The sequence below is a fragment of the Clostridium zhoujianii genome (genome assembly GCF_051590805.1).
In the GTDB taxonomy this organism is placed as follows: domain Bacteria; phylum Bacillota; class Clostridia; order Clostridiales; family Clostridiaceae; genus Clostridium.
The window spans coordinates 115,343-173,013 of record NZ_JBPUTF010000004.1 but is presented as its reverse complement, the minus strand read 5'-3'; the positions used below and the strand labels follow the sequence as shown (position 1 = coordinate 173,013).

52 protein-coding genes, 3 riboswitches and 1 other annotated feature (1 of these 56 cut by a window edge) are annotated in these 57,671 nt (G+C 30.9%); of the genes, 11 read left to right on the top strand and 41 right to left on the bottom strand.

From position 1 onward, the window contains the following. The 11 genes from spoVT to purR form a co-directional block, all read right to left on the bottom strand. Positions 1 to 296 carry the 5' portion of a stage V sporulation protein T gene (spoVT, locus tag ACSYT2_RS16710; protein ID WP_430857836.1) on the bottom strand. 262 nt of this gene lie to the left of the window's left edge, so 296 of the gene's 558 nt are visible here — the first part of the coding sequence; the start codon lies at positions 294 to 296; its stop codon lies beyond the left edge, outside the window. 246 nt (positions 297 to 542) lie between these two features. After that, entirely contained in the window at positions 543 to 1,544 is a 1,002-nt protein-coding gene (locus ACSYT2_RS16705) for a peptidylprolyl isomerase (protein ID WP_430857837.1), read from the bottom strand. 98 nt (positions 1,545 to 1,642) lie between these two features. After that, positions 1,643 to 5,146, bottom strand: coding sequence for a transcription-repair coupling factor (gene mfd / locus ACSYT2_RS16700; RefSeq protein ID WP_438385229.1), 3,504 nt, complete (start codon positions 5,144 to 5,146; stop codon positions 1,643 to 1,645). A gap of 14 nt (positions 5,147 to 5,160) precedes the next feature. Beyond that, the gene (gene pth / locus ACSYT2_RS16695) at positions 5,161 to 5,736 is read right to left on the bottom strand and encodes an aminoacyl-tRNA hydrolase (protein WP_430857839.1); all 576 of its coding nucleotides are present in this window, start codon (positions 5,734 to 5,736) and stop codon (positions 5,161 to 5,163) included. A 129-nt stretch (positions 5,737 to 5,865) separates the two neighbouring features. Then, entirely contained in the window at positions 5,866 to 6,984 is a 1,119-nt protein-coding gene (locus ACSYT2_RS16690; RefSeq protein ID WP_438385228.1) for a S1C family serine protease, read from the bottom strand. Positions 6,985 to 6,999: 15 nt separating this feature from the next. Further along, positions 7,000 to 8,415, bottom strand: coding sequence for a sensor histidine kinase (locus ACSYT2_RS16685; protein ID WP_438385227.1), 1,416 nt, complete (start codon positions 8,413 to 8,415; stop codon positions 7,000 to 7,002). Next, positions 8,416 to 9,102: a response regulator gene (locus ACSYT2_RS16680; protein WP_430857977.1), complete on the bottom strand. Its 687-nt coding sequence runs from the start codon at positions 9,100 to 9,102 to the stop codon at positions 8,416 to 8,418. It abuts the gene before it with no gap. Positions 9,103 to 9,317: 215 nt separating this feature from the next. Beyond that, positions 9,318 to 10,277 (bottom strand): ribose-phosphate diphosphokinase, encoded by a 960-nt coding sequence (locus tag ACSYT2_RS16675; RefSeq protein WP_430857842.1) that lies wholly within the window; start codon positions 10,275 to 10,277, stop codon positions 9,318 to 9,320. 56 nt (positions 10,278 to 10,333) lie between these two features. Next, positions 10,334 to 11,701 carry a bifunctional UDP-N-acetylglucosamine diphosphorylase/glucosamine-1-phosphate N-acetyltransferase GlmU gene (glmU, locus tag ACSYT2_RS16670; protein ID WP_430857843.1) on the bottom strand — a complete coding sequence of 456 codons (1,368 nt, stop codon included), beginning with the start codon at positions 11,699 to 11,701 and terminating at the stop codon, positions 10,334 to 10,336. 182 nt (positions 11,702 to 11,883) lie between these two features. Further along, a complete protein-coding gene (spoVG, locus tag ACSYT2_RS16665) occupies positions 11,884 to 12,162 on the bottom strand; it encodes a septation regulator SpoVG (protein ID WP_430857844.1) in 279 nt (92 codons plus the stop codon). Between the two features lie 126 nt (positions 12,163 to 12,288). Continuing rightward, positions 12,289 to 13,104, bottom strand: a complete 816-nt coding sequence (gene purR / locus ACSYT2_RS16660; protein WP_430857845.1) for a pur operon repressor — start codon at positions 13,102 to 13,104, stop codon at positions 12,289 to 12,291. Between the two features lie 277 nt (positions 13,105 to 13,381). Between purR and murC the strand changes: the two genes are divergently transcribed. The 3 genes from murC to ACSYT2_RS16645 all read left to right on the top strand — a co-directional run bounded on the left by murC (position 13,382) and on the right by ACSYT2_RS16645 (position 17,069). Next, on the top strand, positions 13,382 to 14,755 hold the full coding sequence (gene murC, locus ACSYT2_RS16655) for a UDP-N-acetylmuramate--L-alanine ligase (RefSeq protein ID WP_438385226.1): 1,374 nt from the start codon (positions 13,382 to 13,384) through the stop codon (positions 14,753 to 14,755). 223 nt (positions 14,756 to 14,978) lie between these two features. Continuing rightward, complete coding sequence (locus tag ACSYT2_RS16650; protein WP_430857847.1) at positions 14,979 to 15,797, top strand: purine-nucleoside phosphorylase; 819 nt, start codon at positions 14,979 to 14,981, stop codon at positions 15,795 to 15,797. Positions 15,798 to 15,848: 51 nt separating this feature from the next. Then, positions 15,849 to 17,069: a NupC/NupG family nucleoside CNT transporter gene (locus ACSYT2_RS16645; RefSeq protein WP_430857848.1), complete on the top strand. Its 1,221-nt coding sequence runs from the start codon at positions 15,849 to 15,851 to the stop codon at positions 17,067 to 17,069. A gap of 40 nt (positions 17,070 to 17,109) precedes the next feature. Here ACSYT2_RS16645 and ACSYT2_RS16640 read toward each other — a convergent pair whose 3' ends face one another. The 5 genes from ACSYT2_RS16640 to ACSYT2_RS16620 form a co-directional block, all read right to left on the bottom strand. Beyond that, complete coding sequence (locus tag ACSYT2_RS16640; protein WP_438385225.1) at positions 17,110 to 18,471, bottom strand: DUF4179 domain-containing protein; 1,362 nt, start codon at positions 18,469 to 18,471, stop codon at positions 17,110 to 17,112. A gap of 2 nt (positions 18,472 to 18,473) precedes the next feature. Next, complete coding sequence (locus tag ACSYT2_RS16635) at positions 18,474 to 19,016, bottom strand: sigma-70 family RNA polymerase sigma factor (protein ID WP_438385224.1); 543 nt, start codon at positions 19,014 to 19,016, stop codon at positions 18,474 to 18,476. 358 nt (positions 19,017 to 19,374) lie between these two features. Further along, the gene (locus ACSYT2_RS16630) at positions 19,375 to 19,806 is read right to left on the bottom strand and encodes a hypothetical protein (RefSeq protein ID WP_430857851.1); all 432 of its coding nucleotides are present in this window, start codon (positions 19,804 to 19,806) and stop codon (positions 19,375 to 19,377) included. After that, a complete protein-coding gene (locus tag ACSYT2_RS16625) occupies positions 19,796 to 20,008 on the bottom strand; it encodes a helix-turn-helix transcriptional regulator (protein WP_430857852.1) in 213 nt (70 codons plus the stop codon). Before ACSYT2_RS16625 ends, ACSYT2_RS16630 begins: the two co-directional genes overlap by 11 nt. Before the next feature lie 220 nt (positions 20,009 to 20,228). Continuing rightward, positions 20,229 to 21,308: a M24 family metallopeptidase gene (locus ACSYT2_RS16620; protein WP_430857853.1), complete on the bottom strand. Its 1,080-nt coding sequence runs from the start codon at positions 21,306 to 21,308 to the stop codon at positions 20,229 to 20,231. 112 nt (positions 21,309 to 21,420) lie between these two features. Between ACSYT2_RS16620 and ACSYT2_RS16615 the strand changes: the two genes are divergently transcribed. Continuing rightward, complete coding sequence (locus ACSYT2_RS16615) at positions 21,421 to 22,119, top strand: metallophosphoesterase family protein (RefSeq protein WP_438385223.1); 699 nt, start codon at positions 21,421 to 21,423, stop codon at positions 22,117 to 22,119. On the opposite strand, the gene ACSYT2_RS16610 is transcribed toward ACSYT2_RS16615, so the two are convergent. Together ACSYT2_RS16610 and ACSYT2_RS16605 are read right to left on the bottom strand one after the other, a co-directional pair. After that, the gene (locus tag ACSYT2_RS16610) at positions 22,087 to 23,253 is read right to left on the bottom strand and encodes a hypothetical protein (RefSeq protein ID WP_430857855.1); all 1,167 of its coding nucleotides are present in this window, start codon (positions 23,251 to 23,253) and stop codon (positions 22,087 to 22,089) included. The genes ACSYT2_RS16615 and ACSYT2_RS16610 overlap by 33 nt on opposite strands. A gap of 132 nt (positions 23,254 to 23,385) precedes the next feature. Next, a complete protein-coding gene (locus ACSYT2_RS16605; protein ID WP_430857856.1) occupies positions 23,386 to 23,826 on the bottom strand; it encodes a cytochrome b5 domain-containing protein in 441 nt (146 codons plus the stop codon). Between the two features lie 94 nt (positions 23,827 to 23,920). Beyond that, positions 23,921 to 24,159, top strand: a binding site (T-box leader). A gap of 58 nt (positions 24,160 to 24,217) precedes the next feature. Here ACSYT2_RS16605 and asnS point away from each other — a divergent pair. Beyond that, on the top strand, positions 24,218 to 25,612 hold the full coding sequence (gene asnS / locus ACSYT2_RS16600; RefSeq protein ID WP_430857857.1) for an asparagine--tRNA ligase: 1,395 nt from the start codon (positions 24,218 to 24,220) through the stop codon (positions 25,610 to 25,612). Positions 25,613 to 25,693: 81 nt separating this feature from the next. Here the strand turns inward: asnS and ACSYT2_RS16595 are convergent, their stop codons facing one another. Further along, positions 25,694 to 27,706 (bottom strand): SpaA isopeptide-forming pilin-related protein, encoded by a 2,013-nt coding sequence (locus ACSYT2_RS16595; protein WP_438385222.1) that lies wholly within the window; start codon positions 27,704 to 27,706, stop codon positions 25,694 to 25,696. 281 nt (positions 27,707 to 27,987) lie between these two features. Here ACSYT2_RS16595 and ACSYT2_RS16590 point away from each other — a divergent pair, with 281 nt between their 5' ends. Beyond that, positions 27,988 to 28,875, top strand: a complete 888-nt coding sequence (locus tag ACSYT2_RS16590) for a LysR family transcriptional regulator (protein WP_430857859.1) — start codon at positions 27,988 to 27,990, stop codon at positions 28,873 to 28,875. Positions 28,876 to 28,938: 63 nt separating this feature from the next. Here the strand turns inward: ACSYT2_RS16590 and ACSYT2_RS16585 are convergent, their stop codons facing one another. The 11 genes from ACSYT2_RS16585 to nrdD all read right to left on the bottom strand — a co-directional run bounded on the left by ACSYT2_RS16585 (position 28,939) and on the right by nrdD (position 44,002). Beyond that, positions 28,939 to 29,538, bottom strand: coding sequence for a carbohydrate-binding protein (locus ACSYT2_RS16585; RefSeq protein WP_438385221.1), 600 nt, complete (start codon positions 29,536 to 29,538; stop codon positions 28,939 to 28,941). Between the two features lie 182 nt (positions 29,539 to 29,720). Then, positions 29,721 to 30,233, bottom strand: a complete 513-nt coding sequence (gene nrdG / locus ACSYT2_RS16580; RefSeq protein ID WP_430857861.1) for an anaerobic ribonucleoside-triphosphate reductase activating protein — start codon at positions 30,231 to 30,233, stop codon at positions 29,721 to 29,723. 121 nt (positions 30,234 to 30,354) lie between these two features. Beyond that, a complete protein-coding gene (locus ACSYT2_RS16575) occupies positions 30,355 to 31,593 on the bottom strand; it encodes an ABC transporter permease (RefSeq protein WP_430857862.1) in 1,239 nt (412 codons plus the stop codon). Further along, the gene (locus ACSYT2_RS16570; protein WP_438385220.1) at positions 31,593 to 32,507 is read right to left on the bottom strand and encodes an ABC transporter ATP-binding protein; all 915 of its coding nucleotides are present in this window, start codon (positions 32,505 to 32,507) and stop codon (positions 31,593 to 31,595) included. Before ACSYT2_RS16570 ends, ACSYT2_RS16575 begins: the two co-directional genes overlap by 1 nt. A 177-nt stretch (positions 32,508 to 32,684) precedes the next feature. Further along, the gene (locus ACSYT2_RS16565; RefSeq protein ID WP_430857864.1) at positions 32,685 to 34,007 is read right to left on the bottom strand and encodes an ATP-binding protein; all 1,323 of its coding nucleotides are present in this window, start codon (positions 34,005 to 34,007) and stop codon (positions 32,685 to 32,687) included. A 133-nt stretch (positions 34,008 to 34,140) separates the two neighbouring features. Beyond that, complete coding sequence (locus tag ACSYT2_RS16560) at positions 34,141 to 35,391, bottom strand: NAD(P)-dependent oxidoreductase (RefSeq protein WP_430857980.1); 1,251 nt, start codon at positions 35,389 to 35,391, stop codon at positions 34,141 to 34,143. A gap of 146 nt (positions 35,392 to 35,537) precedes the next feature. After that, entirely contained in the window at positions 35,538 to 36,908 is a 1,371-nt protein-coding gene (locus ACSYT2_RS16555) for an FAD-binding oxidoreductase (RefSeq protein ID WP_430857865.1), read from the bottom strand. A gap of 35 nt (positions 36,909 to 36,943) precedes the next feature. Then, positions 36,944 to 37,783 (bottom strand): MetQ/NlpA family ABC transporter substrate-binding protein, encoded by an 840-nt coding sequence (locus ACSYT2_RS16550; RefSeq protein WP_438385219.1) that lies wholly within the window; start codon positions 37,781 to 37,783, stop codon positions 36,944 to 36,946. 107 nt (positions 37,784 to 37,890) lie between these two features. Next, positions 37,891 to 38,007, bottom strand: a riboswitch (SAM riboswitch). A gap of 218 nt (positions 38,008 to 38,225) precedes the next feature. Further along, positions 38,226 to 38,344: riboswitch (SAM riboswitch) on the bottom strand. Positions 38,345 to 38,360: 16 nt separating this feature from the next. Next, the gene (locus ACSYT2_RS16545) at positions 38,361 to 40,283 is read right to left on the bottom strand and encodes an aconitate hydratase (protein ID WP_430857867.1); all 1,923 of its coding nucleotides are present in this window, start codon (positions 40,281 to 40,283) and stop codon (positions 38,361 to 38,363) included. A gap of 41 nt (positions 40,284 to 40,324) precedes the next feature. Then, on the bottom strand, positions 40,325 to 41,494 hold the full coding sequence (gene nifV / locus ACSYT2_RS16540; RefSeq protein WP_430857868.1) for a homocitrate synthase: 1,170 nt from the start codon (positions 41,492 to 41,494) through the stop codon (positions 40,325 to 40,327). 393 nt (positions 41,495 to 41,887) lie between these two features. Then, positions 41,888 to 44,002 carry an anaerobic ribonucleoside-triphosphate reductase gene (gene nrdD, locus ACSYT2_RS16535; protein ID WP_430857869.1) on the bottom strand — a complete coding sequence of 705 codons (2,115 nt, stop codon included), beginning with the start codon at positions 44,000 to 44,002 and terminating at the stop codon, positions 41,888 to 41,890. A gap of 262 nt (positions 44,003 to 44,264) precedes the next feature. On the opposite strand from nrdD, the gene ACSYT2_RS16530 reads away from it, so the two are divergent. Then, positions 44,265 to 45,266: a DUF3048 domain-containing protein gene (locus ACSYT2_RS16530; RefSeq protein WP_438385218.1), complete on the top strand. Its 1,002-nt coding sequence runs from the start codon at positions 44,265 to 44,267 to the stop codon at positions 45,264 to 45,266. Positions 45,267 to 45,337: 71 nt separating this feature from the next. Here ACSYT2_RS16530 and ACSYT2_RS16525 read toward each other — a convergent pair whose 3' ends face one another. Further along, a complete protein-coding gene (locus ACSYT2_RS16525) occupies positions 45,338 to 46,378 on the bottom strand; it encodes a sensor domain-containing diguanylate cyclase (protein WP_438385217.1) in 1,041 nt (346 codons plus the stop codon). A 197-nt stretch (positions 46,379 to 46,575) separates the two neighbouring features. Here ACSYT2_RS16525 and ACSYT2_RS16520 point away from each other — a divergent pair, with 197 nt between their 5' ends. The 4 genes from ACSYT2_RS16520 (at position 46,576) to thiT (ending at position 49,019) form a co-directional block, all read left to right on the top strand. Next, positions 46,576 to 47,421, top strand: a complete 846-nt coding sequence (locus ACSYT2_RS16520) for a DegV family protein (RefSeq protein WP_430857872.1) — start codon at positions 46,576 to 46,578, stop codon at positions 47,419 to 47,421. 3 nt (positions 47,422 to 47,424) lie between these two features. Then, entirely contained in the window at positions 47,425 to 47,877 is a 453-nt protein-coding gene (locus ACSYT2_RS16515) for a PadR family transcriptional regulator (protein WP_438385216.1), read from the top strand. Between the two features lie 66 nt (positions 47,878 to 47,943). Further along, a complete protein-coding gene (locus tag ACSYT2_RS16510; protein ID WP_430857874.1) occupies positions 47,944 to 48,147 on the top strand; it encodes a hypothetical protein in 204 nt (67 codons plus the stop codon). 31 nt (positions 48,148 to 48,178) lie between these two features. Further along, positions 48,179 to 48,279: riboswitch (TPP riboswitch) on the top strand. A 56-nt stretch (positions 48,280 to 48,335) separates the two neighbouring features. After that, positions 48,336 to 49,019 carry an energy-coupled thiamine transporter ThiT gene (thiT, locus tag ACSYT2_RS16505; RefSeq protein ID WP_430857875.1) on the top strand — a complete coding sequence of 228 codons (684 nt, stop codon included), beginning with the start codon at positions 48,336 to 48,338 and terminating at the stop codon, positions 49,017 to 49,019. Positions 49,020 to 49,067: 48 nt separating this feature from the next. Here thiT and ACSYT2_RS16500 read toward each other — a convergent pair whose 3' ends face one another. The 10 genes from ACSYT2_RS16500 to ACSYT2_RS16455 all read right to left on the bottom strand — a co-directional run bounded on the left by ACSYT2_RS16500 (position 49,068) and on the right by ACSYT2_RS16455 (position 57,645). Further along, the gene (locus ACSYT2_RS16500; protein ID WP_438385215.1) at positions 49,068 to 49,256 is read right to left on the bottom strand and encodes a ferredoxin; all 189 of its coding nucleotides are present in this window, start codon (positions 49,254 to 49,256) and stop codon (positions 49,068 to 49,070) included. A 70-nt stretch (positions 49,257 to 49,326) separates the two neighbouring features. After that, entirely contained in the window at positions 49,327 to 50,163 is an 837-nt protein-coding gene (locus tag ACSYT2_RS16495; RefSeq protein ID WP_430857877.1) for a P-loop NTPase, read from the bottom strand. 21 nt (positions 50,164 to 50,184) lie between these two features. Further along, positions 50,185 to 51,018, bottom strand: coding sequence for a YhfM domain-containing protein (locus tag ACSYT2_RS16490; protein WP_430857878.1), 834 nt, complete (start codon positions 51,016 to 51,018; stop codon positions 50,185 to 50,187). After that, positions 51,005 to 51,775, bottom strand: coding sequence for a prolipoprotein diacylglyceryl transferase (locus ACSYT2_RS16485; protein ID WP_430857879.1), 771 nt, complete (start codon positions 51,773 to 51,775; stop codon positions 51,005 to 51,007). Before ACSYT2_RS16485 ends, ACSYT2_RS16490 begins: the two co-directional genes overlap by 14 nt. A 285-nt stretch (positions 51,776 to 52,060) precedes the next feature. Then, positions 52,061 to 52,627: a hypothetical protein gene (locus ACSYT2_RS16480; RefSeq protein ID WP_438385214.1), complete on the bottom strand. Its 567-nt coding sequence runs from the start codon at positions 52,625 to 52,627 to the stop codon at positions 52,061 to 52,063. 15 nt (positions 52,628 to 52,642) lie between these two features. Beyond that, positions 52,643 to 53,890: a hypothetical protein gene (locus ACSYT2_RS16475; protein WP_430857981.1), complete on the bottom strand. Its 1,248-nt coding sequence runs from the start codon at positions 53,888 to 53,890 to the stop codon at positions 52,643 to 52,645. A gap of 154 nt (positions 53,891 to 54,044) precedes the next feature. After that, complete coding sequence (rsmA, locus tag ACSYT2_RS16470) at positions 54,045 to 54,887, bottom strand: 16S rRNA (adenine(1518)-N(6)/adenine(1519)-N(6))-dimethyltransferase RsmA (RefSeq protein WP_430857881.1); 843 nt, start codon at positions 54,885 to 54,887, stop codon at positions 54,045 to 54,047. A gap of 3 nt (positions 54,888 to 54,890) precedes the next feature. Continuing rightward, positions 54,891 to 55,439, bottom strand: a complete 549-nt coding sequence (gene rnmV / locus ACSYT2_RS16465; RefSeq protein ID WP_438385213.1) for a ribonuclease M5 — start codon at positions 55,437 to 55,439, stop codon at positions 54,891 to 54,893. 112 nt (positions 55,440 to 55,551) lie between these two features. After that, positions 55,552 to 56,598 (bottom strand): resuscitation-promoting factor, encoded by a 1,047-nt coding sequence (locus tag ACSYT2_RS16460; RefSeq protein WP_430857883.1) that lies wholly within the window; start codon positions 56,596 to 56,598, stop codon positions 55,552 to 55,554. Positions 56,599 to 56,859: 261 nt separating this feature from the next. Then, positions 56,860 to 57,645: a TatD family hydrolase gene (locus ACSYT2_RS16455; protein ID WP_430857884.1), complete on the bottom strand. Its 786-nt coding sequence runs from the start codon at positions 57,643 to 57,645 to the stop codon at positions 56,860 to 56,862. Positions 57,646 to 57,671 lie beyond the last annotated feature (26 nt).

Genomic DNA, 57,671 nt, shown 5'->3' with positions numbered 1-57,671 from the left:
CTTACTTTTCTTTCTACATAATCTTTTTTTGGTGCTCCACTAGCTGATATGAATGTATCTTTATCTGCTATAACTATAATATGTCCTATCGCTTGTTGTAAGCTTTCAGCATATTCCTTTGAGAAGTCTGTCAATTCTCCAATTGGAGAGTATTTCTTTAGTATTACTCCACCTTCTCTATCAGTGAATATTTCTAAAGGATCTCCTTCTCTTATTCTCAAAGTTCTTCTTATTTCTTTTGGTATAACAACTCTTCCTAAATCATCAATACGTCTTACAATTCCTGTTGCTTTCATTATTTAAATTAAACCTCCTTAAAAACTGTTTAAATTCTAGCACTATTATTATTTGACTTCTCAGAAATTTTATACACATATAACCAATATTTATATTCTCTTTATTTTTCTAAATTTTTCTTACTATCCAATCAGATATTTTTATTATAAAAACTTACTAACTCCATATGAATCTCTCATTCTAAATATTTAATTTAAATAAAAAAAATCAGCAGAAACCATAATGTTTCTGCTGATTTTATATAATTAAAGCTTATCTTCGTAAGTTTTAACACCAATTTCTTTTCTATACTCTTCAAGTTTTTCATTATAAAGAGTTTTTTGTTTTTGTTGAAGAATTGTTTCTTTTACTTTATCTTTAACTTCTTCAAGGGGACTTGTTGTAGCTTCTGTATTTACCGCTGAATTTAAAATTACATGCCATCCAAAACTAGTTTTAACTGGTTGTGATATCTCTCCAGCTGGTAATACTTTAAATGCTTCTTCAAATTCTGCAACCATTCCACTATTTTCAAAGTTTACATGCCCTAAATCTTCAAACTTAGCATTTGCTTTAAACTCATCACTTTCAGCTATATCTTTGAAAGATTCACCTGCAAGGGCTCTTGCTCTAGCTGCCTTTGCATTTGCCTCACCGTTTTCACCTTCAAATAACATATGAGTAACTTCTGCTCCTGCTTCTTTCTTATAAGTATCAATATTTTCATTGTAGTAAGTTTCTATTTCTTCCTCTGACACTTCTACACCTTCAACTATTTTATCTACTACTTTTCCAACTATAGCTTGTGTTTTTAGGAACTCTGGGAAAGTAGTATCATCATATCCATATGACTTTATGAAAGATTGATATGCTTCTTCCGTTTTTGTTGATTCCTTAAACATCTTAATTCTATCGTCTACTTCAGTCTTTAATTCTTCTTCTGTTGGTTTAACTCCAAGATCTTCCGCCTTTTGCAATAATACCTTTTCATCAACTAAAGCATTTAATTGATTTATTCTTTCTTGCTTTAATTGATCTTTTATTTGTGCATTGTTCTCAAAATCTTCACCATATTGTTGCTTTAAAGAATCTAATGTAGGTTGCATCATCTTATCTAAATCTGCTTTTCTTATCTTTTCTTTCCCAACTTTAGCTATTACAGTTTTCTGAATTGATTCTGGTGTTCTAGCAATCATATTACAGCCTGCAAATGATAGTACCATTACTCCTGTCAAAGCCATAGCTATATATGTTTTAATCTTTCTCAAAGCTTTTCCCTCACTTTACTTATAAATTGGTTAAGTTACATAACATTAGTATATCAATAATGATATTACAATTCAAACGGATTAGCCACTAAAAATTTTTAGTTTTTTATTAAATTCTCAAGCATATCTTTGAAAAAGGCCAACATTTCTTCTTTCTTTTGATCCTTTTGCTTAAATATAAATGATGGTGTTTCTCCAAATTGAAGTATCACATTATTTTTATACTTATCCATCAGTTTCTTAAATACTTCCTTATGTTCTTCGTCTCCTTGAACAAATTTAAATATAACATCTTTAGGTGTTTCCTTAATTTCTTCAATAGATAAAAGTTTTGCACGACTCTTTATATAAGCTATATCCATTAAGTTATATACTGCCTCAGGAATTTCTGAATATCTATCCTCTAGCTCTTCCTTAATATCCATATACTCATCTAAGCTTTCAATCGCCGCAATCTTCTTATATACCTCTATCTTTTGTATCTCATCTTCAATGTATGATGATGGTATATAAGCATCCACTTTTAAGTCTACAGTAGTTTCTATAGGTTCTTTATCTATTTCCCCCTTTATTAATTTTACAGTATCTTCCAACATTCTGCAATATAAATCATATCCAACTGTAGCCATATGCCCATGCTGAGATGATCCCATCATATTCCCTGCGCCTCTTATTTCTAAATCTCTCATAGCGATTTTAAAACCAGATCCTAGTTCAGTAAAATCTTTTAATGCCTTAAGCCTCTTCTCAGCCACCTCTGTTAGAACTTTATCCTTTGTATATAATAAATAAGCATAGGCAATTCTATTTGAACGTCCTACCCTACCTCTTAATTGATATAATTGTGATAATCCCATTTTATCAGAGTCATAAATTATTATTGTATTTACATTTGGAATATCTATACCAGTTTCGATTATAGTTGTACAAACTAAAACATTAAAATCATTAGCCATAAATGCTATCATTTCTTTTTCTAACTGTCTTTCGGTCATCTGACCATGAGCTATTGCCACTTTGCTTTCAGGCACTAAATTTTGTACATAGCTAGCCATCTTCCCTATATCTTCAACTCTGTTATGAACAAAATAAACTTGACCACCTCTACTTATTTCTCTCATTATTGCATCTCTTATCAATTGATCATTTTGCTCTACAACATAAGTTTGAATAGGGTATCTTTCCTCTGGAGGAGTCTCAATTACAGATATATCCCTTACTCCTGTTAACGACATATGAAGGGTTCTAGGAATAGGTGTTGCACTTAATGTTAATACATCAACATTCTTTTTAATATTTTTTATCTTTTCCTTTTGAGCTACACCAAATCTTTGTTCTTCATCAACAATTAACAAACCTAAATCTTTAAATACAATATCCTTAGAAACTAATCTATGAGTTCCTATTAAAATATCAACATTTCCTTCCTTAACAGCTTGAAGTGTTGCTTTTTGCTCCTTTGCACTTCTGAATCTGCTTATCATATCTATTTTAATTGGAAAGTCTGAAAATCTCTTTATTATATTTTTATAATGTTGCTCTGCCAAAATTGTAGTAGGAACAAGAAATGCCACTTGCTTTCCTTCCATAACTGCTTTAAAGGCCGCTCTTACAGCCACCTCAGTTTTACCGTACCCAACATCTCCACACAGCAATCTATCCATAGACTTATCGGACTCCATGTCCTTCTTTATTTCTTCTAAGGAGGTTAGTTGATCCGGAGTTTCCTGGAATGGGAATTCATCCTCAAACTGCCTTTGCCAAGCTGTATCTTTAGCAAACTTATGTCCCTTCATTGTAGCTCTCGTAGCATATAATTTAACTAAATCTTGGGCTATTTCATTAATAGACTTTTTAACTTTTGCTTTAGCCTTTTGCCATTCAGTTCCACCTAATTTATTTACCTTTGGGGATTTCCCCTCACTACCTATATACTTTTGAACTAAATCTAACTGATCTACAGGTACATACAGCTTATCACCCTTATCATAAATAATATCTAGGTAATCTCTTTTATGCCCCCCTACTTCAATTTGCTTAATGCCCTTGTACACACCAACTCCATGATTTGCATGTACCACATAGTCTCCTGGCTTTAAGTCAGCAAAACTCTTGATTTTAGATACACCTTTACTCTTTGTTTTCTTTTTAGATAGTTTTCTCTTAGCCTCTCCAAATACCTCTTTATCAGATATAACACATACTTTATATTCAGGGCATTCAAATCCCTTAAGAAGGTTTCCAAAAGTAATTACAACTTCACCTAAAGCAATTTCATCAATTTTATCCCTATAGTTACTTTCTATCCCCCTATCTCTTAATGTATCTACTAACCTTTCACCTCTAGCCCTAGTACCAGAAAGAATTATAGTCCTATAACCTTCATTTTTCTTCTTTAAAATATCCTCAATTAATAAATCCAACTGACCTTGATAATGATGTAAGGTGGCTGCATTCATCTCAATTTTATATAAAGCTCTCAATATCTCACTATTTTTACTAAAGGTCTCTAATGTTATATCAACCTTTTCCTCAAGAGTCTCTATTAATTCTTCTTTTTCCATAAGAAGTTTCCCTTGGGAAGGTAGTATATCTCCCCGCTCTAGGAATACTGAATAATTCTCATTAAATTCTAAGTAGGTACTATCCAATTTCCCTAAAGACCTTACCTTTTCATCTAAAATGAATATATAGTCTTTCAAATAATCAAAAAGGCTCTCACTTTCCTTATAGAAAAATGGTAAGTAACTATCTATAGTTTCAAAAGTATGAGTTTCCTCTAATACTTCTATATTCTTATTTATTGTCTTTCTGAGTTTTGCATCTCTATCTTTATCCTTATTGGTTGCTAAAACACTTTCGAATTCACTTTTTATAAATTCAATTGCTCCACTTACTATTTCATCGTCTATAACGATTTCTTTAGCTGGGAATATCTCTATAGATTTAACCTTCTCAATACTTCTTTGAGATTCAGTATTAAATGTTCTTATAGAGTCTATCTCATCACCAAATAACTCTATTCTATAAGGATACACAGAGTCTGCTGGAAACACGTCTAAGAGCCCTCCACGTAGTGAGAACTCTCCCTTACCCTCAACCATATCTACTCTTTCGTATCCACCTTCAACTAATAGATTGGTAATCTCTTTAAAATCTACTTCTTCTTCTACCTTAATCTTTATTTTATGACTTAAAAATAGATTTCTTGGCGTATATTTAGCTGCAAAAGCGTCAATAGACGTAACTATTATATTTTTCTTTTTCGTTAATATCTCCTTGATTACCTTTAATCTAGCCCATCTTAAATCTCCTGAAATAGCATCTATATTATAGAAAACTACATCCTTAGCTGGAAAATAATAAACATTATTCATATATAGATTAAGATCTTCATATAAATTTTTAGCTTCCATATCGCTATGGGTTACTATAACTACAGGTCTTTCCAAAGCCTCATATATCCCACTTACAAAATATGCTTTTCCAGACTCTGATAAACCCTCTACCTCTATTGGATGCTTATTATTTTCTATATACTTCTTTATATCAGAAAATTCTTTGCTATTCATTAGAGGCTCCATTAACCCCTTTAATCTCATTTTAAGCACCTTCCTTAAATTGTTTTACTTGGAGTAAAACCATTAAACTTATTCATTGCTTCCTTTGCATCCCCTACCATAATAATCTCCGATGCGGACACAACAACATCTAAGGCTTCATCAAGAACTTCTCTTTCATCCTTAGAAAACTTCCCAAGCACATGGTTTACTAAATCTCCTTTAGGTTGTCCTACTCCTATCTTAATCCTTGAGAATTTATCTGTTCCAAGGTGACTAATTATACTCTTAATACCGTTATGGCCACCTGCACTACCTTTCTCCCTTATCCTAAGTCTTCCAACTTCAAGACTTATATCATCATATATAACTAATATATCTTCTTCAGTAAGTTTGTAAAAATCCATTGCAGCACGTAGACTTTCTCCACTTAAATTCATATATGTAGTAGGCTTTAAAAGAATTACCTTCTCACCTTTTATGAATCCTTCACCACAAACTCCTTTAAATTTTATCCTATTTACCTCTATATTATACTTATTAGCTATGACATCTATCCCATCAAAGCCTATATTATGTCTTGTATTTTCGTAATCCTTTCCGGGATTACCTAATCCAACTATAAGAAACATCTTCTTTTCTCCTTCTTCCTCGATATATAACAAATTTATTATACTAAATTATAAAGCTTAGAACAAAGGCTAAACATCTCTTTATATAACTAAAAAGAGGCTTAAATCTAAGCCTCTCCATTAAACTTACTAATCAAGAGTAATATTCATCTTTGTTTCTTCTCCATCTCTAAGTATATCACACTCAATAGTATCTCCATTTTTTTTATCTTTAATTGCATAATATATATCTTCTGGAGTTTCTATTACTCCTCCATCAATTCCAATTATTATATCCGTAGGCTTTAGACCTGCCTTAGCTGCATATCCCTCAGAGTTTACATTATCTATATAAACTCCTTTTGCGCCTGTTTTACTATCATTAATTATACTTCCACCATTTATTCCTAAAATATCGGTTAAACTAATTAAATAAGCACTTATACTCTTTACACCTCGTACTCCTAATGCGTAGAATGACCCCTCTCTATTAAATTTCTCCGTTAATTTAGTGCTACTAAATCCTATAAGTTCTCCATTTATATTGCAAAGTGCACCACCTGTATTATCAGAATTTATTATAGCGCTTGTCTGTATAACCCTATAGCTTCCTCTATTATTGCTATCAGTAATCTTATTATTAGTAGATGTAATCATTCCAGGCATTGCTACTCCAATAAAATCATCAGAAACAGCATTTCCTATGGCAACTACGAAGTCCCCTTCCCTAAAGCTCTCTTCATTTGCAATAGTTATTGGAACTAATCCATTAGCTTCTATTTTTATTACTGCCATATCAGTAGCTTCATCAGCACTTATAAAGGTTCCTTTTATAGGTTTACTAGCTATTGATGGTAATTTAACATAAATTCCTTGAAAATCTTTTATTTTCGAGAAATTGGTTATTATATATCCTTTTTTATCAATTACAACTCCAGTGATATTACTCTCAGCATTATTATCACTAGAAAGATTATCTTCATTATCTGATATAGTAACTAATGATAATGCAGCTTTATTAATTCCAGATGAGAATTCCTTTTGTAATGAGTCTTCCCCTTTAGCTGATCTACCACTAATAAGTCCATTTATTTCAGCCTGCTTTACTATTTTTTCAACTACATATTTTCCAGATATGGCTCCACTAATAATAGCAATAACAAGAAAGAATCCTAACCTAATAAAACTTTGTGCCTTGAAATATCTTTTTTTATTTTTTATTGATATCTTAACATCTGGATTATCCTTCATATTATTATGATCTTTCATAGGCACCTCCCTAATTTATTTTGTATCTAAAGTAAAAGTAAATTTAACTCCATCTTTTTCATTTTTTACCCAAATATCTTGCCCATGTTGGGTTAATATTAGTCTTACTATAGGCAATCCTAATCCTGTACTTTCTTTATTGGTACGGGATTTGTCTGCCTTATAAAATCTATCCCATATACGTATTATCTGCTCCTCAGACATTCTTCTTCCAGTGTTATAAATACTAATGTATACCTTATTACCTCTTACCTTTGTAGTAACTTTAATAAATCCACCATTTTCATTGTATTTTATAGCATTGTCTAAAAGATTAGTTATTACCTGAATAATTCTATCTCTATCTGCATAGACAAATTCATCCTCATTTTCTAATACTACTTCAACATTTAAATCCTTTTCAGCTATCTTCCCCTCTAAATTCACTAAACACAATTTTATCAACATATTAATATCTAGTCCTATCATGTTTAGCTTAAACTTTCCATCTTCCATAGCTGATATATCTAATAAATCTCCAACCAACCTGGATAATCTATTAATTTCATCATAAACTATATTTAAATAATAATTTTCTTTATCTTTCGGAATTACACCGTCTAATATACCTGCTATAAATCCTTTTACAGATGTAATTGGTGATCTTAATTCATGAGAAACATTAGATATGAAATCTTTTCTATTCTTCTCTACCTCTTCAAGGGATTCTGCCATTATATTAAAGGAACGCGCCAGCTCTCCTATCTCATCGTCAGACCTAACTTCTACCCTTTTTTCTACCTCACCTTTAGCAAGCTTATTAGCAGCAATATTTAATTCACTTAAAGAATTTACTATTAACTTCTTGGAGAAATAGTACATTACACCTACTGAAATCATTATGGCACCAATCCCCATTAACCAGACTATTTTGTATACTTGCGTTAAAGCATTTCTAATGCTCTCTTCTGAAGTAATCATAACTATTACTCCACCAAAATAATCTCCATCAAATACAGGCTTTAAATAAGTGTATTTAGACACATCTAAACTAACTATACCACCATGCTCTATGGTCTCTCCATTTTTCAGTCTTTTCATATCTTCATCTGATATGCCTATATTAGTTATCTTTACATCTTCGTGCTTTTCATTTGAAACTGCATAGGTTATTCCTAAGTTATCAGTAACTAATATATCAACATTCATTGAGCTACTAACAAGGTTTAATGTCTTTTTTAAGTTGTTCAAACTTGAAGGTTGTTCTAAAGTTATATGAGCAACAGCTGCCGTGGATATAATAGAGCTCTGTTTTTCTAGTTCATACTTCTTTTGTTCAAAAAAAAAGTCTTTAAACCACAAGGATAGAATAATAGCAATTGAAAATATTACTACTGTTAAAACCCCTGCAAATCTTACTATAAGCTTATATACCAAGCTACTTTTTTTCATTTACTTCACCTCAAATTTGTAGCCTACGCCCCAAACTGTTTCTATTTGCCAGTTATCTCCCCCACTTAATTTTTCTCTTAATCTCTTAACATGAACATCAACAGTTCTTGAATCTCCTGGATAATCATATCCCCAAACTTCACATAATAGCTGTTCTCTTGTAAATACTTTATTTTTATTACATGCTAAATAATAAAGTAGTTCAAATTCTTTAGGTGGCATTTTAACTTCTTTGCCTTTATATGTAACATTATAAGAATTAGCATCTACTATTAATTCGCTAAAGTTTAATACTTCTTTATTACTACTATCTGCTGTATATCTTCTCATAACAGCTTTAACTCTAGCCATTAATTCCTTAGGCTCGAAAGGCTTTACTACATAATCATCTGCCCCAAGTTCTAATGCTAATACCTTATCAAAAGTGTCTCCCTTTGCAGTTAACATTATTACTGGGGTTCCACCTTCACGTCTTATCCACTTCAAAACATCTATTCCGTCTATACTTGGTATCATAATATCTAAAAGAACTAAGTCTGGTTTATATTCACTAAACTGCTCTTGAGCCATCTTTCCGTCATATACCATTCTTGTATCATATCCTGAACTTTTTAAATACATATTAATTACTTCACATATATTTGCATCGTCATCTACTATAAGTATTTTTCCTAATGTACCTTCCATAGCTTCCACTCCTCTACCTTCTTCATAATATAAATTTATCATTAAATTAATAGATTGGATACAGTTTTGAATAAATGTTACAAATTATTCACCTTAACTATATCCTATTAAAATTATATCTAAATCTTATTTTAAATTATAATCCTATTTAAAATAAAAAGGATGACCAAAATAAATAATAATTTATCTTAATCATCCTTTTTAATTATGTAATTCTAAGCTTCAAATAATTTACTTATTGGCTCGTCATCATATATTCTCTTAATTGCTTCTGCAAATAATGGAGCAACTGAAAGAGAAGTTATCTTCTTAGCGTCTACTGTTTCTGGTAATGTAATAGTGTTTAACATTACTAACTCTTCTATTGCAGAGTTATTTAATCTTTCAAAAGCAGGTCCTGAAAGAACACCATGTGTACAACAAGCATAAACAGCCTTAGCTCCTAAGTCCTTAAGTGCATTTGCTGCATTTGCTATTGTTCCAGCTGTATCAATCATATCATCAATTAGGATACATCTCTTACCTTCAACTTCACCTATAATGTTCATGATTTCTGATACATTAGCTTTTGGCCTTCTCTTGTCTATAATAGCTATTGGTGCATGTAATCTATCAGCAAATTTTCTAGCTCTTGTAACACTTCCTAAGTCTGGTGATACAACTACAACATCATCTTGATCTGCTAAGCCCTTATCAACAAAATGCTTTGATAATATTGGTGCTCCCATTAAGTGATCAACTGGGATATTGAAATATCCTTGAATTTGTGCAGCATGTAAATCCATAGTTAAAACTCTATGAGCTCCTGCAGCAGTTAAAAGATCAGCTACTAACTTTGCAGTTATTGGATCTCTTGACTTTGCTTTTCTATCTTGTCTTGCATAACCATAGTAAGGAATAACAGCAGTTATTCTTCCTGCTGATGCTCTCTTAAATGCATCTATCATTATTAATAATTCCATTAAATTATTATTAACTGGTGAGCATGTAGATTGTACTATAAATACATCTGCACCTCTAACTGTCTCCCCGATATTAACAGATATTTCTCCATCACTAAATGTCCCGACATTTGAATCTCCAACTGGAAGACCTAAGATTTCCGCTATTTCCTTTGCTAATTCAGGGTGTGAATTACCAGTAAATATTTTTATATTTTTTCCATGGCTTAACATAAGTATAAGGACCTCCTTAAATTTCAACTCTTTAGTTCTTGGTATAATTTATATAATTATTTCATTAAACCCTTTTTCTTTACCCAACCTTCAATGTTTCTTTGCTTAGCTCTTCCAATGGCTAAGTCACCTTCTTTTACCTCTGAAGTAATTGTTGAGCCTGCTGCTATATATGTGTTATCCCCAACTTCTACAGGTGAAACTAAGTTTGTGTTGCATCCTATAAAGCTATGATTACCTATAACAGTCTTATGCTTTTCTTTACCATCATAATTTACTACAACTGTTCCACATCCAAAGTTACAGCCACTTCCCACTTCAGCATCTCCAATATAGGTTAAATGAGATACCTTAGTTCCATCTCCTATTGAAGATTTTTTAATTTCTACAAAGTCACCAATTTTAACATCTTTACCTATATTAGATTCAGGTCTTATATAGGCGAATGGTCCAACTGTTGTATTTTCTCCAATTACACTATTTAATACTACAGATGATTGAATTTCTACAGCTTTTTCTATAGTACTGTCCTTTATTCTACAGTTTTGTAAAATAACACAGTCTTCAGCTATCTTAGTATTTCCTTCAATAATATTATTAGGATATATGATAGTATCCTTACCAATCTCAACGTCAGCACTAATATAAGTTGTCTTTGGATCTATAAGTGTCACTCCATTGTCTAGGTGTAGTCTATTAATCCTACTTCTTAATATTTCTTCTGCTTCAGCAAGCTGTGCTCTAGAATTAACACCAATTGTTTCATCATAATCAGTCACAACTGCTCCAACTCTCCTACCTTTATCCTTTAAAATACCAATAACGTCTGTTAAATAGTATTCTCCTTGCACATTATCATTCGAAAGTTCATCTAAGGATGTTACTAATTCTTTAATATCAAATATATACATTGCAGCGTTCATTTCGTTAACTTTTAATTCTTCTTCGTTGCAATCTTTATGTTCTACTATTTTAAGTACTTCATCCCCATCTCTTATAATTCTTCCATATCCTGTTGGATCTTCTACATAAGCTGATAACAATGTAGCAGAATTATTCTTGCTAACATGTTCTTCTATTAGTTTTTCTATTGTTTCAATAGTAGTTAAAGGTGCATCTCCTGCAAAGATAGCAACTAAACCATCTTTACCTTCTAAAAATTCTTTAGCACATTTAACTGCATGACCAGTTCCTAATTGCTCTTGTTGCAATGAGTAAGATACCTTTCTGCATTCTGTGCTTGCTTTAACAAGTTCTGCTCCCTTTCCAACTATTACATTTACATCATTAATGTTTGCTTTTCTCATATTATCTATAACATGATTTACCATTTCCTTACCACATACTTTATGTAGTACCTTTGGAAGATCAGACTTTATTCTTTTACCTTGTCCTGCTGCTAAAATCAGCGCACATTTATACATAATACCACCTCATTATGTCGAACATTATTTTATAACTATATATCAATTTTCGTAAATTCAATATATATACCTATTACATTATATTGGATAGCAATTTTTATTTCAACCTTTGTAATTTTTTTATACAATTTAAAAAAATAAAAGGGAGTTTTACTCCCTTTTATTTTATCCATGCACTTTGTCTATTCTTGGATAGGTTCATCTTCAATTTTTGCTTTTTCATAAGCATCTAATATTGAAGATTGAATCTTCTCTCTAGTGTCTGTGTTTATAGGATGTGCTATATCCTTAAACTCTCCATCTGGTGTCTTTCTGCTTGGCATAGCAATAAATAATCCATTTTGTCCTTCAATAACTTTTATATCGTGTACAACGAACTCATTATCAAAAGTAACGGAAACTATCGCCTTCATCTTCCCGTCAGTAGCTATTTTTCTAATTCTAACGTCTGTGATTTGCATTTCACTACACCTCCAGTTGCTTGATGGTATTATAATTCTCCACATCTTACCATTTTCCTCTTTTTATTTAGAAAATTTTTAGAAAATTATAAAACTTTATCAATTCAACAAAAATGCAACTGTTTTTTAACTAAACATTTTAGAAGGTTGGATATCTATTATTGTAGATTTATCTACTGATTTAAGTTCTACTATTGATACATACTCATCCACTAACTTCTTCTCAACCTCTTTATTATCAACTAGAACTCCAATACCAACTAACTCACTATCAAACTCTTTAAGCAAATCTTTTATTCCTTGAGCAGTTCCTCCGCCCTTCATAAAATCATCAATAAATATACATCTACTTGATGTCTTCATTGACTTCTTTGATAATGACATTTGTTGAAGCCTTCCACTAGTTCCTGATACATAATTAATTGTTACCGTTGGACCTTCTGTAACCTGAGTATCTCTTCTTGCTATAACAAGCTGAACCCCAAGGTTTCTTGCTACTTCGTAAGCTAAAGGAATACCCTTGGTTTGTACTGTTATAACATAGTCTACATCCATATTTTTAAAGCATGAAGATAAAATGACTCCAGCTTTACCTATAATATCTGGATTATACATAAGGTCAGTAACATATATAAAGTTTCCTGCTATTACTCTTTCATCATCCTTTAATAAATTGCATAATTCTAAAGCAAAATCCTTACCTTTATCATATCCTATACCAGGGATATATTTTATTCCGCCAGCTGCACCAGATATAGTTTCTACTTTACCCATTTCTAATTTTTCTAGCACTTCTCTTACAATAACTATATCTTCACTTATTGTAGATTTGGCTGCATTTAATAAATCCGAAAATTTATTTAATCCTATGATTTTATTTGGACTTTCCATTAATATTTTTGTAATCGCTACAACCCTACTGTTTCTGCTTAACTTTTCCATGTTATACCACCTACACTATTATTTGTTACACGAATTATACGTTAAAATCTTTATGCTAATATTCATATTTTATTCCATATTGTATCCATTGGCAATAGATTTTAACCACCATTTGAAATAATCTGATTATTTTCTCTTGGTAACTCAATTTATTTTATATAAATGTGTTCAATTTTAGAAATTTGTATATAATTATAAATGTACTATACATCTAGGATAATATAATAAGAAGAAAAGTTATTATATCCTAATGTTAAAACTAAAAGGGGTTGATATATTGTCATTCGATTTTTTAAACGACAAACATATGAAAATACACTTTATAGGTATTGGTGGAATAAGTATGAGTGGTCTAGCTGCAGTACTTTTAAACAATGGATATAAAGTTTCAGGTTCAGATTCAAAAGAATCCGATATCATAAAGAAACTTAGAAATAAAGGTGCAGAAATATACATAGGTCATGATAGTAAAAACATAGTTAATGTTGACTTAATAGTATACACCGCTGCAATACCTGATACAAATCCTGAAATTATTAAGGCTAAGGAAGAAAATATTCATCTAATGGATAGGGCAGAATTCTTAGGTTTAATTATGAAAGGTCACAAGTATAATGTGGCAGTTGCAGGTACTCACGGTAAGACAACTTGTACTTCTATGATATCTCACATAACTCTTGAGGGAAATTTAGATCCAACTATACTTGTTGGTGGTGAATTAGATCTAATAGGTGGAAACTATAGAATAGGTAAAAGCGACTATTTCATCACAGAAGCTTGTGAATATAAGTCTTCATTTTTAAAATTCTTCCCATATGTAGGAATAATCCTAAATATCGATGCTGATCACCTTGATTACTACAGAGATATTGACCATATAGCTGAAACTTTTGAAAAGTTCTCACATTTAATACCTGAAGATGGTTATTTAGTTGGTTATGGTGGCGATGAAAGGGTTAATGAAATCCTATCGAAAGCTAGTTGTAACACTATCACTTATGGATTTGATGATGAGGATTTAACTGCTAAAAATATTTCCTACAACAATAAAGGATGTGCAACATTTACTGTGTTCGAAAAAGGGACAGAGCTTTTCACATTAACTATAGCTAACCCTGGTAAGCACAACGTATTAAATGCACTTGCTACAATTGCTGTTGGATTAATATTTAGTATACCTAATGAAAGTATAATTTCTGGTTTATCTAAGTGTAAGGGTGCTCATAAGAGATTTGAATATAAGGGAGAAATAGATGGCATTACAGTAATAGATGATTATGCACATCATCCAGTTGAAATAAAAGCAACTTTAAATACAGCACAAAAATTCCCTCACAATAAAATTTATTGTGTATTCCAACCTCATACTTATACTAGAACAAAAACTTTATTTAATGAATTCACTGAAGCATTCAATGATACTGATGAACTACTTTTAATGGATATCTATGCTGCAAGAGAGTTAGATACAGGACTAGTATCCTCCGATGAGTTAGGTGATGCTATTAGATCTAAAGGCATTAATTGTACCAATGTGCATTCTCACACTGAAGCAACAGCATACTTAAAAGAACATGCAAAGACTGGAGATCTAATCCTAACTGTAGGAGCTGGAGATGTAGTTATTGTAGGTGAAAATCTTCTCAAATAAATGGTTATATAAGTGAGATTCTCGTTTTAAATGAGAATCTCCTTTATTTTTTACTTTGCAATAAAACGGATTTATAAGGGAATACTAATCTAATTAACATACTTAATGTTAATTTTTTTCATTGAAATTTAAGCTTATTTTTTATAAGCTATAATATAGTTATAAAGATATTTAGCTTATAAAAAAGCAATTTTATAGCAAACTATAAACAGGGGTGATTTATATGGACTTATTAACAAATATTAAAACTGCATCAGAATATATACTGAATAAATGTAGCTATAAACCTGAAATTGGTCTAATACTTGGTTCAGGTCTAGGCTCATTAGCAGACTTAATTGAAAACGCTAACTTCTTCCCTTATGAAGAAATACCAAACTTCCCTACATCAACTGTAGAAGGACATGAAGGTCGTTTAGTTATTGGTACTTTACAAGGTAAAACAGTTGTTGCTATGCAAGGAAGATTTCATTACTACGAAGGATACAACATGCATGAAGTAACCTTCCCTATTAGAGTAATGAAGCTTTTAGGTGTAGAGACCCTAATCGTTACTAATGCAGCTGGTGCTGTAAATACTTCTTTCAAACCTGGAGATTTAATGGTTATTGAAGATCATATCAATCTTTCTGGTGCTAATCCCTTAATAGGTAAAAATCTAGACACCTTTGGAACTAGATTCCCTGATATGTCTATTGCCTATAATAAGGACTTAAGGAACTTAGTAATGAATGTAGGAAAATCTCTTAGACTTGATTTAAAACAAGGTGTTTACGCAATGATGAGTGGTCCTACTTATGAAACTCCTGCTGAAATTAGAATGATTAGAACCATGGGTGGAGATGCTGTTGGAATGTCAACTGTACCTGAAGTTATCGTTGCAAATCATTCTGGTATGAAGGTTGTAGGTATATCATGCTTAACAAATATGGCTGCTGGTATATTAGAACAACCACTAAATCATGAAGAGGTAATAGAAACTTCAAATTTAGTGAAAAACAATTTCATAAATCTTATGAAGGAGCTTATAAAAGCAATTTAATTTAAGATTTACAAAGGATAAAATTTAATAACTAACAAAGGAGAAATTAAATTGAACAGATTTATTGGTATTTTAGGAATCATTGTTATCCTTGGAATAGCTTATTTACTATCTGATAACAAGAAAAAAATCAACTGGAGACTTGTTGCAACTGGTTTTGGTTTACAAATACTTTTCGCAGTATTAATTCTAAAGGTTCCTTTTGGAAGAAGCATATTTGAAGGTGTTAGTTCTTTTATCACTAGAATCCTTGATTTCACTGTTGAAGGTTCAACCTTCTTATTTGGAAGTCTTATGGATCAAGAGAGCTTCGGTATGATATTTGCTGTAAATGTTCTTCCTACTATCATATTCTTCTCATCATTAATGGGAATTTTATACTACTTAGGAATCATGCAAGCTATAGTTAAATTTATAGCTAAAGGAATTTGTAAATTACTTGGTACTTCTGGAGCAGAAACACTAAGTGCTGTTGGTAATATATTCTTAGGTCAAACAGAAGCTCCATTACTTGTTAGACCTTTTATAAAAGGTATGACTAGATCAGAGCTTAATGCTATCATGGTTGGTGGTATGGCAACTGTTGCAGGTGGTGTTATGGCTGGATACATCGCAATGGGTGTTAATGCTGGTCACTTACTAGCTGCTAGTATAATGGCTGCTCCTGCTGGACTTGTTTTAGCAAAGATTTTAGTTCCTGAAACAGAAGAACCAGAGACTAAAGACACTACTAATATTGAAGTAGAAAAAACAGCATCCAATGTTGTTGAGGCTGCTGCTAATGGTGCAAGTGATGGTTTAATGCTAGCTCTTAATGTTGGTGCTATGCTCTTAGCTTTCGTTGCCTTAATAGCTTTATTTAATTACCTAATAGGGCTAGTTGGTGGATTAGTTGGTTTCCCAGAGCTTAGTCTTAATTGGATATTAGGTAAGCTATTCTCACCTTTAGCCTTTGTTATGGGTGTACCTACATCTGATTTATCAGCTGCTGGTAGCTTACTTGGTCAAAAAGTAATGATTAATGAATTCGTTGCTTATTCAGATCTTTCAGCATTAATGAGCTCTGGCGCATTACAAGAAAAAACAATTCTTATAATGACTTATGCTTTATGCGGATTTGCTAACATTAGTTCAATAGCTATCCAAATAGGTGGTATAGGTGCTATGGCTCCTGAAAAGAAGGGAACTATTGCGAAACTTGGTTTCAGAGCCCTTATTGGTGGTGCATTAGCTACTTGCTTAACTGCTACAATTGCAGGGATCTTATTCTAATAAAAAGAAGGTAAGCGATAAAAAATCACTTACCTTCTTTTTATTTTAAGTTTATCGTTAATGTATCGTCCTCATTAATATTTAACGTCTTTTCAATACTTTGATAAAATAATTCATAAATTCCGTCTTCCAACATTCCTTCCACTACATAAACTCCTTCCCCATTTTCCAATACCTCTCTCTCTTTATACCTATACTTTTCATACTCTCTTTCATTTAGATATAAATTTGAAGTATATTGATATTTTGTTTCATAGTATATCCTTGTCTCATTATCGCCTCTCACTACATTGGTTACTTTTAATTCATCTGAATCAGTTGCTATAAACTCTTCATTCATTAGCCTTAATTCTATCTTTTCTTCCCTTAGATCTTTTAATTTCCCCTTGAATCCCTCTTTTAGCTCATAAGGTATTATTTTTATACTTTTGACATCACTATAATTATTATCATATTCTTTTTCAAATCCTCCTTTAATAGCTCTACCTAATATACTACCGCTACTCAAAGTTCCTGACCCCATACTACTTAAACTATACTCCCTGCCCTTATCATCTATTAAAATATAATCTGGCGACTCATCTCCTATACTTGCTTCATTTAGAATATTAAACTTGCCATCCATATAGATGCTTAAAGGTGTAACTATAATATTATCTATTCTTCCCCCTCCAATATTCTTATCTATTTTATATTCTTTTATCTGATCCTTCATTTTTGAACTTGATATCGGAATATTAAATATCCATTCACACTCATTTCCATTGATAGTTTGCTTTAGCTGAATACCAAAATTGAATGTATCTAGTACATCTAATTTCCTTATTCCAAATAACCTTCCAAAAAAGTTCTCTTCTCCTTTAAAATCATAGGTTACTACAGCTGCCATAGAATAATCATCGACTATTGTTCCCGATCCACTCCCACTCAAAAAAGCTTCTTTCTCATTTACTTTAATTGCTGCTTCAAGTAAATATGGTGCATTTATAAAATTATTAAATTCTTCTTTTATTCTGTTATCACTTTCAATCTTATATGCTAATCGTAACTTATATCCATCAAATACAGCACTTGTTATTGTAATTTTTACCCTATTACTCTCCTTACTAATATTTAAATCTGATGCATATTCTTGATATCCTCTCGATAAACCAACTCTTTCATAAATAACATCTTTTACTGGTATTCCAGTAGCTACTGCTGTGACTGTAGCCCCAATCCCTCCAATTCCTATGAAGGCAATAATTAATCCAACAACTACCTTTAGATACTTTGTTTTTTTCTTTTTAGGCTTCAAATTACTTAAAGTATTATCAATACTCATATTTATTTCTTCAGGAACTTTATTATATTCATTAATCAACCTTTCTTTTATAATCTCATCAAATCTATCTTCATTCATAACTACTTACCTCCCTCTTCATTTAGCAATTCATATAATTTACTTCTAGCCCTAAATAATCTTGTTCTTATAGTGCTATCATTAAGCTTTAATATTTGTGCTATTTCTTTTTTAGGTATATCTTCAAAGTAATATAGTGCAATAACTTCTCTTAGTTCTTCTTCTAAACTATTAATTGCTCTAGTTAAATCGATATTTTCGTATTTATCTTCATATCTGCCCTCATCAAATTTCTCCTGGATATAAACTAGCTTCTTATCCTTTCTAATTATTCCATTGCATTCATTAATAAGAATTCTTATAATCCAAGTTTTAAAATACTGAGGTTCTTTTAACCTATAAATACTTTCATATCCTTTTACTATAGCGCTTTGAATAGCTTCATCTACTCTATCATCATCAAATAGAATTCCTTTAGCAACTCTATATAATGAAAGTCTATTCTCATTAATTAGTTTTACAAAAGCTTCTTTATCTCCTTTTACCGCTAACTCTTCTATAGATAGTTCTTTTTTGAATTTAATTTTCTTTATAGAAAACTGCACTACATCTCCCCCTTGTTGTAAAGTACTTAGCTACGTAACTACTCATTAGATGAATAACTGAACATAAATGTTCTCATATTCTAAAAAAACTTTTATTGCTTCCTTCTAAAAGTCTCTCACCCTGCATTATTTCAGCATATTTTTATATTCTTTCTTCTTATCCTCTTAAGAAGATATATTCTTTTTCTTTTTATGCTAAAAAAAAGATATATCAAAATAAATATGATTTACTCTGATACATCCCCTCTTCAAGCTACCTTTGGTAATAAACTTTTTACATTCTATAAAATAACTACATACTCCTACTACAAGTATATAAGAAGAGTAAAAAAACTTAGAGAGTATGATATTCTCTCTATTAAAGTTCCTTATTATATTTGTTTATAAGTAATATCCATAAAATATATTTCAGTAAGAATACACCTAAAATAAGTAATACTAACCATGTTGGATATCCCATCATAATGCAAATATAAGCAATTAGTAGAACAAGCCAGTTAGATATATCACCCGCTTTAGCATTGGCTTTATCTCTTATAAGTTCATTTCTTTCGTCTTTATATTCTATTTCTATTTGTTTAGATTTACCTGGAACTTTTTCAATACGTCTAATTTTATGCAAGCCTCCTAAACCTGCACCTACTAGTCCAAATCCTAAGGCAGAAATCAAATTTGACATTCTTGACATAACCTCTCCTGATTTTATGAAAAATGCTAGTGATAATCCAACTACTGCTAATATAATTCCAGCTATTATAAAACTAATTAAAGTTTTTTTCTTATTTAACATTTTCATCATCCCCCTCATATATAAATATTTCTTCAATTGACATATTAAAATATCGTGCAATTTTAAAAGCAAGAATAATCGAAGGATTATATCTTCCTTTTTCTAAAGAACTAATGGTCTGTCTAGATACCTCTAATATCATAGCCAATTCTTCTTGTGTTACTTGCTTTTGCTTCCTAATTTCCTCCAGCCTATTGTTCATACTACAATGCACTCCTTATTAATGTAATGTAAAGTATACTTTCCATGCCTTAATCATAACATATTGAAATCAAATGTCAAGTATACTTTCCATTCAACATATTATATATTATAAATTTATATTTATCACACAAAAATTTAACAGGGCCAATATTTAAAATTTTCATTATAAAAAATTAGCTGATGATTTAAATCATCAGCTAATTTATTTCTTTTATTACTTATTTAATTACGGTTACCTCTTTGCTAACAGAGTTCAACACTTCACATCCATCAGCTGTTACCATAACGAGATCCTCTATTCTAACACCAATCTTACCTGGTAAATATATTCCTGGCTCAATAGAGAATATCATTCCTTCTTCAATCACATCATCATTAACTGAACTAACATCACCGAAGTCATGATCTTCTATTCCTATACTATGACCTGTTCTATGAGTAAAGTATTCTCCATATCCTTGTTCCTCAATATAATCTCTTGCCGCTTTATCTATATCAGAAAATTTTACTCCTGGCTTAACCTTAGCAATAGCATTTAAATTCGCATTCTTAACTATTTCATATACTCTTCTATCTTCTTCACTTGGCTCTTCTCCAAAGAATACAGTTCTAGTCATATCTGAGCAATACGAATTATAAACACCACCAATATCAATTACAACACTTTGGCCTTTATTTAACTTAGTGTTATCTGTACCATGATGAGGGTCAGCTCCGTTTGGACTAAAAGCAACTATAGGTGAGAATGAAAATTCATATACACCCTCTTCTTCATATAATTCCTTTACACGATCTGCATAATACTTTTCAGTTTTACCTTCTTCTAATTCACTAATAAGTCTTTCTATTACCCTATCATTCTTCTGTGATGAAATTCTCATTAGCTCACGTTCTTCATCATCTTTTATCATTCTTAATCTATCAATAATTGGTGAGGCATTCACAAAAGCTTTAGCCGCATTTATATCCATTAAGGATATTAAAAAATGTGCTGGCCAAGTTTTATCTATACCTAGCTTTTCATCTTTATTTATATATCCACTTAATATCTCAACAGGTTTATCAGTATCCTCATACCATACTAAGTCCACACCTAAATCCTCTGTTATAGGAAATAATTTATTTACTATAAGCTTATGTTCTCCATTACTCTTAAGTAACAATGTTATCATTCTTTCTCCAGGATGAAACCACTTACCAGTCAAGTAAAAAATTGCTGGTGGTGCTGACACTAAGATTTGCTCCAAATTTTGATTTTTCATTTCTTCTATTACTCTATTTACTCTATTAGTTTTCATATGTTTGCCTCCTAAAACTTCTTACTTTATTCTTATATTACCTCAGAGATAAAATAATATCTATGTCTTTATGCTATAATTATTTTTATGAAGTGTATAGGAGGAAATAGAGATGAAAATAGCGATAATATCAGATATACATGGTAATATTTATTCACTAATGAGAGTTCTAGATGATATAGAAGATCAAAAGGTTGATTTTACTATTTGTCTAGGTGATTTAGTAGGTTATGGTCCCCATCCTAATGAGGTGGTAGCTATGATTCGCAGAAAAAACATTCCTTGTTTAAAAGGAAATTATGATGCATCAGTAGTTGATGAAAGTTACACATACATAAGAGAGACTTCAATTAATTCCTTTTCATTACCTTGGACAGTTAAGGAATTAAGAGCCGCAAATAAGTATTATTTAGAAAATCTACCAACATCAATGACTTTAGATTTTAATGGTAAGAAAATTAAATTTGTTCATGGTAGTACTAATGCAATTAATGAGTATCTATTAGAAAATGGTGAAAATACTGCTAAAGTTATGAGTGAATTAAAGGAAGATATTCTCGTTTGTGCTCATACTCATTTACCATCTGTTAAAGAGTTTGGTGGCAAACTATTTGTTAATGATGGAAGTGTTGGTAAGCCTAAAATAGGTAATCCTAATGCAACTTATTGCATTTTAGATATTGATAAGAATGGTAATGTTAATTCTTCTATAAGAGAAGTTCCTTATGAATATAAGCGAATTGTTAAGGATATGCAAATGTTGAATTTCCCTTCGTCCTTAATACGAAGTTTTGAAACAGGGGTAGAATAATAAAAAACACATTCCCACCTTTTCTTGTGAGAATGTGTTTTTCAACTTTAAATAGCTTTTATATTCATAGGGTGAATCATATTCCCTAAATCTTTTTGTATCCTCTTCATATCCATAATTATAATAACTTGCTTCATAAAATCTTTGAATTTCATCACTTGCATTATATAACATATCCCCATTAGTATAGGAATATAGTCTATAACTCACCTGAACAATAGTTTGTCCATCAATTCCTTTATAAATAAAACAATATTCCTCCCAAGTTATAATAGCTATTGCTGTACCACCTTCATTCATATAATATTCATCATCATAAAATCCTACATCTCTTTTTATTATTTTAGCTGCATTTTCAACAGATAAATATGTAGTATATATAAATGCTTTCTCATCATTACTATATGACTTCTTATCTGAAAGGCTAGCAAAATCCTGATCTTTACTAGTCAATATATATGATCCGATATCTCCATTATACTTTAATGAATTATTTACTATAAAATTTCTTATGCCACCAACTATAAATATTGTCACTAAAATTATTGCCCAAGTTTTTTTAGATAATCTTATTGGAAAAGAAACACTTGCTCCCCCACTACCTAAAGGAATATTTACGATTCCCTCTATCTTTTCAGCATCTTCTCTTTCATATTCTTCAAATATCTCCATACTTTCTTGCTCTTCAAGGTATTCTTGTTCGGAATTATCTTCCTCTATCTCAATAAACTCCTTATTTATAACCTCAGCTTTTATAGTTTCAAGCTTCCAATTAGATATTTCACTATAGATAATCCTATCTCCTAATGAATCTTTAATTACCTTATATTTTATAACCTCTCCTGTATTAAACTTATCTTTACTACTACAAAATATAACTTCGGCAGCTTCAAAGCCCTGATTATCTTCTGCTAAATTTTCTATATTATAATCTCCTGCCGAAGAAAAATAACAACTATTAAAGCTATCTACTATAATCCAACGTTCTGAGTCGGTACCAATGATAACTAATTTATACTTACTCCATCTATAATCATTAGAGGCATCCCTAAAAACTGATTTTTCATATACAATATACTCTTCACTTAATATTCTTACCTTATCACCAACAGAAAAGAACAAACTAGATTGCATTACTTCACTTCCTTATCCACTATATTCCATCTATATTTTAAATGTATATTCACCCAATGTAAATAATTACCTGATATAATTTAAAAGAGCTATATCCAATTTAGAATATAGCTCCTAACTTTAATGTATTCCCTACTCTCCTAGTATCCCAACAACCGGTAACTTCTTTAATACTCCAGTACTTTTCGCATGGCATTCATAGAAAGTCTTTGTCATCTCTTCACCTGAATTAGCTCCAAAATGACTTCCATTCTTCCAATATGGATTATTTGTAACATCATAAACCTTTCCTTCAACCACAACATAAGCTGGTCTTCCTTCTTTTCCATCATACTTTTCTAATTCTTCTAGTGTATACTCCTTCATTGCTCTATATCCTGCATCCTCAATGTCTAAAGCTATACTAGGGTTCTTAATGTACTCAAAATCCTCTAAGATAAGTTCTAAATCCTCCATTGTATCTTTTATTTCTTCTACTATGTCTTCCTTACTTTCTTCACTTCTGGATACAAGCTTTGCTTTTAATTCATTAAGCTTTTCAAATTTCTTATTTAATATTTTTTCCTTTGACATAAAATCCTCCAAAGTCCATAATCTATATATAATCTATGTAAGATGAGTTGCATTTGTTAGTAAAGTATTGTAAAATCAAAATAATATAATATCTAAATTAACTATGACGAGAAGAGTAGTCTTAAGAAGTAGTCTTAGCGAATAAGGGATGGTGAGAGCCTTATACGACGCTTAATGATGAAGAACATCTCTGAGTTTCTAACCAAACGTTTTAACTAGTAGGCTTAGACGGATCCAAACCGTTACAGTTGGAAGACATTATAATGTGTCTATTGAGTGGCTATTATTATAGCAATTTAGGTGGTACCGCGAATTTAAATCTTCGTCCTGATATATAGGATGTAAGGTTTTTTTTATTTCAGTAAATAATTTTTTATAGGAGGAATATACAATGAACAAATCTGTATTAGTAAAATCAATCTACAGAAACACTAGTGAATATTTATCAAAAGAAGTTACCATCTCAGGATGGATTAGAACTTTAAGAGCATCAAATGCTTTTGGTTTTATTGAAGTAAATGATGGTTCTTTCTTTAAAAATATTCAAGTAGTTTTTGATAACAAGCTAGAAAACTTTAAGGATATATCAAAACTTCCAATAAGCTCATCTATCACAGTAATAGGTACACTTGTTGAAACTCCAGAAGCTAAGCAACCTTTTGAAATTCAAGCTAAAGAAGTAGTAATTGAAGGTATGTCTGACTCAGACTACCCATTACAAAAGAAGAGACACACATTTGAGTATTTAAGAACAATTGCTCACTTAAGACCTAGAAGTAATGCTTTCTCAGCAGTATTTAGAGTACGTTCAGTTGCAGCTTATGCAATTCATAAGTTCTTCCAAGAACAAAATTTTGTATACACTCATACTCCAATATTAACTGGAAGTGACTGTGAAGGTGCTGGAGAAATGTTTAGAGTTACTACTCTTGACCTACACAACACTCCTCAAACAGAAGAAGGCGCAATTGACTACAATGAAGATTTCTTTGGTAAAGAAACTAACCTTACAGTTTCAGGCCAATTAAATGCTGAAACTTTTGCTTTAGCATTTAGAAATGTTTATACTTTCGGACCTACATTTAGAGCTGAAAATTCAAACACTGCGAGACATGCTGCTGAATTCTGGATGGTAGAACCTGAAATTTCATTTGCTGACTTAGCTGATGATATGGAATTAGCTGAAAAAATGCTTAAGTATGTAATGCAATATGTTATTGATGAATGTCCTGAAGAAATGGCATTCTTTAATCAATTCGTAGATAAGGGATTATTAGATAGATTACACCATGTTATTAACTCAGACTTTGGTAAGGTTACTTACACAGAAGCTGTAGAAATCTTAAAGAACTGTGGAAAGACATTTGAATATCCAGTTGAATGGGGTATCGATCTTCAAACAGAACATGAAAGATATTTAACAGAAGAACATTTCAAGAAGCCAGTATTTGTTACTGACTATCCAAAGGATATCAAGGCATTCTATATGAGAATGAACGATGATAACAAGACTGTTGCAGCTATGGACTGCTTAGTTCCTGGAATTGGAGAAATAATTGGTGGTAGCCAAAGAGAAGAAAGACTTGATGTCTTAAAATCAAGAATGGCTGAATTAGACCTTAATGAAGAAGATTACTGGTGGTACCTAGAACTTAGAAAGTACGGAGAAACTAAGCATGCTGGTTTCGGTCTAGGTTTTGAAAGATTAATCATGTACGTAACCGGAATGGGTAATATTAGAGATGTAATACCATTCCCAAGAACTACAGGACAATCTGACTTCTAACCTTAATATATCTATAAACTTAAAAAAAGTTAGAATTACTTAAAGTAATTCTAACTTTTTTATATAAACTTATAATCCTATCTATTTAGTTTTTGCCCAATTTTTATATCTAATTGTAATTAAAATTATTAATAGTGTAGCCAAAATAAAACTTACTATATATATAATTAGATTATTATTATCACTTGTCTTAGGTTTATTAGATATATTATCAACACTATTATTTTTCTCTTTTTTATTTGTCTTCTCTAAGTTTATTTCCTCATTATTATCAATATCAAAGTCTATAGGACTTGAATCCAATACATATCCGTCCAGAGCCTTTATTTCTATTAATTTATACTCACCAGGAACTAGATTTTCTATCTCTATAATTCCATTTTCATCAGTGAATAATTGTTCTCTTACTATATTATCATTTAAATCCACTAACTTAAATTCTACTCCTGATAACGGCTGTCTTACTTCTTCATCTACCTTTATCAGCTTAACTAAGTTCTTTATAGAAACGATATCCCTTTTTTTGTTTTTCATAGTTAATTTTATTTCTTTTGTTACATTAGGATTTATAGTAAACTCTAATGGGGTTGAATCTAACTCATATCCATCTGGTGCTTTTGTTTCTATTAATTGATAATCTCCAGATACTAAGTCTTTAATCTTCAATATTCCACTTTTATCAGTAACTAATCTTTCCTGTAATAATTCACCACCTGAACTTAACAATTTAAATTCTGCGCCTTGTAAGCCTTCACCTGTTTCGCTATCTACCTTCTTCAACTTCACTGACCCTTTTTTAATGATCTCTTCCTTCTTTTTATTTTCCATAGTTAATTTTATTTCTTTTGTCACATCAGGATTTATAGTAAACCTTAATGGAGTTGAATCTAACTCATATCCATCTGGTGCTTTTGTTTCTATTACTTGATAATCTCCAGGTAATAAGTCTTTAATCTCTAATATTCCATCTTCATCAGTAACTAACCCTTCCTCTAATAATTCACCATTTGAACTTAACAATCTAAATTCTGCGCCTTGTAAACTCTCACCTGTTTCATTATCCACTTTTTGTAAAATACAATTTCCAGTATCCTCTTCTGGTATATTATGATAAAAATTATGTAGTTCAAATCCGCTCTTTTGATTTAAATTTTTTAAGATTGCCTGCCCATTTACATTGCCACTATTTCCATCCAAAGTAGCTTCTGGTGCAATTACACTTCCCACTACTGCATATCCACCATCTATAGTTATATGCTTTGCATTTGGAAAGTACCATACTACCTTTGGGGCTAATTCCTTTAATAAGTCACTATGTGGTAATATTGCAACTTGATTTCCATTATAAAATATTGAGCCATTGTCAAAATTAATTTCCTCTGATTTTGACTTAATTATTACAGTAGAATATTTGCTTAAATCGTTAAAGAACAATGTACCAATAGATGATAAATCTTCTTCATCTGACACAAGTACTTTCTTGTTTGTTGTTGCTTCTTCAAGTTCTATCACTGGTCCACTTTCATCTGATATAATATTTTTTCCGTTTTTTCCTGGCATAAAGCTCTCTAAATTATTCTCTAAGTTTTGTGTCTCTAATCTAAATTTATCAAACTGTTTATCTAATATATTTTCTTCTAAAGATATAATATCCGTTCCTTCACTAGCTAAATTTAATACCTCTCTTGCTTCCTGTTCATTTTTATCATTAACAACTGCCTTTCCATCATCCCTAATAATCCCTTTAGCTTTATCCCCAATTATCTTACCCTCTATTAGAAGTGCTACTTTAAAATCATCCCTTATTGGATCACCTACTTGCACATTATCATAATATTCAAAATTAGCTCCATAAGAAAAACCTGCAACACTTATATCTGAATTTCTTTCGACAGCCAATGCTCCTTCTGTATCGGCACCTGTAGCCGTATGATTTCCAAAAATAACACCATTATAATTAGCTATAGTACCTAAATTTATCTGCTCTTTCTCTTCAATCGCTCCTACACCACTTACAACATTGAATGGCATTAATAAACTTATTATGCTAATAATTAATAATAGAATAGCCTGTTTCTTAATTGTTTTTTTCATATTATCTCCTCCTTATATATTTACTATGTCATTAATAATACACAGCTCTTTATAACTTTAAATTATAAGTTTATAACTTAAAGTTATAATATATTGAAAAAAAATACATTTTTTCAATATATATATTTCTATATTTATAAATATTACTACTTTATAATTTCACATACAAGTCAATTCTATATTTTTATAAAATCACTATATTTTTCAACCTTTTCCTTCAAGATTGTATTTAGTAAATCGTTTGTATATAATATATTATTATATAAGTGAGGTTAAATACTATGGATATAAGACATTTACAATGCTTCATAGCAGTAGCGAAATTTAGAAGTTTTTCTCAAGCATCAGTTGCTTTGAATATTTCTCAACCTGCTATTAGTAAAACAATCAAGAATCTAGAAAAAGAATTAAACTTAGAGCTATTTTTTAGATATAAAGGGAATATTGAATTGACCATTGCTGGATATGAGTTTAAGAGCAAGGCTGAAAAATTATTAGATGATTTTTCAAAACTTTCTTCTGAATTTAAAAATCCCTCTAAAGATTCACCTATTACATTAACTGTAGGTATCTCTCAAGGGGCTTCAGAATTTATAATGAAAGATATCAATAAATTTTTATCTACGTTTCCAAATGTAAACTTAAAGATAATTGAAAATTCAAGTACCGCATTTATAAATATGCTTGAAACTGATTTTATTGATATAGCTGTAACAAAATTAATTCACACTGATCATCTACCTAAATCAATAACTGCAGTACCTTTATTTAATGATTATCTCTCTGTTGTTGTTCCAAAGAATAATACTTTTGCTGATAGACCCTTTATATCTATTAATGATCTAAATGATACTAATTTATTGTTACCAGATCCAGAATACTTCTATTATTCTAAGTATATTTATGATAAATATAGGACATTATCCACATATAATTGTGTACAAAGTTCAACTATTGAGTTTATCTTAAGCCATATATTATTAAATAATAAAGCTACAATAATGCCAAATATATTTAGCTATTCAGCCTTCTATAAGGATTTCGCCTTTGTGAAGTTAGAACCTGAAATTCCTATTACCTTATGTATCTTATATAAATATGGGCATCTTAATAAAGATATCAAAAGTGATTTTATCAATTTCATACATAAATATGACAAATCCAACTAACTATTTTAAAGTAGAAATGTGATATAGATTAAAGCCTGTTGATATCAACAGGCTTTAATCACTCTATTTTTTTTCTTTCCAAAGAGCCGGTGTACTTGTTGGGTTCCAACCATCTTGTGATGTATGTCCCTGTAAGCATGCATATGTCTTATCATTATAAGTTACCTCATCTCCAGCTTTATAATCCTTACTATCTGCATCCCATGTACCCTGTACTTTTTCATTACTCCCTGAATCTGTAGATTCTTTTTCCTCTTCATTCTCCTTAGAATCAGTATCTGTCTTTTTAGAATCTTTACTTTCTCCCTTTACCTCTACAGTTACTTCTTTGCTAACTTCATTATCTTTATCATCCTTAGCATTTAAAGTATATTTATACGCCCCTACCTTCTTACCTTGCATTACATATTCCTTTAATGCACTTCCTTGAAGATCTTCTTTAACATCAATAATTTTACCATTTTCAACCAAAGTATACTCTACATTTTTAGCGCCATCTTTTAATTCTACCACTAGTACATAGTTGCCATCTTCACTAACTTCATTGTCAGCACTTATGCTAATCAATTCATCAGTAAGTCCTTCCTCTTTGCCAGAGCATCCAATTAAAGCTAAACTCATTAATACTCCCACTATTACTAATATTCTTTTTCCCTTTCTCATCTCTAAACACCCCCACAGTTTTAACTTCATTATATATTATTTTTTATCAATTGGAAATATTTCCTTGGTAAAATACATATTATTATATTGTCAGTACTAATTGCTGCTATTAGTTTTCCAGTTTTTAATTCACTACACCAAAAAGAGGATGATTAAGATAATCTTAATCATCCTCTTTTTCCTTATAATTCATTCCAAAGTACAACTTTACCTTCTTCAATACTTTTAGGTATATCTATAATTCTCTGGTTAGAAGACCCCTTAAACTTTAATCCATCTTCCATCTTACTTTCTTCAAACCTTCCATCAACTAATACATCTAAATTATTTATAAGATTTCTCCATCCAACCCTATTATCTAAATTACTCATGATATATTCATAAGTATATCCCGTAAAACTCCAAAGATTTAAATTATTTTCTTTGAATTTACTAGCCATATACCCGAATTCTTCTGCTCTTTCAAATGGATCTCCTCCACTAAAGGTAACTCCCTTTATCATAGGATTATCTAATACATCCTCTATTAATTCATCCATATCCATTTCTTTTCCACCTGAAAAGTTATGAGTATCTGGATTAAAGCATCCTTTACAATTATGTTTGCATCCTTGCGAGAAAAATACTCTTCTCATACCTGGTCCATTAACTAAGCTCTCATATGCGATTCCTGATAATCTTATCTTTTTTCCCATCTTGCTCACATCCTATATCTTTTACTAATTATATTATATCACTTTAATCTAGTTCCTTTAATGAATATAAATGGTCCCTACAGCTTTTAAATTACTGCAGGGACCTAATAACTTACATACCCTATTCTTTTTTAAGCCACTTTAATGCATTTGTAAATTTCACTGGATTTCCATACATTAATGTACCTCTTCTATAAATCTTAGCTCCAATAATACCTACAAGACCAGTTGATACAACCAAAATTGCAAGAGATATTGCTACTTCAATGCCTGATACTCCTCCCATTGCAACTCTAACAAACATTGCCATGCAAGAGCTAAATGGTACAAATGATAATATCCTCATTAAGATACCTTCAGGACTTGTTAAGCTAAACATTACTGCCATAAATACAAATACAAATATCATCATTACAGGTGATGCACTCTTACTAATATCCTCAGTCTTTGATACTAAGGCTCCTAATGTACCAAAAATAAAGCTATAGAATAGGTATCCTAGTAATCCAAAGACTGCAAATATCCCTATAACTTCTATTGGAATATTAAATATCATATCTAACTTCCCACCCCAAGAAGCACTATTTAACTTGTAAGATAAAAATCCTGATCCAATAATAACTCCTACTTGTACAACACTTGCAATTGCTGCTGCAATAACTTTACCAAAGATTAAGCTATTACTACTTGTACTTGTAACTAGAACCTCTATTGCTCTGTTACTCTTCTCCGTTGTAACTGAAACTGCTATAAGTTGTCCATAGTAAATTATCATAAAGTAAAGTACAAATATTAATCCATATGTGTAACCAAAATTACTTACACTATCTTTACCTAATATCTCTACATCAGAATTTATTTGAGTATTATATAATGCATCCATTTCATCTACATTAATATTCTTTTCCTTTAAATAATTCTCACGATTAATTCTTGAAAGTACGGATTCAAATATAGGTTTATTCCCATCATCAAAACTTCTATTCTTTACTATATAAGAATATTCTGTAGGCGATTTAACAATAAATCCTGTTTCTGCTTCATCACTTTCTATTAATTTATTAACCTCTTCTTTGCTATCTACAACTTTCCATTCTGAATTTTCAAATACACTACCAAGTATATTTTTATCTTTAATAACATTTCCCTCATCAAAAATAACAAAGTTTGATTTATCCTCACTTTTTGCCTCTGAGGTAGACTCATTTTTATTAGATGATATTCCAGGAATATTAAAAAAGGATGGTATACTTAGTCCAACAATTAAAAGTACTGCAATCAATCCTGTTGTAATTAAATACCCCTTATTCTTAAAATAATTAGTCAACTCAAATCTTAATACTGCAAAAAATTGATTCATTATTTATCACCTACCTTAAGTACAAAAATATCATTTAGTGTTGGTTCATATGTTCCAAACTTATCTATATCAATATCTGAATTTAGTAATGCTTTCAATAAATCCTTTTTACTCTTCCCATCAACAAGCTCTAAGACTATAAATTCTTTCTTATCTCCATCTACTTTTATAATTTCTTTATAGTCTCTTTCACAAATATATTTTAATTCATCTAAAGTATAGTTATTTGCACTTAAAATTAATTTGTTTTCACCAAATTCTTTCTTAATTTCTTTTAAGTTACCACTTAAAACTACATCTCCATGATTTATTATTGCTATATCCTCACAGAATTCTTCAACATAATTCATTTGGTGTGATGAGAATATAACAAGTTTATTATCAGCTATAAGTTCACTAACTACTTCCTTTAAAACCTGTGAATTTACTGGATCTAATCCACTAAATGGTTCATCCAAAATTACTATTTCAGGGTTACAAACTAAGGTTTGAGCTAATTGTACCTTTTGTTGATTACCCTTTGACAAGGTTTCTAATAGTCTATTTTCATATTCACCTATTCCTAATCTATCAAGCCATTTCTTTGTATTCTTCTTAGCTTCCTTTACTGATATCCCTCTTAAATTTGCTAAATATACAATTTGATCTATTACTTTTTTCTTAGGATAAAGTCCTCTCTCCTCTGGTAAATATCCAATTTGATATTCCTTTGGATTAAACGCCTTCCCGTCTATAAGTATTTGCCCCTCATTAGCTTTAAAAACATCCATTAATATTCTAATTGTTGTAGTTTTACCAGCTCCATTTCTCCCTAGTAATCCTAAAGCTTTACCACTTGAAATTGAAAATGAAATACCATGAAGAATCTCTGTATCACCAAAACTCTTCTTTAAATTCTTTACTTCTAGCTTCATTATTTCCCCTCCAAAATTAATATAATTTCCCTTAATATTAAATAATTACTATTATCTTTTTATAGGTTATATATTATCACTTTATAACGTAATTGTAAATGTATTTCTTTTGGTTAATCAATCCTTATATTAATGGTTAACTATTACTTATCATACAATCAAACTATTTTATTATCTTCACTCTCTTTTTAAAGATAATTCTCCTTCTAACCAATCAATGAACTGGGTTGCTGACCTAGGAGATCTTCCATTATGCCATTTCTCCCATTTTAAAGCTTCCCTATGAAGAGTATCTTTATCTATTTCTATTCCCCTAGTTTCAACTATTCCATCAACTATTTGCAAGAATTCTTTTTGATTTGGTGTAAAGAAGCTTATGGTAATACCAAATCTATCTGCTAAAGATAACTTTTCTTCCATAGTATCCTTTGAATTCACATCATCCCTATCAGAAAACTTTTCTTGTATTAGATGTCTTCTATTTGTAGTTGCATAGATTAATATATTACTTGGTCTATTTTCTATTCTACCTTCTAATATAGTTTTTAATGCTGAATAACTATCTTCATTGTCATCAAATACTAAATCATCTACAAATATAATAAACTTTTGTTTCTTATCCTTTAATAATCTTATTATTCTAGTAAAATCTCTAAGTTGCTCCTTATCTACCTCTATTAACCTTAAACCCTCACTATGATATTCATTTAAGATTGCTTTTACAGTTGATGATTTACCAGTGCCTCTAGATCCATATAGTAATAAGTTATTAGCTGGTAATCCATTTAAGAAATGTTTTGTATTAGATATAATCTCTTCTTTTTGTAGCTCATATCCAACTAAATCCGATAATCTTACTGGATCTGGCTCTACTACTTCCCTTAAGCTACCTTCATCTTGATTGTCATACCTTTCCCAAACAAAAGCTCTATAAGCTGCACATCTTCCAGTACCATTCTCTTGATGGAACTCTATTAACTTATCATTACAACTTGTCCAATCTGTACTATTTATAAATTCCTTCTTTATTATCTCTACCTCTGTGTTTTCTTTAATTTCATATTCAATATCCTCTACTCCCCAACTAATTAGTGACTTTATCCTAGCTTCGGTAGAATCCTTTGCACCGTACTTATCTAATAATAAGGTTTTTATCATATCACTATTTATTGATGCTATGATATTTAAATAATTTAATTCTGCTTTTATTCCATCCACTAAATAAGTAGGTACCTTATCCTCATGCTCTATAGCTGAATTAAATGGATTAACATTTAATAATAACTCATCAACTATTAATTCCTTAAATGATAAATTTATATCCTTTTTTAATAAGTCATATGTAAAATCATTATATGCTTCAATACATTCCCCCAAAGAATTATCACTGCATAACTTATCAACAAGTCTCTTAAACTTATCCAAAGCTTTTTCTTTAAATATCCCCTTATACACACAAAGGGATTCTAGATTTAATTTTATCTCTTCTTCTTTTCTCATTTTAAAGCCCCCAAATATAATTTTTGTAATAGTATAATTTTACCACACTATAGCTTAAAGAGTTCTAATTACTTGGAATAAGCTCATTTATAAAAATAGGATAAGTAAATACAAATTTACTTATCCTTAAAAACTAATTTTCTTGGCAGTATTTATCCATTGCTTCTGCAACTAACTTAGCATTTACAACAGCTTCAACAACTGTTCTAGCTCCAGTTACTACATCACCTGAACTAAATACACCCTTTTTAGTAGTGTGTCCTTCTTCGTCTGTAACAATAAGGCCCCATTTATTAGTTTCTAATTGAGTTGTATTAGATACTATATTAGCCTTAGGTGCCTGGCTTACAGCAATTATAGTTGAGTCACACTCAAAGAATTCTTCTTGCCCATCTAATATCTTAGTAGACACCTTTCCGTCTTCACCAACTATATTCTCTGTGCGTACAAGCTTTACGCCATCTTCTGTTATTTCTAAAGGTGCTACAAAATTCTTGAATTTTACATCATCTTCCTTAGCTTCTCTGATTTCATCCTTAGTGGCAGACATATCCTCTTCGCCTTTTCTATAAAGAATATATACTTCCTTAGCTCCATTTCTCTTAGCAACTCTTGCAGCATCCATAGCAACATTTCCTGCTCCTATTACAGCTACTCTTTCTCCTAATCTATACACATTGGGAGATTTTAAATAGTCTATAGCATAATGTACGTTTCCTAAAGTTTCACCCTTAATATTTAGCTTTCTAGGATTCCATACCCCTGTTCCAATAAATATAGATTTATATCCATCATTGAATAAATCATCTAGAGTTATTACCGGTCCAATTAAAGTGTTAGGTCTTATCATAACACCACTATCTAATAGATTTTCTTCAATCTTATCTATTAAAGAGTTTGATAATCTATATTCAGGTATCCCATACCTTAATACTCCACCAATTTTTTCATGAGCATCAAATAAAGTAACTTTATATCCCTTCTGAGATAAAATAAAGGCTATTGTTATACCAGCAGGACCACTACCAATTATAGCAATTCTGTTTTTTGTCTTATCTACTTTTTCAATTTTTAATTCATTAAAGTACTGCTCTGATATTTCCTGTTCTATTTCATGGAATCTTATTGGTTCTCCTTTTATACCCTTTATACAAAATCCTCTGCATTGGTCTTCATGGGGACATACTATTGAACATACTAAAGATAAGGGATTATTTTTAAATAACATTTCACCAGCTTCTTTAATTTTACCCTCCTTATAAAGTGTAATAACTTCTGGAATAGGTGTACTTATAGGACAATGCTGTTTGCATCTAGCATTCTTACATACTAAACATCTATTTGCTTCTTCTAACCTTAACATATTGTTCTCCTTCCTTCTTATGTTTTGTCTACTGTTGTTTATTACATAATATTAAATCACCTGTAAAAAAACAAGCTATTATTTAACTAAAGAACCCGCATGCTAATAATAGCATGCGGTTTTTCTATTTAATCTCTTTTAATACTTATAATATTACCTTTACCTACCTATCTAAATACCTTATTTGCATTTAGTATACTATTCTTATCAAAAGCCTCTTTAATCTTACTCATATACAGAATATTAGCTTCATTCGTTACCTTCCTAAAGAACTCTTTTTTATTAAGACCAACTCCATGTTCCCCTGATGGTAGTCCTCTCAACTCATAGCTCTTCATATATAATTCTTCTAATAGCTCATGAGACTTCTTCTTCCATTCACTTTCCTCAATTCCGTTCCTTACAACGCATAAATGAACATTCCCATCTCCTGCATGTCCAAAGCTAACTACCTCTATCCCATACTTCTCTTCTATTTCTTTTGTATACTCTACAAAAGTAGCTATGTTATTTATAGGAACTACTATATCTATAGGTTCTTCCTCTGAAACAGCCTCAACAGCTGTAACTAATGCCCCTCTTATGCTCCATGCTCTATTAATATCCTCTTCCTCTTCTAGTAATATAAAATCTAAGGCTCCATTTTCTATAACTACCTTTTCTACCTTTTTATAACTTGAGTTTATCTCTAACTCATCTCCATCAAAAGTTAGTAGTAAAAATGTATTACCTTTATCGCATGGAAATTTGATTTTTAAGTAATCCTCTGCTTTATTTATTGCTCTTCTTTCAATAAATTCTATAGCTGTTGGATTTGCATTTTCTTTTATTACCTTTATGACAGAATTAATACCATCTTTTAATGTCTTAAATGGAACTATTGCACTTACACTATTTTTAGGTTTAGGAATAATCTTTAATATTGCTTTAGTTATTATCCCTAATGTTCCTTCTGAACCTACAAATAAATCTTTTAAATCCAAACCAGAACTATTTTTTATTGTTTCTGATCCTAGATTTAATACTGTTCCATCTGCTAAAACTACCTCTAACATTCTTACATAATCTCTAGTTACTCCATATTTAACTGCTCTCATTCCACCAGCATTTGTGCTTATATTACCACCAATAGTAGCCTTCTTCTCTCCTGGATCTGGAGGGTAGAACAATCCTCTTTCCTCTACATATAATTGCACATCCCGTAGAAGTACTCCTGGCTCTACTGTTACAGTAAAGTTTTCTTCATCTATATTCAATATGTTATTCATTTTTGATAAATCTAATATTATCCCTCTTTCAGTTGGAACTGTTGCTCCTACTAAACCAGTGCCAGCTCCTCTTGGTGTTACATGAATTAAATTATCATTTGCATATTTCAATATATCAGAAACTTCTTTTGTGGATATTGGAAATACTAAAATATCAGCCTCACCAAAATCTCTTTTCAGACCATCAGTCAAATATTTCTTATTTATTTCTTTTCCTACTACAATACGATTTTTATCATTAATTATTTCTATAATATCTTTATTACTCATAGTCCTACCCCCAATATTACCTAATTTCTAAATTCCTATTTCCATGCCTTTACATACCATTCTGGCTTATCAAACTCTTTATATTTTCCGCCCTCTATAATATCCTTATATTCTTTTGATTCAACTGCATCTTTTAAATCTTTACCTAACTCAGTATCTAAGTCTGCTGTTCTTACAGCAATAATATTTTTATAGTTCTCTGATAACTTTTCAATTGCTAATGCTTCCTTATAATCAAATCCTGATGCATATGCAAAGTTTCCAGGTACAGTTGCAACATCTACACTATCAAGACTTCTTGGTAGCTGAGCCCCCTCTAACTCTACAAATTCTATATCCTTCTTATTAACAGAAATATCTTTTAAACTTGCCTTTGTTTCGTCTATTCCTTCTTTAATTTCTATTAATCCATTTTCTTTTAATAATCTTAATGCTCTTGCTAAGTTTGAAACATCATCCGGTACAGCAATCTTTGCCTTATTAGGTAAATCTTCTAATGATTTATATTTGTTTGAAAAGACTCCCATACTTAAAGTTGGCACTGTAATAACTGGACTTAACTCTAAGTTATTATCAGCTGTAAATTTATTTAAATATTCTGTATGCTGCATTAAATTTACATCAATTTCTTTCTCACTTAAAGAATTATCTGGTTGAATATAATCAGTAAACTCTCTTATTGTTATCTTATATCCCTTCGCTTCTAACCGCGGTGCTATTGCCTCAGTAATCATATCCCCATATGGTCCTGGGCAAACCCCGATAGTTATATTCTTTACATCTACTTTTTTATCATTTACCTTTCCACAACCTACAAGCCCAAATCCTACTACTCCTAAAATTAATACTGATACAATTTGTTTTACTTTTTTCATTTTTAATGCCCCCTATTTATTATTATCTAAAAGTGTTTTTTTATAATAAAAAATGCACTAGAGAATAAACCTCTAGCGCATATGATATACTTGCCCATGAATTCACCCTCTTATCTTCTAGCCTAAAGGCTACAGGAATTAGCACCATTCCTTTTTAGTAAATGAACTAAAAAATCGGTTGCTGGGTTTCATCGGGCCAGTCCCTCCACCACTCTTGATAAGTTATTATTTAATTTGTATTTATAGTATAATCTTACTTTTTTGTTATGTCAATACTTTTTAGTATTGATTATCATTTAATATTAATTCTTATTTTATACACCATATATAACTTTATTTTATAGTATTTTTCCTCTTATTTTTACCTACTTCTATAAAATAAAAATGCACTAGAGAATATTTCTCTAGTGCACAAAGTTATAATCGTACTCTATTAAATACTCTCTTATCTTCTAATCTGAAAAGATTACAGGAATTAGCACCATCACTTTATAATAAATGAATTACAAAGTTGGTTGCTGGGTTTCATTGGGCCAGTCCCTCCACCACTCTTGATAAAATTTATTTATTTTTAAACCTAATTATTATTCTTTACATAATTAAGTCTTCCGCCAGCTCTAATTACTTCAATTTCCTTTTCTGTTAAATCTACTGCTACTTCAACTTCTATGCCCTTAGTTAAGTTCTTAACCTTAACAGTACCATTTTCTAAAGCTGATTGAATATCTTCCATTAATAAATCATCTATTAAATCAATATTATTATAATCTGCTTCATTTTTAAATTCCATAGGAATTATTCCATTATTAATTAAGTTAGCTTTATGAATTCTAGCAAATGATTTAGCAACAACTGCTTTAACCCCTAAGTATAAAGGTGCTAACGCTGCATGTTCTCTTGAAGAACCTTGTCCGTAGTTATCTCCTGCTATTATAAATCCACCATTGTACTCCTTAGCTCTCTTAGGGAATTCTGTATCTACTGTGTTAAAGCAGAATTCTGCAAGATAAGGAATATTTGATCTAAATGGTAATAACTTAGCATTAGATGGCATTATATGATCAGTTGTTATATTATCCTCAACTTTAATTAATACCTTACCTTCAACTTTTTCACCTAATTCATCATTTACTGGAAATGGCTTTATATTTGGTCCTCTTACAACTTCAACTTCAGCATTTGTTGGTGCTGGTGCTAAAATCATAGAATCATCTATTAAGAATCTTTCTGGCATATCAATTGTTAAATCTACATCCATTTCTCTTGGATCTGTTAAGACTCCAGTTATAGCTGAAACTGCTGCTGTCTCTGGACTTACTAAGTATACTTGTGCAGATAATGTTCCACTTCTTCCAAAGAAGTTTCTATTAAATGTTCTAAGTGAAACTGCATCTGTTGAAGGTGCTTGACCCATACCAATACAAGGTCCACATGAATTTTCAAGTATTCTTGCTCCAGCGCTTATTATATCTGCTAATGCTCCATTTCTAGCAAGCATCTCCATAACTTGTCTTGAACCTGGTGCTATTACTAAACTTACATTAGGATTAACCTTATTACCCTTAAGAATCTTAGCAACTTTCATTAAATCTTCGTATGAAGAATTAGTACAACTACCTATAGCAACTTGGTCAACTTTAATCTTACCAAATTCCTCAACTGTTTTTATATTATCTGGGCTATGAGGCCCAGCTGCTGATGGTGCTAACTCATCTAAATTAATAACTACTTCTTCATCATAAACTGCATCTGCATCAGGCTTAAATTCGATCCAATCTTCTTCTCTTCCTTGTGCTTTAAAATACTCTAATGTTCTTTCATCACTTGGGAATATTGAAGTAGTCGCTCCAAGTTCTGCTCCCATATTAGTTATAGTAGCTCTCTGTGGAACTGAAAGAGATTTAACACCTTCTCCAGCATATTCAAAGACCTTTCCTACTCCACCCTTTACTGTTAGCTTTCTTAAAACTTCAAGAATAATATCTTTAGATGCTACCATCTTATTTAGCTTACCAATTAAATTAACCTTAACTACTTTAGGAGTGTTTATATTATAAGCACCACCACCCATAGCTAACGCTACATCTAGACCACCAGCACCCATTGCTAACATACCTACTCCACCTGCTGTTGGAGTATGGCTATCAGATCCAGTTAATGTTTCTCCTGGTGTAGCGAATCTTTCTAAAAATACTTGATGACATATCCCATTACCTGGCTTTGAGAAGTGTACTCCATACTTAGATGCTACTGTTTGAATAAATTTATGGTCATCAGCATTTTCAAAACCTTGTTGTAGCATATTATGATCAACGAAAGCCACTGATCTTTTTGTTTTAACTCTATCAATGCCCATAGCTTCAAGTTGAAGATAAGCCATTGTTCCTGTTGAATCTTGAGTTAATGTTTGGTCAATTTTAATAGCAATTGGTTCTCCAACCTTTAATTCGCCTTCAACAATATGACTTTTTAAAATTTTATAAACTAAATTATCGCCCATTTTCTTTCCCCCTGTATTTTTATTGCTTTTATTGCTTTTATTTAGAGATTAGTACTGTTTTCATTTTCTAATCTTTTATACTCTTTATATAATGCAACTACCTCTTTATCAAATAAAGTTCTCTTTAATCTTACTGAAGTAGAACGTACCAATTCTAGTATTCCATTTGCTTCTTCATTAGTAAGCTCTATATTATATTCCTCGAATTTATTTACTATTGCTGCCCTACCTGAATGCTTCCCTATAACAATTTGTCTTTCTAACCCAACAACACTTGGATCAAAAGCTTCATAGTTCTTAGGATTCTTAATAGCTCCATCAGCATGTATTCCTGATTCATGAGCGAACATATTAGTTCCAACTATAGCTTTCCAAATAGGAAGCTCTCTACCTGATGCTCTTGATACATATTTAGATATTTCCCTAAACATTGTAGTATCCATGTCCACATCTAGTCCATATACAAACTTAAGAGCCATTGCAACCTCTTCTAATGCTGCATTTCCTGCTCTTTCACCTAATCCATTTACTGTTACCCCAACATGATTAGCTCCACCTCTGATTCCAGCAATTGCATTAGCTGTAGCCATTCCAAAATCATCATGAGTATGCATTTCTATATCAAGATCTGTATTATCATGTAAGTATTTAATATCCTCTTCAATTTTGAATGGACCCATAACACCAACTGTATCACAATATCTAAATCTATCTGCACCAGCTTCCTTAGCTACCTTCATAAATTGAACTAAGAAGTCTCTATCTGCTCTTGAAGCATCTTCTCCATTTACTGATACATATACTCCATTCTTCTTTGCAAATTCAACTGCTTTAACCATATTTTCAAGAACCCATTCTCTTGATGTTCTTAATTTATTCTTTATGTGTATATCAGACACTGATATTGAAATAGCTACTGCATCTACACCGCAATCAATAGATTCTTGTATATCTGATATAACAGCTCTATTCCATGCCATTATGCTACTCTTTAAATTTCTCTTAACTATATCCTTTATAGCTTGCTTTTCATCCCCACCCATAGTTGGTATCCCAACCTCAAGTTGATCTACTCCTAGTTCACTTAGCATTGTTGCTATAGCAATCTTTTCTTCATTTGCAAAAACAACTCCAGCTGTTTGTTCTCCATCCCTAAGTGTTGTATCTACAATATATATTTTCTTTCCATCTTTAAGATTTTTAATTGCCATGAATAATCCCCCTTTGCTTTCTTAATATTTATTTCTTATTGCTCGATATACCCATACAACATACTTACTCACAGTTCCCCAACTAAGTAACTAATGGATATATTTTAACATTTTTTATTATTTTACCACCTAATTTTATCACATTAAATATTAAATAACAATAGATAAGACTTCCAAATATAGTTTTTTTGCAAGAATTCAAGTTAACTCATTCAATATAGTTCGTTATTTTTTGATTTTTAACTATATTCTACTTATAATTGCAAGATTTTTAATAAATATTGCATAATAATCTTTCTATATATTTACTTTTATTGATTTATATGTGATTTTAATATAAAAAAGGTGTATCAAAATAAATGGTTATTTTGATACACCTTATATTATATAATCCTAGTGTTTGTAAGTGTTAATATGGGACTCTGTATGAGTTACTCTATCTTCTCTTTCATGTAACTTACCAGAACCAAATCTCTCATCTAAACTTAAATATCCAGTAACTCTTGATATGCCCTGTATATCATTACTTCCACACTTCGGACATTTAGATTCATGGCTATGCAATGATTCCCCACAATTCTTACAATATCTTATATGGAAATTAACCCCCAAATAGCTTATATTAGTATTTCTATATGCGTAATTAACTATATCCATTATTGTTTCTCCAGTTGGACTATCATCAACTTCTAGATAACTTATATGTCCACCATTACAAAGTTTGTGATATGGAGCTTCTATATCAATTTTTCTCTTAACTGATATAGGGAATCCTACGGGTATATGATAGCTATTTGTATAGTACTCTTTGTCAGTAACTCCTTCTATCATCCCAAATATCTTTTGATCTTGCTTAATAAATTTACCTGAAAGTCCTTCTGCTGGTGTAGCATAAGCACTCCAATTTAGCTTAGTTTCTTCAGTTAATCTATCAAGATTTTCTCTCAAGAATGTTATTATTCTTATACCTAACTCTCTTGAATTATCATCTTCTCCATGATGCTTTCCTGTTAAGGCAACTAAAGTTTCAGCAAGTCCTATGAAACCAATTCCCCATGTTCCTTGCTTTAATATTGGTTCTATTGAATCATCTGGTAATAATCCTTCTGATCCCTTCATTAAATTCTGTCCCGCAACAAAAGGTAAATCCTTAACTCTTAGCTTCTTTAACACTTCATATCTATGCATCAATGATTCCTTTGCAAGATCTATTCTTCGTTGGAATATTTCAAAGAATTTATCTATATCGCACTTAGCTTGAAGACCTATTCTTGGTAAATTTATAGTAGTAGGTGCTATATTACCTCTTCCCTTACAACCTGGTTCTCCATTAACATTCTTCATTAGATACGTTCTACAACCCATTGTTGCAGGAATATATCCTTGATCATAGTATTCTTTATTGAAATCAGCATCTATATTCATAAATGTTGGATTCATTCTCTTAGCCGCTACTCTGCATGCTAATTTATATAAATAGAAATAAGGATCATTTTCCTCTCTATTAACCCCTTCTTTTACTCTAAATATTATGTTTGGAAATATTGGTTGTTCACCTTTTCCAAGGCCCTTTTCATATTCTAATAAAAATACCTCACATACTAATGCTGCATCTGCTGAATTAGGAATTCCTATATTTACTGAACTGAAAGGTACTTGAGAACCTGCCCTTGAGTGCATTGTATTTAGGTTATACACTACACCTTGCATAGCTTGATGAACTCTATTTCTTAACTTTAACTCAAGAACTTCATTAATCTTTTCTTCTGATACTCCTAATTCCTCAAGATCTTTCCTAATCTCTTCTCTCGTAGGTTCAACGAATATACCCATATCATTATCAAAATCAGGGTGGGATTGTCCACCAAACATATCATTTTGCGTTGATTGTAAAAGTATACATGAGAGCTCTGCTGCTGTCTCTATCCTCTTAGGAGCATTAATCATCCCGTATCCTGTATTAAATCCATTCTCTAGCATTTCTTTCGTTGGTATATGTAAACAATTGGTAGTTAGATTATAGCTGTCAAGATCATGATAATATAAATCTCCTGTTTCATGTGCCTTAGATAAATGTTTTGGCATCGCAGCTAAGTTATGCCACTTATTTGATTCTGATGCTATCCTTAATAGTTTAGAACTGAAATTATTTCCCACATTTGCGTTATCTCTATCAGTCTCTACACCTATTTGTTGTATAGCTTTCATTAAATCTGATTTGATTTCTCTTACTTGTGTTCTCTCTATTCTATAGTTAGAATAAGCTCTTGATATATTTTCATGACCATTATCTCTTAAAGCTTTTTCTACTAAATTCTGAATTTCCTCTACTGTAATCCTTTGCTGTTCAGTCATTTCTATGTAATTTATTACTTTCTGAACCACATCAAAAATCTGGCTAGTTCTTAAACTTAAACCTTCTTCTGTGGCTGCACCCCTTATTGCTTTTGTTATTTTCTCAGAGTTAAACTCAACCTCTCTGCCATCTCTCTTAACTACATATAGCATTCACTCTACCCCCATTACACAATATATGGTATTATTAGTACCTCAATAATTATACTTCATTAAAATTTATATATCAATATCCTGTATCTTTTAATTTAATGAATATATCCTTGGTTATTATAAATTACTTCTATTTATCTCCTATTTTTAATATGATTTAGTTATTTTTGTTTTTTATTCCTCCTTACTTGTGATAAGTTCTATTAAATTAGACTAAAATAATAATGTATCTATGTTATATCAATCTTTAGGAGGTTTTTCTATGAGAAAAAAATATTTTCTGACTCTTCTTATTTTTTTTATTTTCTTATTTTTAGGATGCAATAATAAAGTTGTTAACGAAGAAATTTCAGATACAACCTCACAAGATATTCCTGAAAAATTTTATAATCTTTATACTGGTGAGGAATCCCTAACTGATATTAATAATAATATCCCCTTTATGGTTATGATTGAAAACTCCCCTGCTTCCCGTCCCCAAAGTGGCCTTTCTCAAGCAGATGTAGTATATGAGACTTCAGCTGAAGGAGGAATTCCAAGGTTCATGGCTTTATTTCATAAAAACTCACCTGATACTATTGGCCCTGTAAGAAGCATACGTTCATATTTCATTGATATATCACAAGAACATAACCTTCCTTTTGCCCATTGTGGCGGCTCTGAGGAAGCTTTAAATGAAATAGCAAATAATAACTCTATAATGAGTATAAATGAAATTTCTAAGACAAATTACTTTTGGAGAGATCCTAAGAGGAACCCACCTCATAATCTATATACTTCATCTACTAATATTAGAGATTACATTCGTAAGAATAATTGGACCGTTGATGGTAAGGCCTTTTCTAAATTTAATAGTTCATTTTATACTTCAAATGATTTACCTACTGCTAATAATGTAAGGATAACTATGAATAAGCTATATAATACAAGTTATACATACTCCAATGATTTATATCTAAAATCTATGGATGGTATAAAGGCTATTGATGCTGATAATAATGAAGCTATTTCATTTACAAACATTATTATCCAAAAAACCAATATAAAACTTAGTTCGGATAATCTTCATCTAAATATTGACCTCTTAGGTGATGGTGATGCTATTGTTTTGTCCAAAGGTAAAATGGTAAGTGCAACTTGGAATCATACATTAGATAGCAGTAGAACTAGATTATATGATGACTCTGGAGATGAGATACCTCTTTCTCCCGGAAAAACTATCTGGCATATTGTTGATAAAAGTACTTCAGTAGAAATTAATTAAAATTTCTACTGACCTAAGAAAATAGAAGTAGAGAATTATCGCCTAATTTTCTACTCCTATTTTCTTAGCCTTTATCGTCCAACTTTTTTATTTTTCTTAGCTTCGTACATTTTTCTATCTGCCTCTGATAAAATCTCATCTTTTTGTAACTTCTCATATGAATTAATAGTAACTAACCCATAGGTAAAGTCCACCTTTATCTTATCATCACTAATCTCCAAATTTTCTCTTATACTTAACAACCTTTTTTCCGCATCATTATATGATAAATTTCTAAATATAATTACAAACTCATCACCAGACATTCTTGCATATATATCTTCTTTTCCTAGGCAAAGCTTCATGGCATTAGCCATTCTTACTAGAGCTTTGTCCCCTGCATTATGCCCATATTCATCATTTATTTTCTTAAAATCATCTAAATCAATCAAGGCTAAGTGAACTTCTATATTACCCTTTTTAATATTGCATATTTCTTTTTCTAATAATTCATTAAAACTTCTTCGATTATATAAATTAGTTAAATCATCATGGGTAGCGATATGTTTAAGTCTATCTTGTATAAGGAAGTTTTTAATTGCAAGCTCCAATTCATACTTTATATACCTCATAGTTCCTATATCATCATCATTAAATGTTATATTTTGATCTATAGACTCTATACTTATAACACCTATTAACTTACCATCATAGTTTATAGGTGATGCTAATATTGCATTTAAAGCTTTACCATTACAACCACTTAATATTGCTATATCCTTACATCCATTATAATTGTATAGCCCTATTTCTTCTTTAGTAACAGCCGTATCTCTAATTCCACCTTCAAAACCGCTTAGTGCCTTATAGTAAAATAATCCATCTCCCTTTTGAATTAAAATACTTCCTTTACTTCCCTTGGTAATAACATTTATTGCAGTATTTAAAATAAAATCATATACATCCTGCTTATTATCAATTAAAGAAATTCTATCTCCCAACCTATATATCTCTTTTTTTAATCTTTCCACTTCTTTTATCTTATCTTTTAAAGCTTTTATCTTAATCCTTTGAATTATAACAATTAAAAATAAGATAATTAAATAAATAGCTATAAAAAAACTATTTTTCATACTTCCTCCACCTGAAACTAATAATAACTTTATATTCATGATTATATAACTAAAAATAATATTGGTACAATAATTAATATTTTAATTTCAAAATATTAAATAACTATATCACTTCTGATATAGTAAACTATATCAGAAGTGATATAGTTATTTAAATTCACATATATTATTTATATGAATTATTAGGAGGTAATACCATGCAAAAAATCGCTATACTAACTGATAGTGCATCAGATATAAGCAAAGAAATAGTAGAACAATATAATATAAAGGTCGCACCTTTCAGAATAATATATTCTGATAAGGAATTTGAAGATAAAGTAGATATCAGCCCTGAAGAGGTATATAGTTCACTAGAAAAAGAAATTCCTACTACATCTTTACCAAATGTAGCTAGAATAGAAAGTATCCTAAATGAATTAGAATTAGAGGGATACACACATGTAATATCTATAAATATCTCAAGTGCTCTTTCAGGAACTAGTAACTCAATAAGACTAGTACTTGAAGATCATCCAAATTTAAAGTCATTTGTGTATGATACAAAAACTCTAACTATGGCTGAAGGTTCTATAGTTATTGAAGCTGCTAAAATGATTCAAGACGGTAAAAGCTTTGAAGAAATCATAGAAGCTCTTCCTAAGCACAGAGAAAGAGTTAACTGCTACTTTACCCTTAGTACATTAGAATATCTAAAAAAAGGTGGTAGAATAGGTAAAGTTGCTGGTACTATTGGAGAAATCCTTAGTTTAAAACCTATCATTCACGTTGGAGATGATGGTGTTTATCATACTTATTCTAAAGTGAGAGGAAGAAATCAATCTATAAACAAAATTCGAGAGATCCTAAATACTTATCTAGAAAAAGGTAAATGTAATCTATGGGTTCTTCATGGAGATGCTTTAAAAGAATGTAACGCCTTATATGAATCAGTAAAAAATCATAGCAATATAAATAAAATCTTTACTGGATCTATAGGTCCGGCTCTTGGTGTTCATACTGGTCCTGGATTAGTTGGCTTTGTTCTTCAAGAGGTTGAGTAATTAATGAGTGACCTTAGCTTTATGAGTCCCGAGGATATTAAAGCTGAAGAAAAACGTCTATACGAAGAATATAAACAAAAAGTAAATCAACTAAAAAAGGTTCAAAAAGAAAATGAGGCCGTAGGTCAAGTTTTTACTAAAGGTCTTCTTCCTATATATGTTCTTCATTTATTAAGCTTGAGTCCTTCTAATGGTAATGATCTTTCCAATAAAATCGGAGAGAGAACTGGTGGCCTATGGATTCCAAGTACTGGCGGTATTTATCCTCTTTTGAAGAAATTAGAAAAGCAAGAATTTATTACTGGTGAATGGGATGATCCTAAGAAGAAGTTTAAAAAGATTTATAAACTTACCGAAAAAGGAAGACTTGAATATCTTAATAAAAAACTATTATTAAAGCCTAAAATTGAGGAATCCTTGAAGGTTTTTAAAATTATCTATAAGGACATATACTAAGATATACTTTTAAGTATATCTTTTTTTCTTTAAAGCCATCCTAATATTATTAGGAGGATTTTTAAAATGAAGGGTATACTTATTGATAAAAATAATATGGATGGTTTTATTGCATTAGAAGATGGAAGTATAGTAACATTACCTATAATTCAAATAGGTAATGCAAACACTGGAGATAATGTACAATTTTCTAGCGATAACATTACCTTAACTAATACTATTCGCCCAAACAGCACTCTAGGGAATGATAAGCTTATTGACTTTTTTTAAGGTAAGTAATAGAATGATTTTAGAATTAAATATTACCTGCTAGGGGTGCCTTAAGGCTGAGAAATGATTATTCATTAACCCTTATAACCTGATCTGGTTAAGACCAGCGTAGGAAAGCAATTATAATTGTTATCTTATCATCATAGGCTTTACATACCTTCTAGCAGAGTTTCTAGGAGGTATTTTTTATGAACATTTTTCAAGATTGGTCAGATAGATTTGCTAGCTATTTTAGCAACTTTTCAGAAAAAGCAAGTACTATCTTTGGTAACCCAACATCAATATTTGCTCTGGTAGGACTTGCTATTATAGTTTTTGCATTATTAAAATTCAAGAAGGTTAAGCTTGATGCAAAAATGATCAGTAGAATCGGTATTGCTCTAGCCTTAGCTTGTGTACTACAAATATTAAGAATATATCAATTTCCTATGGGTGGTAGTGTTACTTTAGGTGGAATGGTTCCATTACTTTTAATTGCATTTATATATGGACCAGAGGTTGGGTTCCTTACTGGATTTCTATATGGATTATTAAATCTATTTATGGATCCTTACTTTGTTCACCCAGTTCAAATTTTATTTGATTATCCACTACCATCGTTAGCAATTGGACTAGCTGGGTATTTTAAAAACCATAAGTTACTTGGTACTGGTTTAGCTTTCCTTGCTAAATTTGTATGTCACTTTATATCTGGAGTGGTCTTCTTTGGCTCATATGGCGCCGAATTTGGAATGGGACCTTCCTTATATTCTCTAGTTGTAAATGCTCCTATGGTAGGTGCTGATGCAATAATATGCCTTGTTATAATTGCTATATTACCTATTAATAGATTACTAAAAAGAGATGATACTACTATGGCATCAAACTCATAGTAAGAAAAAAAGTTACCTCTATAATTGAGGTAACTTTTTTATTTTCTTTTACTCGCAACTTATTGCGCTTACAGGGCAACTTGATTCCGCATCTTTAGCTGCGTCTTCACAACTTCCAGGCACTTCATCAACTACTGCATGTGCCTTTCCATCATCATTAATTTGAAATACATCTTCACATATAGATGGACATAAGCCACAACCTATACAAGTTTCTTGATCTACAACTGCTTTCATATTAATTTCTCCTTCCTATAGGACTTTACATCTGTATTTTGCCCAATAAGAACTAAATTATTTACTATTACTAATATAATCCTTCAAATATTAGAGAGTATAGTGGATTATCCATTACATACTCCTCAGCGCGACCTTCTTCTAAAGCTTCAGTAAATTCTAAATCAATAGGTAGTTCGCCTATTAAAGGAATACCTAAATATTCTGCATGTTCTTCTGCAGATTTTTTACTAAATACATTTAACTTCTTATCGCATCCTGTACACATTATGTAAGACATATTTTCAACTACACCCTTTATGTTAATTCCGATTTTTTGAGCCATTATTACGACCTTCTTAACTATCATCGAAACCATATCTTGTGGTGTAGATACTATTACTAATTCTCTTATAGGGAAATCTTGCATTACTGTTAATGCAATATCTCCTGTACCTGGTGGCATGTCTATTAGAAGATAGTCTAACTCACCCCAATTTGTGTCTACATACATTTGATTCAATACTCCTGTTATAACAGGACCTCTCCAAATAACTGGTTGATCCTCTACTTGAGTTATTAAATTAAGTGACATAACCTTAATCCCACTATTAGTTTCTACTGGTTCAAATTTCACTGAATTTTCATCAATTGTAGTCATTTTTGACCTTTGCTTATTTATACCAAAGAATCTAGGCATAGATGGCCCTGTAATATCTGCATCAAGAACCCCTACCTTATATCCCTTTTTTCTTAACATAGTAGCTATAACGCCAGTGATAGTTGATTTACCAACTCCACCCTTTCCACTTACAACTCCTATAACATTTTTCACATTACCATACTTAGGTAAAACCTTAACTGTACATGTTGTTGCACCCTTTGAGCTACAAGAGCTTTTACTTGGGCAGCTATCACAATTACTCATCACTATTCCTCCTTTTGTTTCCTACCAATTTTCAGGCTTAGTATTTGGTTCGCTAACTGTTATAGTCCAATCCTTATACTCATAATTTGCCTCTATATAATAGGTTTCATATATTTTATCTTTCTTATCATCAACAGTTATTGTTGTTTTAAACACCTTACTGTTATATCCTTTATTTTTTACTGTTATAACAGTATCAAATTCATCCATATTATTTTGTATTAACTTAGCATTAGGAACCGTCTTTTCTAAGTTCTTCTCAAACTTCTTTAGGTCAATAGAAAACATATACTTTAAACAATCCACATCCCCTGTTATATCTACTCCAACCTTATGTTCACTACCTGTAAGTTCACTTTCTTTCTTCTCTAGAACTTTTAAAATTGTATTATAATATACCTTTTCAAAATCCCTTGGTTTTCTTATAAATGAAAGATTTTGTATTATTGTTTCATCTAAATTCTTAGAGATTTCATAGGATTTTTCATCATCATAAAAATTGCCCACGCCTCTTTCATCTACACTTACTGAATATTTATAAGACTTTACATCATCACCTATATGTATTTCAAATATATAATCTGGATCTAATGATGTTTTCTTATCTTTGATTTTTCCCTTTGATAGAATATTATATATATCTGTTATTGCGCTATTATCTGTGACAACAAATCTAAAACCTGCATCTCTTGAACTTTGTATAATAATCTTATCAACCTTGTTTTCATTAATATATTCAAAGTCATCGTTTCTGAATCCAAGCTTTACCATACCCTTGTCTACTACACTGCATCCCATAAAAGAAGCTGATATTATTATTAATAAACATATTATTAAGAATTTAGTTTTCTTCAACGCTACTATCTCTCCCTTTTAACTTTTGAATATTATATATAGCTATTCCTAGTATTAATGTGAAAATAGCTATAAATTGTGAAGTTGATAAAATACCAACATTTCCTCTTGGATCATTCCTCAAAAACTCCACTAAAAACCTTCCTATGCTATATAAAATAACATACATAGACATTATCTTTCCATTAGTTCTTGCTTTTTTAGAATACCATAATAGAAATCCAGCTAAAGCAAAATCAAATACTGAAGAATATATCTGTGTTGGATGAAGATAGACTCCTGATGGTGCTAATGAATCAACTGGGAATTTTATTCCCAAAGGTGAGGTAGTCTCTAACCCATAACAGCAACCTGCTAGTAAGCATCCTATTCTTCCAAATCCTTGTGCTAATGCAACTCCTGGCACCACAGCATCCAAAAGCTCTAATGTATTCCAGCCTTTTCTCTTACAATAAATATATATAGCCAAGGCTCCAAGTATTATTGCACCATATATAACAAAGCCATTACCAAAATTCAATAAAATTGAAGGATCCTTAATTATGCTCTTAATCTCTGTAATTATGAATAATAGCTTTCCCCCTAATACTCCTGATATTACAGCAAATATTACTAAATTAAATAAACTATCTTCATCATATCCTTTCTTTTTAGCCCTAGATATAAAAAGATATCCTGCTGATATTATACCTATGGCTATCATTAACCCGTAGCTATAAATCTTAAATCCCAAAAATTCAAATAAAACTAGCCTCATCTAATCCTCCTTATAATGTCTCTACTGATTTATCCCATAGCTACCATTACTGACACCTCCATCTTCTATAAGTGGAAGCTAAGCACTTCTACGCGCATGGACTGGGTGCCCCTTGAGGGTATTAGTTCTTCTAAGCTTCAAATTTAGTAGGCATCCTATTAATAAAAATGCTACCTGAAGCTAAGAATTACTTTATAAAGCATTACTATAAGTAATTAGGAGAAGCTTATTAGCTTCTCCTAATATATTTAAATTATAATACTTTAAATTCCTAATAGCAAACTCTTATTTACCCCTACTACTCACTGTTGATACTATTGTATCGAATATAGCTTTCATGTTATCTTTATAACTATCTTCCTTAATTATAAAAGAAATTCTCCCTACTTTTCCATCCCCTAATCCTACATAGTAGATATTATTAACAAAGGATTTTCCCGTAGATACTTTAGTCTTATAATTAACCACTATACCTCTCCAGTTTTTGTCCTTATAATTTTCTATTTTTTCTTCATTATGAGAGAGTGCTAAATTATTAATATCCTTTTGAGCTAAGGCTTTAACATCATCTTCCGTACTAATTACTTCTATATATCCATTTATATTTCTATTATCCTTAAATTCTGCCTGATAGATAGTATATTCATCACTTTCCTTTTCATTCATAATCCACTTATCAGGTAGAGAAAATGTGAGATTTCCTTTTTCAATAGAATACTCCTGTAATTCTCCTAGATTGTTATCTAACAAAGCAACTTCTTTAAAGCTATTATCAAATAACTTTTGTGAGAATACTAATATCAACATTAAAGCTATGAGCATAGAAGTCATTATTGCTTGCTTCTTAGTCATCTATAATTTAATCCTCTACTTCATTGGAACAACTATTGTAGAATTTTTATAATCATAGAACATTAGCCAACATCCCATATCATCTTTATCAGTATTCATCCATGTTACAAAGCCTGTCTTACCTGCATAAGGTTGCTCGTCCTTATCTTTTTTACCAGGAACTCCATAGACAATGTACTTTAAATCACCTTTAGAATCACACTTATAGCCCATCATAAAATATCCATATTTCTTTATATAAGGATAATAATTTAGCATTGGATAATATGCTATGGTATATTTATTATAATTTGATACATTACACATTTCATCTAAGTTATTAACCTTAACTTTATACCACTTACAATATTTAATATCTTTAAATTTATTTCTACATTCGTCAAAATCTTTTACAATTCCTTGGAAGTAATCTCCCAAAGCACCTCTCATCTCAAAGTCATAAGGATCGATCTCCTTATCTTCCTCTATTCTTGTTTCATATTCATCGAAATCTATTTCTAATTCATCCCTCTTAGGACACATTCCCATACAATCTTTTTTATAGTTCTTGTCTTCATCTTCCTTTTTATAGGAACACTTCTCTTCATGCTTATCATGACCATCACATTTGTCCTCATTCTTGTCATTATCATCGCATTTATCCTTATGTTTATCATGAACATCACATTTATCCTCATGTTTATCATGATCATCCTTATTACATTTATCTTCATGGTCACATTTCTTGTGATCATGATCTTCTTTCTTCTCTATCTTCTTTACTTCTTCCTTAGTTTCCTTTTCAATTTTCTTTACTGATTTTTCAATTTTCTTAATCTCTTTTTCTATTACTTCTTCATTCTTTTCGTCATGCTTAATAATGGTACATTTCTTCCAACCATCATTCACATTTTCTCCATTCATGAATCCGTACATTAAGAAAATTAACTCTCCATCCCTACGCTTACATATTGCCGCTCCCGATATTTTTTCATAAGAAAAGTTTAATCCTGCAATATTATTTACATAATACTCTTTACTGGATTCTCCTTTTCCCATTTCATTTACAACCAAGGAGCCTAAATCTACTATTTGTTTCATTTCTTTTTTATAGCAGATAAGTACTATAGAGTAAGTATCATCTTTCTTAAGATTTTGAGCATAAAAAGATATCTTGCATTTATCACTCTTGGCCTCTATTTTTGCATATCCCGATAGAGCTTTTTCACCTGAAGCAGCATGAGTCTTTTCATCCTCCTGTAATATTATAAAGTTTCTATACATTTTATTATGTGCCAAGCTCCTGTTCCCTCCACATAGATTATTTCAATACATTATATGCGAAGGGTTTCTTATTATTCCATCACCCTTTTCTTAAATAGTAGGGTAACCTTATAAAATAAAGGTGCTTAAAGGCCTAATATTATTTTTATTTTTTCTATCTTAATTCAAAAATCTCATTTGTTAATGAAGCGAACTCCTGCAGACTTAAGGTTTCTCCTCTTCTCTTTTGATCTACTCCCGACCTTTCAAATGCCTCTTCAATCTTTTCTTTCGGCATTCCTAAAAACTTAACACAATTCCACAAAGTTTTTCTTCTCATATTAAATGAGTTTCTTATTATTTCAAACATTAACTTCTCGTCTTTAACTTGTACTCTTGGCTCTTCTAATCTATCTAATCTAATTACTATGGAGTCCACCTTTGGTCTAGGCATAAAACAACTCGGTGGAGCATTTCTTATAATTTTAGTATTACAGAAATATTGAACTAAAAGAGATAATGAGCCATACTCTTTACAATTTGGCTTTGCATCAATTCTATCAGCAACTTCTTTCTGTATCATTATAGTAAGAGATTTGAAGTTATATCTATCCTTTAAAAGCTTAGCAATTATAGGTGTTGTTACATAATAAGGTAAATTTGCAACAAGCTTTACACTTTTTTCATCCCCTATTATTTCATTAAAATCTACCTTTAATGCGTCTTTATGTATTAAAAAGAAATTTTGATGTTCCCCAAGTTCTGTTTCAAGTATTGGAATTAAGTCCTTATCTAATTCTATAGCCACTACTTTCTTAGCCTTTTTTAAAATCAATGCCGTTAATGAACCTACTCCTGGTCCTATTTCTATTACCAAGTCATTTTCGTCTACCTCAGCTCCTTCTACAATATCATTTATAACTGAATGATCTACCAGGAAGTTCTGACCTAAAGTTTTTGTAAACTTAAAATTGTATTTCTTTACTAGGTCCTGTGTTTTATAATCCTTTATATCCATCTACTATTCTCCTAATTCTTTTTCTATTTTATTTATAGCTTTTATGAATTCATCTTTTGTTATTCCATAATTGTTTAATCTAGAGAGCATTTGATTTGCATTACCATACCCAATTCCTAATTCTTTACCTAGAATCAGTCTTCTTTTCTTTGAATCTGCTTGGCCCGTAAGCTTGAAGTAAAACATATCTTGGGATTCAAATAATTCATTTTTTTCTTCTATAGTTATTTTTACATTCTCTAAAGCTTTTATTATAACTTCAGGACTTGCATTCTCTACCCCTATATCTCCATCCTTTAACCCATCTTCTTGAGCTATATATGCATGCTTTACTCCCTTAACTCTTTTAGAAATAATACTTCTTATTTTCTCACCTGCAAAATCAGGATCAGTTAGTACTATTACACCTTTTCTCTTTTGAGCTTCTTTTATTCGTTCTATTACTCTTGCGTTTATTCCAAAACCGCTAGTAGCTATCATCTCAGCATCTACTGCTTTTTTTACAGCTGCTATATCATCTCTACCTTCTACTACAATTACTTCTTTAATCAAAATAATTCTTCCTTTCGTTCTTAGCATATAATTAATTTACCTAATATATATGTATTATGTCAAATTAATAAAAAAAATAAGAGATAACATTTCTGTTATCTCTTAAAGACTTTTACCATTCTCCTGGATAAGCAACTATTACCACTTCTACTCCATTTTTTCTGCCCCATGCAGTGCAGGCGCTTTTAGAGTTTAAGTATACATCAATTATATTACCCTTGATGGCTCCTCCAGTATCAGCAGCTATTGCATAGCCATAGCCCTTGACATAAACTTTACTTCCTAAAGGAATAACTCTTGGATCAACTGCTATAGTACTTATTCCATTTGGATTATATACTGGCTTTCTACCAGTAGCTGTTATTCCATGTCCACTGTATGCAGTAGCTTGAACATATAGTTTTTTCTTTCCTACTATATTTTCACCCCTGCTTACAATCACAGCACCTGATCCTTTGACAACTAACTTATCTTGTGCTGCCTTAATAGCTTTTTGGCTAACTATGTTTTTTGCAACAATTTCGCCATCATGCTTAATTACCTCATATGTCACTTCTTTTTCCCCATTAATACCTTCTTGTTTAACTAATGGAGCAGAAGAAACATCTTTAGTAGGATCTTTAGTTTCAACAGTATTATATGGCATAACTTCAGTCTCTGTTAAAGTTTCAACTTCAACTTGAACTACTTTTATATCCATATCTTTGTTTATAGGAGTATTCTTATCTGGAGAAACAATATCTTCCTCTTTATAATTTATTCCTTGTTCCTCAAGTACTTCAGCTTCTGCTAGAAGCATCTCTCCTACAGTGTCCTCGGCTGTTTTAATTTCTTGCTCTTGACCTGCTATTACAACCTTGACTGGTACTGCTGTCTTAACTATGATTTCTTCTTTTTCTGATACTTTTGCTTCTAAAGATGGTTGAACCTTATCCTTAGGGTCTATTTCGACCCCCTTAGCTAATAACACATCTTTAACAGTCCCTTTATATGTGACAAATACTTCGTCTTTTCCGTCTATACTTATATTAACTGTCTTCCTCATAGTGACTACTGTCATTGTTAGAACAAATGCACCTACAATTAGCCCTAACATAATCTTTGCCTTCGGACCTTTAGAAAAACTTTTTTTGAATTGTTCTTTAAATTTTTCTACCATTTATTTCCCTCCTTTGGCAAGAGCGTCCTTTGAATTATATATCATAATTATTAAAATTGTCAAATTCGCATGCTCTTGCGACTGATGAACCTGAGTAAAATGCACCCTGTGCATAAGAAAAATTAAAATAATAATTTTATTTATAATAGCTTTTTCAGTTCATAAGGAGTTTCTTAAATAGATCTTGATATATTATAACACCTATTAGGTATTATTTCCATATATTCCAATTTATAATCGTTTCCACCATCTAATTTTACTTTATTTTCCTATTCTCATCAACCTATAAAAATTCTCATTTACTTTCATATTTAACTGTTTTGGGTCCATTTCCTTGATTGAAGCAATTTTCTCTATAATATGTTTAATATAATCTGATTTATTCCTCTTTCCTCGGTTTGGCTCAGGAGCCATATAAGGACAATCTGTTTCTACTAATAACTTTTCCATAGGAACACTCTTTACAACCTCTATAAGTTTTTTAGCATTTTTAAATGTGATCACCCCTGTGATACCGATATAATATCCTAGCTTTAAACATTCTTTAGCAAATTCTACACTTCCAGAGAAGCAGTGTACTACCCCTATAACATTAGGAAACTCTTTCATAACCTCTAATGTATCTGCATGTGCATCCCTGTCATGAATCACAACAGGCAAGTTTAATTCATCTGCAAGTTTCATTTGTCTTCTAAATGCATCCTTTTGCACGTCCCTTGGTGGATTTTCGTCCCAATAGTAATCTAGCCCTATTTCACCTATTGCTATTACTTTATTATTTTCTTTTATTATCTTTTTAAATTCCTCTATTCTTTCTTCTGTAAGCTCATCAGCATTTTCTGGATGTATTCCTATAGCTCCATAAATGAAATCCCACTTATTAATTAAGCTACAAGTTTTACTTACACTATCATATGTTGAGGAACAATTTAATATTCCAATGACTCCACTATCGCTTAATTCTTGAATTAGCTCATCTCTATCCACATCAAAGGCATCATCATCATAATGCGCATGACTATCAAATATCTTATATATATTTTCCATAACATCACTTCCTATTATTTTTATAT

Excerpts from the sequence above, each read along its gene's own strand:
- ACSYT2_RS16460 (WP_430857883.1), bottom strand. The coding sequence starts at position 56,598 with ATGGTAGAAAAATTTAAAGAACAATTCAAAAAAAGTTTTTCTAAAGGT.
- ACSYT2_RS16650 (WP_430857847.1), top strand. The coding sequence starts at position 14,979 with ATGGACTTATTAACAAATATTAAAACTGCATCAGAATATATACTGAAT.
- ACSYT2_RS16690 (WP_438385228.1), bottom strand. The coding sequence starts at position 6,984 with ATGAAAGATCATAATAATATGAAGGATAATCCAGATGTTAAGATATCA.
- nrdG (WP_430857861.1), bottom strand. The coding sequence starts at position 30,233 with ATGGGAAAAAAGATAAGATTATCAGGAATCGCATATGAGAGCTTAGTT.
- ACSYT2_RS16515 (WP_438385216.1), top strand. The coding sequence starts at position 47,425 with ATGAGTGACCTTAGCTTTATGAGTCCCGAGGATATTAAAGCTGAAGAA.
- ACSYT2_RS16590 (WP_430857859.1), top strand. The coding sequence starts at position 27,988 with ATGGATATAAGACATTTACAATGCTTCATAGCAGTAGCGAAATTTAGA.
- ACSYT2_RS16520 (WP_430857872.1), top strand. The coding sequence starts at position 46,576 with ATGCAAAAAATCGCTATACTAACTGATAGTGCATCAGATATAAGCAAA.
- nrdD (WP_430857869.1), bottom strand. The coding sequence starts at position 44,002 with ATGCTATATGTAGTTAAGAGAGATGGCAGAGAGGTTGAGTTTAACTCT.
- nifV (WP_430857868.1), bottom strand. The coding sequence starts at position 41,494 with ATGGCAATTAAAAATCTTAAAGATGGAAAGAAAATATATATTGTAGAT.
- ACSYT2_RS16605 (WP_430857856.1), bottom strand. The coding sequence starts at position 23,826 with ATGTCAAAGGAAAAAATATTAAATAAGAAATTTGAAAAGCTTAATGAA.
- ACSYT2_RS16530 (WP_438385218.1), top strand. The coding sequence starts at position 44,265 with ATGAGAAAAAAATATTTTCTGACTCTTCTTATTTTTTTTATTTTCTTA.
- ACSYT2_RS16630 (WP_430857851.1), bottom strand. The coding sequence starts at position 19,806 with ATGTTAAATAAGAAAAAAACTTTAATTAGTTTTATAATAGCTGGAATT.
- ACSYT2_RS16675 (WP_430857842.1), bottom strand. The coding sequence starts at position 10,277 with ATGTTAAGCCATGGAAAAAATATAAAAATATTTACTGGTAATTCACAC.
- ACSYT2_RS16615 (WP_438385223.1), top strand. The coding sequence starts at position 21,421 with ATGAAAATAGCGATAATATCAGATATACATGGTAATATTTATTCACTA.
- ACSYT2_RS16680 (WP_430857977.1), bottom strand. The coding sequence starts at position 9,102 with ATGGAAGGTACATTAGGAAAAATACTTATAGTAGATGACGATGCAAAT.
- ACSYT2_RS16510 (WP_430857874.1), top strand. The coding sequence starts at position 47,944 with ATGAAGGGTATACTTATTGATAAAAATAATATGGATGGTTTTATTGCA.
- ACSYT2_RS16475 (WP_430857981.1), bottom strand. The coding sequence starts at position 53,890 with ATGTATAGAAACTTTATAATATTACAGGAGGATGAAAAGACTCATGCT.
- mfd (WP_438385229.1), bottom strand. The coding sequence starts at position 5,146 with ATGAGATTAAAGGGGTTAATGGAGCCTCTAATGAATAGCAAAGAATTT.
- ACSYT2_RS16620 (WP_430857853.1), bottom strand. The coding sequence starts at position 21,308 with ATGAAAACTAATAGAGTAAATAGAGTAATAGAAGAAATGAAAAATCAA.
- glmU (WP_430857843.1), bottom strand. The coding sequence starts at position 11,701 with ATGTATAAATGTGCGCTGATTTTAGCAGCAGGACAAGGTAAAAGAATA.
- ACSYT2_RS16550 (WP_438385219.1), bottom strand. The coding sequence starts at position 37,783 with ATGAAAAAAGTAAAACAAATTGTATCAGTATTAATTTTAGGAGTAGTA.
- ACSYT2_RS16640 (WP_438385225.1), bottom strand. The coding sequence starts at position 18,471 with ATGAATGAAGATAGATTTGATGAGATTATAAAAGAAAGGTTGATTAAT.
- ACSYT2_RS16625 (WP_430857852.1), bottom strand. The coding sequence starts at position 20,008 with ATGAACAATAGGCTGGAGGAAATTAGGAAGCAAAAGCAAGTAACACAA.
- pth (WP_430857839.1), bottom strand. The coding sequence starts at position 5,736 with ATGTTTCTTATAGTTGGATTAGGTAATCCCGGAAAGGATTACGAAAAT.
- ACSYT2_RS16565 (WP_430857864.1), bottom strand. The coding sequence starts at position 34,007 with ATGAGAAAAGAAGAAGAGATAAAATTAAATCTAGAATCCCTTTGTGTG.
- ACSYT2_RS16525 (WP_438385217.1), bottom strand. The coding sequence starts at position 46,378 with ATGAAAAATAGTTTTTTTATAGCTATTTATTTAATTATCTTATTTTTA.
- ACSYT2_RS16585 (WP_438385221.1), bottom strand. The coding sequence starts at position 29,538 with ATGAGAAAGGGAAAAAGAATATTAGTAATAGTGGGAGTATTAATGAGT.
- ACSYT2_RS16495 (WP_430857877.1), bottom strand. The coding sequence starts at position 50,163 with ATGAGTAATTGTGATAGCTGCCCAAGTAAAAGCTCTTGTAGCTCAAAG.
- ACSYT2_RS16575 (WP_430857862.1), bottom strand. The coding sequence starts at position 31,593 with ATGAATCAATTTTTTGCAGTATTAAGATTTGAGTTGACTAATTATTTT.
- ACSYT2_RS16455 (WP_430857884.1), bottom strand. The coding sequence starts at position 57,645 with ATGGAAAATATATATAAGATATTTGATAGTCATGCGCATTATGATGAT.
- ACSYT2_RS16595 (WP_438385222.1), bottom strand. The coding sequence starts at position 27,706 with ATGAAAAAAACAATTAAGAAACAGGCTATTCTATTATTAATTATTAGC.
- ACSYT2_RS16570 (WP_438385220.1), bottom strand. The coding sequence starts at position 32,507 with ATGAAGCTAGAAGTAAAGAATTTAAAGAAGAGTTTTGGTGATACAGAG.
- purR (WP_430857845.1), bottom strand. The coding sequence starts at position 13,104 with ATGGAAAAGTTAAGCAGAAACAGTAGGGTTGTAGCGATTACAAAAATA.
- ACSYT2_RS16500 (WP_438385215.1), bottom strand. The coding sequence starts at position 49,256 with ATGAAAGCAGTTGTAGATCAAGAAACTTGTATAGGTTGTGGCTTATGT.
- ACSYT2_RS16610 (WP_430857855.1), bottom strand. The coding sequence starts at position 23,253 with ATGCAATCTAGTTTGTTCTTTTCTGTTGGTGATAAGGTAAGAATATTA.
- thiT (WP_430857875.1), top strand. The coding sequence starts at position 48,336 with ATGAACATTTTTCAAGATTGGTCAGATAGATTTGCTAGCTATTTTAGC.
- ACSYT2_RS16685 (WP_438385227.1), bottom strand. The coding sequence starts at position 8,415 with ATGAAAAAAAGTAGCTTGGTATATAAGCTTATAGTAAGATTTGCAGGG.
- rsmA (WP_430857881.1), bottom strand. The coding sequence starts at position 54,887 with ATGGATATAAAGGATTATAAAACACAGGACCTAGTAAAGAAATACAAT.
- asnS (WP_430857857.1), top strand. The coding sequence starts at position 24,218 with ATGAACAAATCTGTATTAGTAAAATCAATCTACAGAAACACTAGTGAA.
- ACSYT2_RS16485 (WP_430857879.1), bottom strand. The coding sequence starts at position 51,775 with ATGAGGCTAGTTTTATTTGAATTTTTGGGATTTAAGATTTATAGCTAC.
- ACSYT2_RS16555 (WP_430857865.1), bottom strand. The coding sequence starts at position 36,908 with ATGAGTAATAAAGATATTATAGAAATAATTAATGATAAAAATCGTATT.
- spoVG (WP_430857844.1), bottom strand. The coding sequence starts at position 12,162 with ATGCAAATCACAGACGTTAGAATTAGAAAAATAGCTACTGACGGGAAG.
- ACSYT2_RS16545 (WP_430857867.1), bottom strand. The coding sequence starts at position 40,283 with ATGGGCGATAATTTAGTTTATAAAATTTTAAAAAGTCATATTGTTGAA.
- ACSYT2_RS16480 (WP_438385214.1), bottom strand. The coding sequence starts at position 52,627 with ATGACTAAGAAGCAAGCAATAATGACTTCTATGCTCATAGCTTTAATG.